Source organism: Streptomyces cynarae, assembly GCF_025642135.1.
Classification (GTDB): domain Bacteria; phylum Actinomycetota; class Actinomycetes; order Streptomycetales; family Streptomycetaceae; genus Streptomyces; species Streptomyces cynarae.
Genome location: NZ_CP106793.1, coordinates 8,420,554 through 8,475,532, shown reverse-complemented (window position 1 = coordinate 8,475,532; position 54,979 = coordinate 8,420,554). Strand labels below are relative to the sequence as shown.

The window sequence follows — 54,979 nt, the reverse complement described above, 5'->3', positions numbered from 1 at the left end:
GCCGGACGACACAGGACCCGGCGCAGACCGTCCCCTGCGAGGACGTCTCGAGACCGGTCCGCCCGGCGCTCGCGGGCCGGGCCGGCCGGGACGCTCTGCTCGAGCGGCGCCGACGCCACACGCTGGAGTTGCTCGCGGTGTCGGCACTGGGACTGATTCCCTGGACGGTGATCCTGGGAGTGACCCTGCCGTCCGACTACCGTGTTCACGCATGGCGCACGACCTGGGTCGGCTTCGACATACTGCTCCTCACGGCACTGGGGGCGACAGCGGTCCTCGGAATACGCCGCCACCGGGCCGTGGTGTTGCCCGCCCTGGCGACCGCCGTTCTCCTGGTGTGCGACGCATGGTTCGATGTCTCGCTCGCCCTGGGCACGTCCGCGGTCTGGACGTCCACCGCGCTCGCCCTCTTCGTCGAACTCCCGATGGCTGCCTTCCTCTTCCACCGCGTACGACTGCTGCTGCGGTCGCAGTGGACGCCGCGGCCATCGCCGGACACCGCACCGGACGTGGTGGAGACAGGCGCCCGGTCCTGATCACTCCGGGCACGGGCCGCCTGCGTCCGCGTGGTGATGGCCCGACCGCCCTTGTGTCACGGGCCCACAGGGCGGCCGGGTATGCGGGGGCGGAACGCCACCGCCCCGCCGAGTCAGGTGAGTCGTCGGCGAGGCGGCGTGGTCAGCCGGCGGTGCCGAAGTCCTGCGTCCAGTAGGAGCCGGGCTGGGCGAGGCCTACGCCGATCTCCTTGAATCCGCAGTCGAGAATGTTCCGCTTGTGTCCGGGGCTGGCCATCCAGCCTGCCATGACGCTCTCGGGGGTGCTGTAGCCGTAGGCGATGTTCTCGCCGTACGCGCTCCAGGAGTATCCGGCGCTGGTGATCCGGTCACCCGGGGACGAGCCGTCGGAGCCGGTGTGGGACATGTTCTGGTGCGCGGCCATGTCGGCGCTGTGTGCCTGAGCGGCCTTCGCCAGCTTCGAGTTGACGGTCAGCGGTGCACAACCCACCTTGGCGCGCTCACTGTTGACGAGCGCGACGACGCGTGCCGTGGCAGAGGTGGGGGCGGTGGACGCCGGGGCACTCGGAGTCGTGGGCCGGGTGGTGGGGGCGGTGGACGCCGGGGCACTCGGAGCCGTGGGCCGGGTGGTGGGGACGGTGGTCGCCGAAGGGCTCGGCTTGACCTGGGGCGCCGGACTCCCGGTCGCCTTCACCCGGTGCCATTTCGCGGCACTGCCCGAGCTGTTGCGCCAGTGATGGTGTGAACGGTGCGTCTTCGGGCGTCCGTTGTAGGAGTCCGCACAGGCCATGGCGACGGACGGGACGCCCACGGCGGCGATGGCGACGGCGGCTATGACTGCCTTTCGGTGGTGCAATGTCCTGCGGTGCTTGCTCACGCGACCGTCCTCACTAGGTATTGGCATCGCTTCTCGCAGCACCCCGGCATTTACTGCGCACGACAATTCCACGTGCGGAACCACGCGGCGTGCGCTGTACACAACGCCAACCCCGGCCACCTGCACGGGAGCCGGCGCAGTAGATTCCGGGACGCCCTGCGGCCCGGTCATTCTCGGAAGGCGGAGCAACAAGGGCAATGAGCGCGGAGTACTAAGCCTTCTCGTAGGAAAACGCGACCCTTGCCAGGCGTCGACGCACACGGTAAATCCCGCTCAGCGCATTCCCGATTCTCCGCGACGACGTCAAAGGAGCGAGGAAAGAAGGAAAATCCGCGATGAAGGAATGATCGGTAATGCCGCACAGCCTCGGTGAGGAATGTCCGCTTGGCGGCACATGAACACCAAATGAGAAGGCGGCGGGCCGCTACTACGCATCGCCGTACGACAGAGGTCGGCCATGACAAGAGTCACACCGGCGGCCCCCAGGGCGACCGGGACCCCGCTCCCCTCCTTGTCCTGTGCCCGGTGGCCGGTGGGCTACCGGGTGAACCGCACGGGCAGGCTTCGCGGACCGCGGATCATCATCCCCGGGCGCCAGGTGATCGCTGCCGGGTGGATGTCCAGGGCCAGGTCGGCACAGCGTTCCAGCAGCGTCCTGATGGCGATGCGCGCCTCCAGGCGGGCCAGCGGCGCCCCCAGGCAGTAGTGGATGCCATGGCCGAACGCCACATGGCCGCGGGCGTCACGGGAGATGTCGAAGCGGTCGGGTGAGGGGAAGCGCGCGGGGTCACGGTTGGCGTCAGCCATGGCGACGAGGACGAGTTCGCCGCCCCCGGGGATGGCTGTGTCGCCGATCGTCAGCGGCTCGGTCGTGAAGCGGTAAGTGGGGGTCTCCACCGGGCCGTCGTAGCGCAGCATCTCCTCGACCGCGGTGTCGATGAGGGAGAGGTCGGCGCGCAGGGCGGCCAGCTGCTCGGGGTGGGTGAGGAGGGCGAGGACGCCGTTGGAGACGAGGTTCACGGTCGTCTCGTGGCCTGCGACGAGCAGGAGCCAGGCCATGCCGAGAAGCTCCTCGCGGGACAGCCTGTCGCCGTCCTCGTCCGAGCCGTGGATCAGCGCGCTCATGAGGTCGTCGCCGGGCTGGTGCCGCTTGCCCTCCACCAACTCGGCCAAGTAGCGCGCCATCGCGGTCGCCGCGGCTGTTCGCTCTTCGGGGTCGGTGGCGCCGAGCGCGTCGTTCGACCACCTCCTGAAGGAGTCGCGGTCCAGGTCGGGAACGCCGAGGAGTTCGCAGATCACGGAGATGGGCAGCGGGAAGGACAGTGCCTCGACGAGGTCGGCGCGCCCGTCGGGGGCGGCGAGCATCCGGTCCAGGAGCGCGTCGGTCGTCTTCTGGATGCGCGGCGCGAGTTCCTCGACCCGGCGCGCGGTGAACTGGCGGGCGACCAGTTTGCGCAGCCGGGTGTGGTCCGGCGGATCGGCCCTGAGCATGTGGGGGCCGGACGAGACGGCTCCCAGCGGCAGAGAGGGGGACGCTTTGCTCCAGTCCTTGGAGAGCCGGGAGTCCGCCAGCGCCGCGCGTCCGGCCTCGTATCCGACGACGAGCCAGGCCTCCGCGGCCCCTTCCGGCATCCGGATGCGGTGCACCGGGCCCTGGTCCCGTAAGCGGGCGTACACGGAGTAGGGGTCGCGGGTGAAGGACTCGCCGAGCGCGGCGAGGTCAACGATGCTCATCGAGGTACCACCTCACTGGCAGGGACGGATGTCCGGCCGGGCAACGCCACAGGAGGACACCCGGGGGCGGCCTGCCGGGCCGGAAGCCGCCGGCGTCCGACGGCGCGCGGAACGGCGAGTGCGAGGAGTCGCCGGCCGGACGTCAGGACCCGGGTCCGCGCCGGGCATCGCGTCATCATGCTTCCGGTCATCGTCCGTCCCCCCTCGGATCAACACCCGACCGCCCGCCGACTGTAGCCGGTACGGTTGCCGGACGGACCGGCTTTCGGCGAAGGCGGCAGCGCGGAATCGAGCCGGAACGGCTCGTCCTCGGTCAGGACGCGCTGCCCGGCCGCGCCGCTGCCGCCAGGCTCGGCTGCAGGCGGCGCGCGGCGTCGAGGTGGTCGGCGGTCCAGATGATGCGGACGGCCGTGTCCGTGGCCCGCCCCTGCTCGTCGCTGAGGTCGCGGCGCAGGGAATCGACCAGCTGCGCTTCCGCCGTGGGGTTGCGCGGCAGCGGATCGCGGACGGAGCCGTCCCGGCCCAGACCGGCGGCCAGGTCCCGGTACCAGCCGGAGACCCGTCCGGCGGCGCTCAGGAGGACGAGGCGTGCCTGCGCCCGATCGGCTTCGCCGTACGGTTGTGCGGCACGCTGCCACAGCCCCAGAACGGCGTCCGCGGCGAGGCGCAGTCCGACGATGCCGGTGACCAGGGTGGTCATGTCCGCGAGCGGCACCGGCTTCTGCCCGCGTTCGGCGAGGTAGGTGCGGAAGGCGTCGTCGAGCCGTCGCGCCGCGGCGGCGGCCTCGCGCCCCTCCTGCAGCGCGAACTCCGCCGACGGGACACCGCCGCCGCAGCGGCCGACGGCGTACTCCACAGCGCCCGCCAGATAACGGGCGCTGTCCGTGTACGCCTCGGCGAGGGCCCGCTCCACGGCCGCCGCGGCGCCGCGTGGCCAGAAGAACAGGCCGACCAGCACGCTCACGGCGCAGCCGATCGCGATGTCCTCGATGCGCAGCAGCACGATGTGCCAGTCGGGGTTCTGGCCGATGTTGAACAGGACGACGAGGGTGATGGTGAAGGAAGCCTGACCGGCGGCGAACGAGATGACCGAAGGGGCGATGCCGGCCAGGAGGACGGCGAACGGCAGCAAGAACCAGAGCACCGTGCCGTGCTGTCCGATGAGCTGGAGCAGCCCGGTCCCGACGATCGATCCCGCGATCGTGCCGCCGACGGCGCGGAGCGCGTTCTGACCGGTGTTGAGGGCGTTGGAACGCAGCACCGACAAGGTGCCCAGCAGCACCCAGAAGGAGTGCTGGACGCTGATCAGGTCCGCCAGAGCGACCGCCATGCCCAGGCCGATCGCGCCCCGCAGGCTGTTGTGCAACCAGACGGACTGCGGCTGAAGGTGCGCGGCGGCCCGCTCCCGGGCCGCGACGAGCGGTCTGGCGACGGCATCGGGCTCGCGGCCGAGCAGACGCTCGGGCCAGCTGCGGCGCTCGGCGGCCGAGGCCAGGTCGACGTTGTCGGCGATCTGGAGCGTCGCGAAGCCCAGCTCCTGCGCACGGAAGGACAGGTCCAGGGCCCCGATGACGGGGTGCACCTGTGCGGGCGTACCGGCTCCCGCGTGGTGGACGGGCAGTCGTGCAGTGGCGTTGCGCTCCATCCGGGCCATGGCCGCACGCAGGTCACCGGCCGCGGTGCGCAGCCCGTCCGGAGCGTTGCGCGGGGTGTCGAGCAGGTCGGCCGCCTCGTCCAGAACCGCGGCGGCGGCACGACGTACGGTACGGGCGTCGATGTCGCAGGCCGGGCGGCCGTCGAGCGGGGGTGCGCTGTCGGCCAGGATGCTGCTGAGCCAGGTCAGTTCGTCGACCAGGCGAACGACGGCACGGGAGCCGACGGACAGTCCTGTGGGCCGGTAGGGGGTGGCGTCGAAGACACCGCGCAGGTCGGCCGCCGCGGTCGCGGCCTCGTCGGCGACGGCCCGGCACTTCGTGCCGCTGGGCGCGCCGGGGCCGCCGGCCAGCAGAGAGGCGTCAGTGCGCAGTTGCGCCGCCGCCGCGCGGCACACGCGGGCCGCGGGCGCGCAGAGCGGATCAGTGGTGGGACGAGGCCACAGAAGACAGACCGCGATCATGGCTGCGGCCGCTGCCAGACCCGCTCCGGCGAGCCGGGCTGGCAGCTGCGACAGCGGCACCGGGGAGGTCACGGGGAGGACGAAGGCCAGCAACAGGGCGGTCGACGTGCCGGCGAGAACGGAACTGACCACCCCGGCGAACAGCACCAGGAAACCGATCACCGCCATGGTGGTCACCGCGAGCCAGATCTGGTGCGCCACGAGCGTGCCCAGGCAGACGAGTACCGCCCAGGCCACCGCGAGACCCAGGTGCGCCCGTAGTCGCTGCACCATCGGGCCGGTGAAATCCACGAGCAGCAGCATCGAGAACGAGCCGAACGCGGCGAAGGCAGCCATCGTCGGCGACCCGATCACCTGGCCGCACAGGGCGAACAGCGCGGGCATGACGATCGCGGTACGCCCGGCGCGGCGGGTCGCGGCCAGGTCGGGATCGCGGGCTCGCAGCCACGCTGCGGCCGGAGGGAGCCGGCTTCGGCCAGGTGTACGCACGTGCCCGCGCACCTCCACTCGACGAGGTGTCCGCCCGCCTTCAGGGTGACGGGTCCGCCCGGGCAAAGCCATACGAGTGCGGCCCCTGGCCTGATCGGCCCGGAGGGGCGTCTGCGATCACCAGGGGCCGCACTCGAAACGAAGCGCCCGGGCGGTGCCTCCGGCGACGCGCTCACCGTGCGCCTGCCGACCGCCGAGGCTCTAACTCCGGGTGACGGGAAAGAGCATGCAGCTGCTGGTGGCGTGGGCGAGCAGGCGGTCCTCGGAGTCGAGCAGCTCCGCCTGGGCGAGGGCCGTACGGCGGCCGTGGTTGAGGACGGTGCCGACCGCGCGGACCTTGCCGGTGTCGACGGTCATCGGGCGCAGGAATTTCAGGCTCAGGTCGAGCGAGGTGTAGCCCATGCCTGTCGGGAGGACGGACTGCACGGCACAACCGGCGGCCGAGTCGAGCAGGGTGGCGTAGACGCCGCCGTGGACGCTGCCGATGGGGTTGTAGTGCTCCTCCCCCGGTTCCAGGGCGAAGACGGCACGGCCGAACTCGACCTCCTCCAGGGTGAAGCCGAGGGTCGCGGCGATGGGCGCGGCAGGCAGACGCCCGCTGAGCACGCTGCGAAGGAAGTCGAGCCCGCTCTCCTGCCCGACCGCGGCCGCGGAGACGCTGGGGTCCTTCCACTCGAACGTGCGTGACCTCGTCATGGGCGCTTCCTTCCCCGTGCTGGCTTCAGAACGGAAAGTTAGCCAGCGCCACCCTGGCTGTCAATGACGAAGCCAGCCTACGATGGCCGTATGACCTGGCTGGAGACGAGCCCCCAGAACTGCACGGTGCAGCGCACCCTGGACCTGATCGGCGAGAAGTGGTCGATGCTGGTGTTGCGCGACGCCATGAACGGCGTGCACCGCTTCGACGACTTCCGCCGCCACGTGGGGCTGTCCGATGCGGTTCTGTCGGACCGGCTGCGCAAACTGGTCGCGGCCGGGATCCTGGACACCGTCCCGTACCGCGAGCCGGGCCACCGCACCCGCCATGAATACCGGCTCACACGCAAGGGCTGGGATCTGTGGCCCGTGATGATCGCGCTCAAACAGTGGGGCGACCGCTACACGGCGGACCCGGAGGGACCGCCCCTGGAGGTCCACCACCGCGACTGCGGCGAACCCCTGGAAGCCGTCGTCGTCTGCACAGGCGATCACGGGCCTCTCACCCCGCGACAGGCTTACACACGGCCCGGCGCCTCAGCGCGCGCACTGACCTGACCGCGGGCGTGACGAGCATGACGGCAGGGTCCGGGCTCGCCGCCCGGACCCTGCCGCTGTGACCGGCGAAGGGAGTTCGCCTCGGATCAGCTCTTGAGCTCCCTGCGCTCACCGCCGCCACTGACGGCGATCTTCCGGGGCTTCGCCTGGTCGGCGACCGGGATCCGCAGCTTCAGGACGCCGGCCTCGTAGGAGGCGTCGATCCGCTCGATGTCCAGGGTCTCGCCGAGGAACAGCTGCCGACTGAACGTCCCCGCAGGCCGCTCGGTGATCACCATTTCGCTGTCCTCGCCGTACGCCGGCTTGCGCTCGGCCTTCACGGTCAGGACGTTGCGTTCCACGTCGAGGTCGATCGACTCCGGTGTCACGCCCGGCAGATCCAGTTCCACACAGAACGTGTCACCCTCGCGCCAGGCGTCCATCGGCATGGCGGCGGGGCGGGCGGCCGTGCCCAGGACCCGTTCGGCGAGCCGGTCGAACTCGCGGAAGGGATCCGTCCGCATCAGCATCTGTATCCCTCCTTCGTGCGTACTCCTGTTGTTCCGCTTCTCCTTCTTCACTTCCGATATACCGCACCGACCGAGAAGTTGACACCTGTCGGCTCAACTTTTTCGTCGGCGGAACGGCCGGGACGGTCAGTCCGCCGGGTGACCTGGACTGATGTCGAGGGCGTCGCCGAGCCGCAGCAAGGGGCCGTCGGCCCGCCGACCGCACTGCACTGGTTCGAGGACGAAGCCGACGTGATCGCCACCGTCGACGCTTCGCTCGACGGTGCCGACGAACCAGGCCGCCGCGTCCTCCAGGACGACCGCCCCGCCATGCCCCCACGTCCAGCGCACCTGCGAGAACTTGTCGACCTCGTCGCCCGTCTCCCCGCCGAACAGAGCCGCCAGCTTGTGCTGGTCGCCGGTCAGCAGATGGACGGCGAGGCATTCCGCGTCGCGGGCCACCCCATAGGTGTGATTGGCCTTGGACAGCCACACCACGAACCGCACCGGCCGGATGGAGCACTGCGACGAGAAGCCGACCAGACACCCCGACCGCTCCCCGCCCGCCGCGGCCGTGACGACGCACATCTCGGGGTTGAGCCGGCTCATGAACGCGTCGACGTCCGCCATGTCCCATCACTCCCGTCACTGCACCCGACCGACACCCGCCGCCGACCCCCGGGCACGAGGTCACCGCACGGGTGCCCCTCTTCTCCCTCGGCTCACAGGTCCGTCTCGATCGCGGTCCCCCGCCTGGGCCCGCCCCACAGGCTGTCGATGAGCGAGTCGCCCACCACACCCCCGCGGGCCCAGGTGGCGTCAGGTCCTAGCGGTGGTGCGGGTGGTGACCGTGATGCCGCTCGCCGTACCAGCCGTGGTGCCGGCCGTGGTTGCGAAGCCAGTCACCCAGACGGCGGTCGTGGTGACGGTCGCCGTACCAGCCGTGGTGACGGCCGTAGTCCCGGTCCCAGCCGCGGAAGTGATCACGGCCGTGGCCGTGGCCGTGCCTGTAACCGCGGTCGCGGTCGTGGTCGTGGTCGCGGACGGTGTCGAGGCTGTCGCTGTGGGCGTAACTTCTCCCCTGCTCACGGACGTGACTGCCTCCGTCGGCGAGGGCGGGCAGGGCGGCCGCTCCCACGAGGGCGCCCGATGCCACACACGCGGCGAGGAGCCGAAGAGCGGTACGAGAAACAGACATGGAGCTGTCCCTTCTGGCGTTCACGCACACCCACCCCGATCGGGGCGGGTGTGCATCCGAGATCCCGGCTGGGTGCCGAGGCCGCCACTCTGGCGGGCTTCATCGCCGCGAGATCAACCACACCGTTCGCGTTACAAAACGCCGACATATCCGTAACGCTCCCTTGTACGTGCCAATGACCCGCACGGGAACCACGACCGCGGACCCGCCTCCGCTCCCACCCCGCTCTGGCCAGTGGAGAAGCCGCTCACCGTGCGAGTCGCTCCGGACCGCCGTGCCGCCCGAGCTCCCCCAATCAGCCCATTCCCGTCCGTAACGGATGGAGAGCCTGCGTTCAGGGGACCCCGGAGCCCCTGGATCAGCCGGGCACCTCGGGCGGCGGTTGGGAATGCGCGCGCTGATCCGGTCGACGCGGAGGATCCGTCAGCGCGCGGCCGGGCGACGGCCCGGAACGCGCATCGGCCCGGCCCGCGTGGTGCGGGCCGGGCCGATCGTGTTCTCTCCGTGGCAGGCGGTCAGCCCTGGCGGGCCTTGAAGCGCGGGTCCTTCTTGTTGATGACGAAGGTCACGCCGCGTCGGCGGACCACCTGGGCGCCGGGCTTGGACTTCAGTGAGCGCAGGGACTTGCGCACCTTCATGACGGGTCTCTCCTTCTGCTCGGAACCGGAACCGCGGCCGCGGTCAGTGGCGGGCCGCCGCCGCGCGGCCGTACCGGCGCTCGAAACGCTCGACGCGGCCCGCGGTGTCCACGACGCGCGAGGTGCCGGTGTAGAACGGGTGACTGGCCGACGAGATCTCCACGTCGATCAGCGGGTAGATGCGGCCGTCCTCCCATTCGGTCGTCCGGGCCGAGTGCGCGGTCGAGCGAATGAGGAACGAGGCGTTCGCGGCCCGGTCGCGGAAGACGACCAGGCGGGAGTCGGGGTGGATGTCGGGCCTCATGGGGTGTACCTCCTCGTGGTCCACCGCCCAGGGGGCGGAGGCGTGGTTCAGCGTTCCTCGCGGAAGTCGACGTGCCGGCCGACCACCGGGTCGTACTTGCGCAGGACGAGCCGGTCGGGGTCGTTGAGACGGTTCTTGCGCGTCACGTAGGTGACACCGGTCCCGGCTGTCGACTTCAGCCTGACGACGGGACGCGCGTTGCTGCGTGCCATGAGGTCCTCCTTTCGCTCACACCCCGGACGTTTGGCCCGGGCATGTCAGCTGTCTCCTGCAACAAGCGGACCCGCTCACGCATTCCCGCCGCCGCCCACAGCGCGCGCTCGTGTCCGCGCCGGAGCCGCCCCCATGGTCGCCGCCCCCCGACCTGGGGAAACGCCCATGAACGGGACGGTCAGGCGCGGCCGGCTCCTCCCCCGGCATCGCTCATGAGGTCGTCCGAGCCGCCCTGATCGGCTCGCTCGCTGAGCCCCGGTCGAGTGGCTGTCCTCGCCTCCCAAAGGCGCCGAGGCCGGGCCAACGGCCCCGGCCGGTCTCCGGACGAACGCCGGCGTTGAAGGAACCGCTCGTGCCGCCAGGTACTCATACACAGCGACAGGCAGTGAAGGCACGGCAGGTGTGGGGGGACGCGCAGTGAAGCGGCGCGGCGGGCGGGGCAGGTTCCACGGGGCACTGGCGGGAGCGGTCGTGGCGGCCCTGACCGTCGGAGGCTGCGGCGCGGGCGACGCAAGGGGCCTCGGAGCGGCCCCCACTTCGTCGCAGCCCACCCTCACCGGCGGCAGCGCAAGCAGCTCGCCACGCGCCGCCGCCGACGCCTGGCACAAGTGGGGCCTGACACCGCTGCCCGCGACCCCGAAGCCTCCGGTCGACAAACCTGTGAAACTCTCCGCGACCGGAACCGTCCCGGTCTTCACCCACATACCGACCTCGCAGAAGGTCGTCTTCATCACCGTCGACGACGGCCAGGAGAAGGACCCCAGGTTCATACAGATGATGCGGGACCTGAAGGTCCCGATCACGATGTTCCTGACGAACGACGCCATAAAGTCGGACTACGCGTACTTCAAGCCGCTGCAGGCGATGGGTGACCACATACAGAACCACACCCTGCACCACCCGGTGATGAACACCCTCCCGCCGGCCCGGCAGAAGGAAGAGGTCTGCGGCAACCAGAAGATCCTCACCCAGCAGTACGGAACCGCGCCCCTGCTGTTCCGCCCGCCCTACGGCGCGTACAACCTCAACACCCGGATCGCGGTGGGTGAGTGCGGACCGCGGGCGATCGTCTGGTGGCGGGAGTCCATGCAGATCAAGAACATGCAGTACCAGGAGCCGGACAAGAAGCTGCGTCCCGGGGACATCATCCTCACCCACTTCCGGGGTCCGAAGGAGCTCAAGGGCGCCGGCATGACGGAGATGTTCCGCAATCTCCTCGAGCGCATCCAGGAGCAGGGATTCGCCGTGGCGCGCCTGGAGGACTACATCCAGCCACCGGCCGGTCGCTGAACGACACCGCGTCAGAAGACGGCAGGAGCCTCGTCCTTCGCCGCGCTCACCCGCGCTCGCTGTCCATGACGGCAGCGGACGAGCCGATCACCCAGCCCCGCCTGCGCGATCGCGGCGAGGAAGTCCGCGAGCGGCGAGCGCATCACCGTGTAGTCGCCGTAGTGGACGGGCAGGAGCAGGCGGGGCTGGAGCCGCCGGGCCAGTTCGGCTCCCTGCGCGCCGTCCATGGTCACCAGGAAGCCACCCGGCAGGAGGGTGCCGCCGAGGTGCAGCACGGCGAGATCGGCGGCCGGGAAGCGCTGGGCGATGGCGTCGAGCCCGTCGAACACGAGCGTGTCTCCCGATACGTACAGCCGCAGCCGGACAGGGCCGCGCGAGGGGCCGAATTCGAGCATGCTGCCCATCACCGGCGGAAGCAGGCGGCGCAGCACCGGGTGGCCTGCGTGCCGGCCGGGCAACGCGGTGATGCGCACCTGGTCGTCACCGCGCCGGAGCGTACAGCTCTGCCAGGTCCGCAGTCCTCCCGCCCGGCGGAACCCGTGCACGGTCCTGAGGCGGCGCGCGGCGTGCGGGGTGGTGACGAGGGGGAGGGAACGGTCGAGGTGCCGGCGGGCCCTGCGATCCCAGTGGTCTCCGTGGAGGTGGGAGAGGACCACGGCATCGAGGCGCGGCAGTGCGGCGGCATCGAGGGCCGGCTCGGTGAGGCGGCGGCTCACCAGCCCGTACCCGAGGTAGGCGTACTCGCCGCGGTGCAGGAAATTGGGGTCCGTCAGGAGGGTCAGCTCCCCGTAGCGGAGCAGGACAGTTGCGTTGCCGATGAAATGGATTTCGACCGCGTCATCAGTGGCCTTGGTCATGACCGCCCCGTCCGACGGAATCGCGGAGCGGTTCCGTCTCCGTATCGCTGCCTGTGGTCCTCCCCCGCCTCCCGACGCCGTTCCGTGCCGAGTACCCCTCCCCGGCGTCCGACAACGTGCGGCGTACCGCCGGGCCTGCGGGACGGCTGCCCTGCGTGGTCGGACCTTGGTCGGTGGAATCCCCCGACCGGCCATGGAGTGTGTACAGCCGCGGGCGGACGTACGGCGGCCACTGAGCAGCGGGGCGGCCGGGGCCATGGCCGGGGGCTCTGGCGGCGTCACTCCGGCCGACGGTCCGATCTGGGGCAGGCCGGGGCGGTGCTCGGGCCTACCGGGCGCGACGTCCGACGATGTCGACGACCGGCTCGTCAGGCAGGGCGATCCTGGCGGTGATGCGCTTGCCGACCGGTTCCCGTCGTGCCTCGAAGCCCTGCACGACGGCCATCACGATCTCCAAGCCGTGCTGGCCCACCCGGCCGGGGTCGGCCGCCCGGGCCACCGGCAGCACCGGATCGCTGTCCCAGACCTCCACCTCCACCGCCCCGTCGGCGATACGCACCTCCAGCAGCACGGGACCGGGCGCGTACTTGCGGGCATTGGTGACCAGTTCGCTGACCACCAGTTGCGTCAGATCCACCGTGCGGTCCGGCACGGGCACCCCATGGACGGCCTCCGCCCGGGCGAGGAAGTCAGCCGCCAGATGGCGGGCCTCGGCGATGCAGGCACCATCGCCCTCCAAGGCGGCCGTGATGTGCACATACGCACGCTGTGGCGCTATCCGGTCCTCCCCGAGGACATCTGGTTCCATCCGAATCACCTTCGCTACCCCGTTCACACGGCCGCGTATACCCACTCCCGAGCCGTACAGACCTGCCGCACCCAAGTGGCGGCACCTCGAGAGCATCCCCCGTAGCATCTTGGGGCAGCATCTGCGGGGAAGCACTGGTTTGAAGATCACCGAGCGTTGTCGAGGGACGTGTGACAGACACCGACGAACTGGCAGAACCGAACCGCCTGTCGATCACCAGCGCCCTCGTCGACGGAGTCACCGTGGTCACGGTGCAAGGCGAGATCGACCACAACACCGTCAGCTCTCTCCGCCAGGCCCTGACGCCTCCCTCCGGCACCCCCGCGCCGCGGACCGTAGCGGACCTCAGCGGCGTGACCTTCCTGGACTCCGGCGGCATCACCGCCCTCATCGCCGCCCAGCAGGCCCACGGAGAGGGCGGCTGGCTGCGCCTGGCCGGCGTTCGGCAGCCCGTCCTGCGCGTCCTGCAGCTGGTCGGCCTTGACTCCCTCATCGACTTCCACCCCACCCTCCGCGCCGCCTTGGACGCGTGACAGGCACGCTCCCCACCTGGCCGGTGCCGCGCCGAAGCGGCCACCGCCTCGGACCGGTGAGCCGACGGCACCAGGTGACACGCCGAGCTGCGTGGCCGCCTCCCCGGCCGCGGCCAGTCCCGTTCCTCTGACTCCCCGATGATCACGCGCATGCGGTCACCGGCGCGTGCCGGCGCGTGGAGATCGCCCCCGATGCAGGCCTGGAGAGCGCTCCGGCCGCCCGGTGCGACGCGAACCGTGGGCGCGCCGGGGAGACGGCGATCTATCAGGCCGACGCTCTAGTGTGGCGGGAGGACGGCGTGAAGCGGGCACCCCCGGAGCTGACGCTCGCCACCGCGGTGTCCGACCCGGATCCGCGGCCGGCCGGGGGCGCGCCGAAGTCATCGACAGCGTGGAGGGCGGTATGGACTGGCGTACGTTCGCGCAGCAGATGGCCTCCATGGCCCGCGACCTGCTCGCTCAGGACTCGGTCGACGCCACCCTGGAGCGGATCACCGCCTCGGCCATCGAGCTGGTGGCGGGATGCGACGCGGCCGGCATCCTGCTCCTGCAGGGCAAACGGGTGCTGTCGCTGGCCCCCACCGACGACCTGGTTCTGCACAGCGACCAGCTTCAGGAACGCCTCCAGGAAGGCCCCTGCTTCGACGCCGCGCGCACCCGCGAAGGGGAGAGGGTCTTCCGCATCGCCGACCTCACCGAGGAGCATGCACACTGGCCCGCGTACGCCCCACAGGTGCGCGAGCTGGGGGTGGGCAGCATCATGGGCTTCCTGCTGTTCACCGAGGACGAGGACCTCGGCGCACTGGATTTCTACTCCCGCCGGCCCGGCGCGTTCACCGAGGCCAGCGAGACCGCCGGATGGCTGCTCGCCTCCCACGCCGCGGTCGCCTTCTCCAGCGCCCGCAGCCACGCACAGTTGGAGCAGGCCATCGCCACGCGCCACACGATCGGCGAAGCCATGGGCATCCTCATGGGCAGCCACCACCTCACCGAGGAGCAGGCGTTCGACGTGCTTCGCCGCTTCTCGCAGGAGAAGAACATCAAAGTGCGTGAGGTCGCCCGGCAGATCTGCGAGAAGGGCGCCCTCGCCTGACCCGGCCCGATCGGCTCCCCTGCGCGGGGACGAGATCGGCGGCCTCACGCCCGAGTTCATCCGATTCCCATCCGTCTCCCATCCGGGCATCACAGGGAGACCCGATTCTCATGCACATGAGCGGCAAGTCGGGGTACCAGGGGGCAGACGGCGAGGGAAGCGAGGACGAGCGCATGACGATGCAGGGCGCGGCGGACGGCGGCAGGCGACACACTGGACGCGCCCGGTATCGCAGACCGGCGCTCATTCTGGGGTGTGTCGTCGCATGCCTTGTGGGGTGTACCAGCGGCGCCGCGGCCGCCGGCAAGATCCTCGGCCTGAATGCCGCGAACGCCGCGAACGCCGCGAACGCCAAGAGGACCGCGACCTCACCACGGCGTTCCAGCGGCGCGGGGCACCAGCCGCCGTCCCCCGCCGATCGGAAGGCGACCACTTCGCCGACCCCCTCCGCCGCCCCCGCCGGGTCTTCACCGCACGCCACCGCGGCCCCCTCTCACCAGGCGCCTCCCCCGGGTGTCTCACGGACGGTCACGGGTCCCCAACTGCCCCGGCAGGTAGGGGCGTTGTTCGACAGCAGCGGTCTGAGCGGGTCGCATCACTGCACAGCGAGCGTGGTGAACAGCCCCGGCGAGGATCTGATCGTGACCGCCGCGCACTGCCTCGGCTCCACGTCGGACGTCTTCGTCCCCGCGTACCACGACGGTGTCGCCCCCTACGGTGTGTGGCATCTGCAGCGCATCGTCGTCGACGCCGCGTGGACCGACGACTCCAGCCCGGACGACGATGTGGCGTTCGCCGTGGTCGCACCACTCGACGGGCGCACCATCCAGTCGGTGGTCGGCGGCTACACCCTGGGCGTCGGCGAGGGTACGGGCGGTCGTGTCACCCTCACCGGTTACCCGGCGACGTCACAGGACCCGGTGACCTGTACCAATCACATCTCCTCGTTCAGCAGCACCCAGAACGAGATCTACTGCACCGGCATGACCGGCGGCACCAGCGGCAGCCCCTGGGTCACGGGCGACAGCCCGGGCACGGTCATGGGAGTCATCGGCGGCTACGAGCAGGGCGGCGACACCGCCGACGTCTCCTACAGCGTCGCCTTCGGCCAGAGCGTCCAGAACCTCTACCAGGAAGCGACGTCCAGCGACAACTGAACCTCCGAGGAGCGAACCGTACGGGCGTTCAAATGATGCCCGGCGGGAGGAATGAACGAGACCAGCGCGGGTAGTCGCTGAGGCGCAGGTGGCGGGGCGGCGTGTTCCTGGGGAGGTCACACGCCGTCCCGCCCCTTCTGTCCGGGGTCACCCGTGCTGTGCGGTGCCCGGTTGAGTAGCGTCGGTCCCACGACCGGAAGGCATACGCCTCAACGCACGGGACTTGTAGGGCTTTCGTACGGCTGCCGACGTCCGCCGAAGCCTCAGTCCAGCTCGGCCAGCCGTCGCACGGCGGGAGCCACGAAGGTCTCCATCCACGGCGATGTGGTGCCCGTGCGGGGCGCGAGGATCACCGTGTCGATGCCGAGCTTGGTGTAGCCGGAGATGTCGCTGGTGAAGCCGTCCACGTCCCCCACGGTGGCCGGCTCTCCCGAGTACGTCACCGTCTTGCGGATGATGTCGTAGTCGCGGTCGGCGTCGTCGCAGTGGCGGCGCAGCACATCGAGCTTGTGCGCCACCTCCTCCGGGGTCGTGGCGAACAGGTTGCAGGCGTCCGCGTAGCGGGCGACCAGCCGCAGCGTCTTCTTCTCGCCCCCGCCGCCGACCAGGATCTCCGGGCGCGGAGAGCTCACCGGCGGCGGCACGCACAGGGTCTCGGCCAGCTGGTAGTACCGGCCCTCGAACGGACCGTTGTTCTCGGGATCCCACATCTGCAGGCAGATGAGCAGGGTTTCCTCGAGCCGCTCGAAGCGTTCCGCCAGCGGCGGGTACGGCACGCCCAGGCCATGGTGCTCGCGGTCGTACCAGGCAGCCCCGATCCCCAGTGTGGCCCGGCCACCGGACAGCACGTCAAGGGTCGTGGCGATCTTTGCGAGGAGTCCGGGATGACGGTACGTCACACCCGTGACCAGTGCGCCGAGCTGCACGGTGGAGGTGCGGGCGGCCAGGTATCCGAGCGTGGTGTAGGCCTCCAGCATGGGAGCCTCGGCTCCGCCGTTGAACTCCATCTGGAAGTAGTGGTCCATGACCGACAGCCAGTTCACGCCTGCGGCCTCCGCCGCGGCGCCTGCGGCGGCCAGCTCGTCGCGCAGCGCGCCGCCGCCCTCCGGGTGGTCGAACCGGTTGATGTGCACGCCCACGTGCATGTCCGTCTCCGTTCACAGTCACCCGCGCCGTCCTCGACCCTGGCGACACTAGATCTTCGAGTGTTCTCGAAGTCAAGGCCATCGGGCGTGTCGGAAGGCCGTGCGCGGGCGCCTTCGGTGACTCTGCGGCGCGCCCGTCGACGGCCGCGCGCGCCCCGGCGGCATACGCGTGCGACTCGGGGCTGTGCGTCAGGGCTGTGCGGCGTCGGCCGCCGCGCCGGCCGGGGTCTGCGGGCCGGCGGTGCCGAACCGGATGCCCTTGGCTTCCTTGCCGACCGCGCTCAGCAGGATGACCACTGCCAGGGTCGGCAGGATGGTCCATGCCATCGCCGCCGGATAGCCGTGGCGTCCGGCGAGGGCCTCCTGGATCGGCAGGTTGAGGGCGGCGATCAGGTTGCCGAGTTGGTAGGTGACGCCCGGGTAGAAGCCCCGGATGGAGTCCGGGCTCATCTCGGTCAGGTGCGCCGGGATGACGCCCCAGGCTCCCTGCACGCACACCTGCATCAGGAAGGAGGACAGCATCAGCCAGCCGACGCTGGTGGACAGCACGAAGAACGGCACGACCAGCAGGCCGCCGGTCGCCGCGATCATGATCGTACGGCGGCGGCCCAGTCGCTCGGAGTAGGCGCCGAGCAGCACACCGCCGAGGATCGCGCCGATGTTGTAGACCACGGCGATGGCGATCGAGGTGTTCGCGGACAGGCCCAGACCCTTCTTGACGAAGGTCGGGTAGATGTCCTGGGTGCCGTGCGACATCCAGTTGAAGGCGGTCATCAGCGCCACCAGGTACAGGAAGCGCCGCAGCACCGCGGGGTTCTTGAACACCTGGTACGCGGGGGTGCGGTTGAGCCGGACGCTCTTCTCCCACACCTCGCTCTCCTCGACCCTGGTACGCACCCACAGCGCGACCAGGGCGGGCAGCAGGCTGAAGGCGAACAGTCCCCGCCAGCCGAAGGCGGGCTCGATGACGAAGAACGCGACGGCGGCGAGCAGGTAGCCCAGGGAGTACCCGCTCTGCAGCAGGCCCGACCAGAAGCCGCGCCGGGCCGCCGGGATCTTCTCCATGGCCAGCGCCGCGCCCAGACCCCACTCACCGCCCATTCCGATGCCGTACAGCAGGCGCAGCACCAGCAGCACGGTGTAGTTCGGCGCGAAGGCGCAGGCGAAGCCGACGACCGAGTAGAAGACGACATCGGTCATGAGCGGGATGCGGCGACCGCGGCGGTCGGCCCACATACCGAACAGCGCGGCACCGACCGGACGCATCACCAGGGTGACGGTGGTGAGGAAGGCCATGTCGGTGAGGGAGACGTCGAAGTCCTTGGCTATCTCGCTGTAGACGAGAACCACCAGGAAGTAGTCGAAGGCGTCCATCGCCCAGCCCAGATAGGCGGCGACGAAGGCATGGCGCTGGTCCTTGGTGAGCCCCGCTGCCTGGTCTCTGACGGTCTTCAGCATGACGACCCTCCCGCAGTCCGCAGGTGAGGCTAGGCACGAGTGGCAGAGCAGGACAACGGTAGGGCAGCAAAGCACCGGCCACGATTGCACAAAAGGCGGCACGGCCGCCGTCTGTCCCTCATGCGGGACCGGCCGTCTCGTCGAGGAGTTCAGGTTCCCGCGCGGGCGGTGCCCCGGAGTCGGCCGGTCTCCAGGGCACCGGCAAGGTGACGCGCACTCACCAGGGAAGAGGTCCGGCAGCGTCGAAGTACCCTCCGGTGGGGCCGTCGGGCCCGACCTGTGCCATCCGGACGATGATCTCGGAGCCCTCCTCGACGGTCTGCGTGCCCGTGTTGCCGTTCAGGTCCGTCGCGGTGTAGCCGGGCTCCACAGCGTTGATCCGCATGTCCGGGAACGCCTTCGCGTACTGCACGGTGATCATGTTGACCGCGGCCTTCGACGTCGGATAGGCGACACCGGGGTAGGCGTACGCCGGCGTGCCCGGGGTGGCAACGCGGGTGAGCGAGCCCAGGCCGCTGCTGACGTTGACCACGACCGGCGCGGTGGACCGCTGCAGCAGGGGCAGGAACGCGTGAGTGACGCGCACGAGCCCGAAGACGTTGGTCTCGAACAGGCGCCGCATCAGGTCGGCGGTGGTTCCCGCCGCGTCGGTGACCGTGTTGGCTTGGCCGCGCAACTCGATGCCGGCGTTGTTGACCAGCACGTCCAGCCCGCCGTCGGCCTCGATGGCCTTGGCGGCGGCCGCGACGGACGAGTCGTCGGTGACGTCGATGAGGACCGTCCGCGCGCCCAGCCGCTCGGCGGCACGGCGTCCGCGGTCGGCGTCCCGGCTGCCGATGTAGACGGTGTGACCGGCGGCGAGCAGCCGACGGGCGGTCTCGTGTCCGAGGCCCTTGTTGGCCCCGGTGATCAGTGTTGTCGTCATGCCCCCAGGGTCCGGGCGGACGGCGCGGTCAGCCAGGCGTCCCGTGTTCCTGGGACTACCGGTACCAGGCACACCGGGCGGTGCGGGGGCACACTGGTCGGCATGGCGACGGCGGAATTCGGCAGGGCGGTGCGCCGCTGGCGCGACCGGGTCTCCCCGAGGTGGCGGGGCTGCCCGCGGGCGGGCAGCGGCGTGCGGCGGGGCTGCGCCGTGAGGAGCTCGCCATGCTGGCCGGCATCTCCGTCGACTACGTCACGCGCCTCGAACAGGGCCGCGCCTCCAACCCGTCGACGCAGGTCGTCGACGCCCTCGCCCGGGCCCTGCGGCTGTCGGGCGACGAGCGAGCCCACCTCTTCCGTCTCGCGGGACTGGTCCCGCCCGGGCCGGACACGGTCCCCACGTATCTGACCCCGAGCGTCCAGCGGATGGTCGACCGCTTCACCGGGACGCCCGTCGCCGTGTACGACGCGACCTGGACGCTGCTCATGGCCAATCCGCCGTACGCGGCCCTGATGGGCGACCCGTCCGGTTGGAGGGGCAACGAGCGCAACAGCGTGTGGCGGCACTTCGCCGGCCCGGGCAGCCGCGCCCGGCACACCCCCGAGTCGCTGCGTGCCTTCGAGGCGGCACTGGTGGCCGATCTACGTGCGGCTGCCGCCCGCTATCCGGCCGACCAGCGGCTGCGACGGCTGATCGGGGATCTGCGGACGAGCAGCGACCGGTTCGCCGAGCTGTGGGACTCCGGAACCGTCGGCCGCCACGAGGCCGCGCGCAAGATCATCGATCACCCGCACGTCGGTGCCCTGACGCTGGACTGCGACGTGCTCACCGTGGCGGGCAGCGATCTGCGCATCATGGTCTACACGGCCGAACCGGGCACGGAGGACGCCGAGCGCCTGGCGCTGCTCACCGTGCTGGGCACGCAGACACTCGCCGGATAGCGGTCCTGGGCGGCGTCGTCCTCTCCTCGTGTGTCAGCCGAGCTGTGGGTAGAGGGCTGCGACGCCGCCGGCGAGGCCCGCCTGCACCTGGCGGCTGAGGTCGTCGACGACGATCTCGTGAGCGCCGGCCGCGATGCCGTCCACGGCCGCGCGCGCGACGTCCGCCGGGTCGTTCTTGGGTGCGCTCACATCGCGGGCCATGTCGGTGTCCATGTAGCCGACGTGCAGTCCCGCGACGGCGATGCCCTTCGGCGCAAGCTGCTGGCGCAGTGCGTTGGTCATGCTCCATTCCGCCGCCTTGGCCGCGGAGTAGGCGCCGACGGTGGGCAGGTTGATCCACGACAGGACGGAAAGGATGTTGAGGACCGACCCGCCGCCCCGGGCCTCGATGACCGGGGCGAAGGCCCGGATCATGCGCAGGGTGCCCAGGTAGTGGGTCTCCGTCTCCAGGCGGACGGCGTCCCAGCTGCCGGTGAGCAGATCGGCGCCGGTCGAGGTGCCCGCGTTGTTGACCAGCACGGTGACGTCACGGGCCTGCTCGGCCGCCGCGGCGACGGAGGCTGGGTCGGTGATGTCGAGCCGGATCGCCTTCACGCCGGGCAGATCGACCTGGTCCGGCTGTCGGGCCCCGCCGTAGACGGTCGCACCGCGCGCGACCAGCTCCTGCGCGAGGGCCCTGCCGAGCCCGCGGTTGGCTCCGGTGACCAGAGCGGTTGCGCTGCCGATGTCCATGTTTCCTCCAAGGCGCGGACGCCCTCGGCTGACTAATGTATTCAGAAGTTAGCTAGGGACGCTATCCCCTGGCTAAGCTGCATGCAAGTCAGGTGAGAGGGTGAGACATGAGCGATCTGCTGACGGAACGCGACGCCTGGTCGATGGCGAACTGCTCCATCGCCCGCGCCCTGGAGATCGTCGGCACGAAGACGGCGCTGCTGATCATGCGCGAGGCGTTCTTCGGTACACGCCGGTTCGACGACTTCGCACGGCGGGTGGGCATCGGCGAGCCCGCCACCTCGGCGCGCCTGAAGGAACTGACCGCCGCCGGGTTGCTGGAGCGCGTCCCCTACCGCGAACCCGGCCAGCGGACCCGGTACGCGTACCAACTCACCGAGAAGGGCCGCGACTTCATGCCCGTGCTCGTGGCGCTGCGCCAGTGGGGCGACACCTGGGCGGCGGGTGAACAGGGGCCGCCGGTGGTCGTACGCCACAAGGAGTGCGGCGCCGCCGTGCACGCCGTCCTGCAGTGCGAGGACGGGCACGAGGTCACGCTCGAGGACTCGGTCCTCGACGCCGGCCCCGGCCTGATCCGCACGCGCGAACGACGCGCCGATCAGCACGCCGGGTGAGGGCCGGCGGCACGCTCAGGAGGTGTGCAGGGCGGCGTGCAGGGTGTCCGTCACCTGGATGCGGGCCGCTCTGGACGCGAGCGTGCCGCGGAGCAGGTCGAACAGGACGAAGCCGTGGACCGTGCCGTGATAGCGGACCGACACGACCGGGACGTCCGCTCCCCTCAGTCGCGCCGCGTACGCCTCGCCTTCGTCGCGCAGCACATCGGCCTCGGCGGTGAGGACGAGCGCGGGCGGCAGGCCCCGCAGACGGTGGGTGGGTGTGCGCAGCGGGGAGACGATGTCCTGCGTCCGGGTCTCCGGGTCCGGCGCGTAGCGCTCCCAGTAACCGCTCATGGCGGCGCGCCCCAGGAAGTACCCGTCCGCGAACTGGCGGTAGGACGGGGTGTCCATCGCCGCGTCGGTGACCGGGCAGACCAGCACCTGATGACGCAGGCCCGGTCCGCCGCGCCGTCGGGCCACCAGGGTGAGGGCCGCCGCGTGATGGGCGCCCGCGCTGACCCCGACGACCGCCATCCTGGTCCCGTCCAGCCGACATTGAGCGCCATGGCGTGCGATCCACCCGGCGACCGTGTGGGCCCGCTCGACGGCACCCGGGTACCGTGCGTCGGCCGACACGTCGTATTCGGGCACGACCACGGCGGCGTCCGCTCCCAGAACCAGGTCCGTCACCAGGTTGCGGTGCGCGTAGGCGTCGGTCAGCATCCAGCCGAGGCCGTGCAGGTACAGCACCACCGGCAGAGGCTCGTCGCTGCCGGCGGGGCGGAGGATCCGCACCCGTATCCGGCTGCCTTCGCCACCGGGCAGCGCGAGCCACTCCTCCTCGACGTCGGGCTCGTCTCGGCCTCCGCCGCTCCACAGGGCCGCCATACGCGCCCTGGAGGCGGCGGCGTCGGGGTCCGAGGCCGTGGGACAGGCGTACGTCTCGACGAAAGCACGCGCCCGTCGTTCGAGAACCGGCGTCGCCCGAAAGGCCGGAACGTCTTCTTCCACGGGAACTCCTGCGTGGGGGGTGCGAATCGGGTGCCGTGCTCGGAGCGGCTCCGCACCCACGGCCGGGCAGGCAGGCGCTCGGTGCCGGAAGCGGCTGTACCGGCACGCGGGACACACCCTAGGCCAACGTTGTCGGCATCCGGGAGGGACGACCGCACTGACCCGTGCCGCTGCGTGCACACTTCGGGTGCCGTCCGGTCCTTCCTCCCCGCGCACGAACGAAGTGCAGTCATATGACTTACCGACTCCCCCGGTCACCCTCTGAGACTTGCCGGACGGGGCGTGGAATCGGCGGCCGTCTCCTCCCGCGCACCGCACACCGATTCCGGGACGGCTGAAGGGAGTCGTCGTGAGCGCTCTACCCGGGACGCCCGCCTCGCCGGGGACCGGCACATCCACCGATGTGGGAGCCGCCGTCTCGCGATGGCTCGCGCCGGTCCTCGAGCACACCCGGCAGGACGCCCCGGCGAGCGGCTCGGTGACCCTGCACCACTTCGGCTATGTGCGCCTGGTCGCCTGTGAGGCCGTGGAGCTCCGCCTCAGCCGTGGGCCCCGCTCCATCGCCCAGGACGCCTCGGAGGCCGTCGCCCTGCTGGTCGCGCGGAACGGGACCGTGCGCCTGGCCCAGGACGGCCGGGGCGCCCACGTGGAGAGCGGGCAACTGGCGCTCATCGACCTGCGCCGGCCCTTCTCGGTCGAGCACCGGGACCACGCCCGGATGCTGTTCTTCCGCGTGCCCGTTCACGCACTGCACATCCCCTCGGCCCTCCTGCGCTCCGTCACCGCCCGTGCCCTCACACCGAAGGGCGGAGTGGCGGCGCTGCTGCCACTCGTCCTGCGGCACCTGGAAGAGTCCGCCGCACGGACGCCCCCCGCCGTGGCAGAGGGGTTCGGAGGCATCGTGACCGAGTTGGTGGCCGCCCTGGTCGACGAGCTGACCGAGGAGGCGGAGGCGGAGACGCCTCGGACAGGGCGCCACGAGTTGGTCGTCACCATCCGCCGGTACATCGACCGGCATCTGGACGACCCCGAGCTGTCGGCCGAGCGCATCGCCGGCGCGCACCTGATCTCGGTGCGCTATCTGCATCGCCTCTTCGAGGGCGAGGGTGTCACCGTGGGCAGGCTGATCCTGCGCCGGCGGGTCGAGGAGTGTGCTCGGGAACTCGCTCGGCGCGGACGGGTGAGTCCGTCCATCTCCGTGGTGGCGGCCCGCTGGGGCTTCCGCAACGCGGCGCACTTCAGCCGTGCCTTCAAGGCCGTTCACGGGCATTCGCCGCAGCAGTGGCGTCGTCTGGCGGGCACGTCCGCGGCCGATACGACCGCGACCGCCGATGGGGACGCGGCTCGTGAGTGCGGACCGGACCGCGCGATCGCCGCCCCGGCCCGGTCGTCGCGGGCCTCCTGACGGGCCGTCCCAGGCCGGGGACGTGCGGCCCGCGACCGTCCGCCCCGGCTCCGGTCAACCGTCGGCGTTCCCGCGCCCTCGGGAGACCCGGGTCCGGTCGTCCCGCCAGTCGCTGGGCGACACCCCGTACGCCGCGCGGAAGCTGCGGCTGAAGTGTGTGGCGCTCGCGAACCCCCAGCGCCTGGCGACCGCCGACACCGTGGTGTCGTTCCGCCCCGGCCGGGCCAGTTCCCGCCGTGCCTCCGTCAGACGGCGGTGCTGGATCCACCGGCCGATCGTGCTGTCATGGCCTTCGAAGAGCTTGTGGAGGTAGCGGATCGAGAGGTGCTGGGCCGCGGCGACGCCGGCGGGCGTCAGCTCCCGGTCCCACAGGTTCGTGTCGACGTGGGCGCGCACCTGCCGGATCAGGGACCGGCGGTCCTCCCGCTCATCGTGTGGTCCGGCATCGGCGTTCTCGACGGCCAGCAGGGTGACCAACTCCGCGACGGTGCCCGCCAGATGGTGCGCCGTGCGGGATGAGTACTCCGGCAGCGCGCCGACGAGCTCCCGCAGGAGAGGCCCGAGCAGGGGCGCCACCGCGCCGTCGGTGAAGGGGGCCCGGTCGCTCAGTACCCGTGCCTGGTGGTCGGTGAGCGCCAGGGCGCGACGAGGGATTCGTACCAGGTGCAGTGCGAAGTCCTCCGCCTCGTGGAGGGTGAACGGCTCGGTTCCGTCGCAGACGAACAGGTCGTCGGGCCCGCATGCCTCCGCGGTTCCCCGACGGACGAGGGTCGCCCGGCCGGAGGCGTGGAGGCCCAGCAGCAGACAGGGTTCGGGAGCTCCGTCGTCGGGGAGGTGGACGTAGGTCTGTGCCGCTCCCCGGACGGTACGCACCTGAAGGAAGCCGAGGGCGCGAGCTGTACGCCCGTCGGCGCGGCGGGTGCTGCGGGTGCCGCCGGTGCCGGCGGATGCGGGTGTCAGGCTCATAGGGCCCCTTCGTCCGAGCGTTCCGTTCCTACGGGTGCCGGGTCGGTTCCGGCGTCGGGGCCTCGCACCGGGCGCGAGTCCACGACCTCAGCCTCGGCGTGTCCGGTGCAAAAAACCGGTGGGGCGGGCCGTCTCTTCCCACGGGGACAACAACCGTGCGCTGTGAGGCAACACCGCCGTGCCATGCTGTCCGGGGGCGAGGAGGGGGAGCCGTGGAGAGGGGTCCGGGCGACACGGCGCTGGTCGGCAGGCGGCGTGAGCGCGCGCTGCTGGAGCGGTCCCTGGAGCGGGCCCGGTCCGCGGCGGGCGGCTCGGCGACGGTGCTGCGCGGCGACGCCGGCATCGGGAAGACGGCGTTGCTCGACTGGACGGCCGCACGCGCCGAGGGCAGTGGCTTCACGGTCCTGCGGGCGGCGGGGAGCGAGGCTGAGGTCGGCATCGCCTTCGGGGCACTGCACCAGGTGCTCCGGCCGTTGCTGGAGAACTCCCGGGCGCTGCCCCGGCCGCAACGGGCGGCCCTGGAAGGGGCGTTGGGACTGCGGGACGGACTTCCCTCCGGCGGGTTCATGGTCGGCGCGTCCGCGCTGGCTCTGCTCGCGGAGGAGGCGCGCCGCCGTCCGGTGCTGATGCTGGTGGACGACCTGCACTGGGTGGACTCCTCCAGTGCCGCGGTGTTCCTGTTCCTGCACCAGCGGATCACCGGCCTGCGGACCGTCATGGTGTGCGCCGGCCGCCCCGACGGCTCGGCGCTGGACGGATGGCCCGCGCACCCGGTGGATCTCGGTGCGCTGTCGGGTGACGACTCCCGTGCGCTGCTGCGGCGCTGGCATCCGGGGCTGGCGACCGCCACCGCCGAGCGGGTGATGGAGGAGGCTGCGGGCAACCCTCTGGCACTGGCCGAGTTGCCCGGCCAGCTGGCGCGGGAGCACCGCGAGGGCGTCGTGCCGCTGCCGGAACGGTTGCCCCTCGGACAGCGGCTGGAAGCGCTCTTCGTACGACGGCTGCGCTCGCTCCCCGCGGAGGCGGCGAGGGCGTTGCTGGTCGCCGCCCTGGACGGCCCGGCGGGCGGGAGCGGCGTGATCCGGGAGCCGGCGCCGGGTCAGCACGGCACGGAAGGGGTCCTCGAGCCGATCGAGGCAGGCGGGCTGGCGCGCCTCGACCACACCGGGCGGCTGGTGTTCCGGCATCCGCTGGTGCGCAGCGCCGTGATCGCCTCCGCCTCCCGCTCGGAGCTGCGGGCCGCCCATCGGACGCTGGCGGAGCGCCTGCCCGAGGACGACCCGCGCCGGCTGCTGCACGAGGCGTCTGCCGCCGAGGGACCGGCAGAACTCCTCGCCGCGCGGCTCCAGAAGGCCGGCACGCGCATCGCGCTGCGCGGTGGCGACGCGGAAGGGGCGCTGCTCCTCGACCGCGCGGCGGCTCTCAGCGTCGACCCCGAGAACCGAGTGAGGCGGCTGACCTGGGCGGCCGTGATGTCGGCCCGGGGCGGGCGCCTGGCGTACGCGGCGCGGCTGGTGAAGGAGATCGAGCGGGGACCGGTGCCGAGGGATGTCGCACCGCTGTTCGCCTATGCGGTCGTGTACGTCGACCAGAGCCACCACGTCGACTTCGCGTCGTCGTTCTCACTGCTGCCGGGGGCTATGGCCGCGCTCACCGCGCCCGGCGCGTCGGCCCCGGGCGACCTCGTGGAACAGATGTTCTTCAAGCTGCTGCTGGCCTCCGCGTACACGGGCGAGCCCCGGGGCTGGGAGACGCTGGAGCGCTACCGGGAGCTCGTCTCCCCCGCCGCAGGCCTGTGCCACCGCGCCTGGGCGGACCCGCCGCGCACGGCGCAGGGAGCGGAGGCGGAGCTGCGGGCCATGGTGACGCGCCGGGCGGCCGGGCGCGACACGGGCAACGCCTGGCTGCTGCTGTGGGCGGCGTCGGCGGTGGACGGTGCCGACGCGAACCTGTTGCGGCTCTTCGGCGGGGAGCACGCCTACGCCACTTCGGGGTCCGTCGCGAAGGCGCGGTGCTACCAGGCGTTCCTGCGGGGTCGTTGGGATGCCGCCGAGGACTGTGCGCGCGAGGCCGACACCGCGGAGGAGCTCGGCTACCACTGCAACGCCCTGCTCTTCAGGCTCTATCACGCGCACTTCCTCGCGGGCCGCGGTGACGAGCAGGGGCTGAGCGCGGTGCGGGAGCGCATCGAGCCGGCCGCGTCCCGGGCCCGGATGCGCTTCGTCACGGACCGTCTGGACCACCTTCAGGCCCTCGTCGCCCTGGCGCACGGCCGGCACGAGGAGGCGTACGACCGTCTGCGGCGCATGATGCCGCCCGGCTCCCTGCCGCGCGGACCGGCCTGGTTCCACCTGCCCTTCTTCGACTTCGTGGTCGCGAGCCTGCGCTGCGGTCGGCGGGAGGAGGCGCTCGCCCGGGTGGCGGCCGGGCGGGCAGCACGGATGGACGGCGTCTCCGCCCACCACGCCTTCCTGCTGGCCGCGGCGAGCGCGCTGACGGCCGACGACGATGCGGCGGACGCGGCCTACGCGGCGGCCTACGCCGTGCCGGGCGCCGGCCGATGGGTCTTCGAGCTCGCTCGGCTGCGGCTGGCGCACGGTTCCTGGCTGGGGCGGCGGGGGCGCGGGGCCGAGGCGGAGGAGCTGTTGCGCACCGCCTTCCGCACCTTCCGCGAGCTGCGGGCCGCCCCCTGGGTGGAGCAGTGCCGGGCCGAACTGCGTGCCGTCCGCCGCTCCGCCCGGACCGCGGAGAGCGACGCCGACGCGCTCACGCCCCAGGAGCTGCGCATCGCCCGGCTGGTCGCCACCGGCCTGACGAACAAGGAGGTCGGCGCCGCCCTGCACCTGTCGCCCCGCACGGTCGGGGCGCACCTCTACCGGATCTTCCCCAAACTCGGCATCACCTCGCGCGCGGCCCTGGCCAGGGCGCTTCCCGGGTCTCCTCCAGCGCACGGGCCACTCCTGCACGAGTCGTGACGCCCAGCTTGGGGAAGATCTTGTACAGATGGGTGCCGACCGTACGCGGTGACAGACCGAGCCGCTCGGCGATCTGACGGTTGGTCAGGCCCTCGGCGGCCAGTTCGGCGATCCTCAGCTCCCGCGCGGACAGCAGGGGGTGGTGTGCGGTTCCGTCGCCGGGCGTTCGGCTGCTCCCGTTCACCGCGTCGAGCTCCCGGGACGCCTGTGCGGCCCAGGGTGTGGCACCGAGGCGGGTGAAGGCGCCGAGCGCGGCCTCGCAGTGAGCCGCGGCGGGCCCGGGTCGGCCCTGTCGCCGGAGCCACGCGCCGTGCGCCAGACGGGCCCGGGCGAGCGGAAAGGGCCATGTGTCGGCGCCCGGGAGGGCGTACACGGCCTCGAACCGCTGCTCCGCCTCCTCGTCGTCGGCGGCGAGGGCTTCGGCGACCGCGACCAGGAAGCCGTGGTGGGGGGACGTGCGGGCGATTCCGGCCGCATCCACCGCCCGCAGGTGGCGCCGGGCCTCCGCCCTCCGTCCGTTGTCGACCGCGGCCTGCACCCGGTCGACGAGCGACAGATGGAACCAGGGGGCGCGGGACGGGACGGTCCCGGGCGGGGTGAGGCTCTGCGCATGCTGCCATGCCTCGTCGGTCCGGCCATGGCCGAGCGCACACACCACCTTGAGCGCCTGCAGGCGCTCGGTGACGAGGCGCAGGCGCCGCTCGCGGGCCGAGGTCCCGACGGCGGTCTCCAGCGCGGCGAGACCGGCGCGGTCCCCACGGGCGGCCAGGACCTGCGCCGAGTTCAGCTGGAACAGCGTCTCGTTGAACGCGTACCCGAAGGCACCGGAGGTCTCGGCGCCCCGGCGGGAGGTCTCGAGGGACGCGTCCCAGCGGCCGTGCAAGAAGTCGTCGTGGGCGCGGACGATGTCGATGAAGGCCTGGGAGGCGTACGCGTGCCGGCCCCCGAAGAGGCTCCACAGCTCGTCGTCGTCGCCGACGGCGTCGACGGCGGCGGCCGCCCACAGCAGGAGCCGGGCAGCGGAGGCCTCCCGGTGCTCGGGCAGAGCCGCGACCGCGGCGCGCAGCCGGCGCGGCACGTCGTGGACGGCGCGGGAGGGGCCGGACCATGCCTGCCGGCACAGCACCGCCGGCTCGCAGGCGTCCGCGACCTGGAGTTCACAGGCGGCCCACGCCCGCTCGTCCCCGGTGTGCACGGCGACGACCAGGAGCAGGAAGAGCAGCGGTTCGAGCAGGGCCGCGCGTTGCTGCCTGGCAACAACCGCGGCCGGCCGGTCCAGGACCTCGGGCAGCAATTCGATCGCCGGTGCCGGGTCGGCGTCCAACTGGAGCCGGGTGCAGGCGACGGCGAACGCGTACAGGTCGGCGGGTTCGGGCCTCCCCGGGCGGGCCTCGGTCTCGGCCTCGGCGACGAGTTCCGCCGCCAGGTGCAGCCGTCCGCCGCGTGCCGCCATCGCCGCGGCGGTGACGAGTCGCACCGTCCGGCTCTCCGCGTCCGGGCTGAGACCCGCCGCGCGTGCCATCATTCCCGCCGCCTCGGCGGGTCCGCCCTGGGCGGCCATGGCGTCGGCCTCCGCGTGCACCAGCGCGGCCAGCTCGCCGTCGGTGCCGATGGCGGCGGCCGCCAAGTGCATGATCCGCCGCGGGCTCCGCACGGGGAGGGCGTCCGCGATCAGCCGGTGGGCCGCCCGGCGTTCGGCCGGCGAGGCGAGGTGCACCAGGCAGGCACGCACCAGCGGATGGTGGAAGGCCACGCGGTCCGACGCCGGCTCGGCGTGGGCCAGGCCGGAGGCATGCATCTGGTCCCGGACCTCCGTCCAGGACGTTCCCGCCGCCCGGTCCGCCAGGCCGCGCAGCAGGCGGACGCTCTGCGCGAACGAGCCGCCCAGTGCCACCACCAGCAGCAGACGCCGGGTGCCGTCCGGCAGGGCGCGCACCCTGTCCTCGTACAGGCGCCCGAGGCGCTCGCCCAGGGGCAGTTCGTCGAACAGCTCGGTGACGCCGGTTGCCCGTGGGTCTGCCAGATGGGCGGGGCCGGCCGCGGCCGCCGTCCGCATGTGCACCGGAAGTTCGTTCAGCGCGAGCGGGTTGCCCCCCGCGGCGCGCAGCACGCGGCGGCGCGCCTGGTCGGGCAGGTGCGGGTGGAGGGTGCTCAGCAGCAGTTCGGCCTGCCGCTCGTCCAGCGGCTCCAGGCCGAGCACCCGGCCCGGCAACCCCTCGGTGTCGTTCCCTTCCTCCCAGGCCGGGACCGGATCCCTCCGGGCCACGGCCGTCAGGTGCCGCCTCGCCCCGATGACGACGACGGGCAGGGGAGCGAGATTCCGCTGGATGTACCCGAACACGGCGGTGCTGGACGGGTCGGCCCACTGCAGGTCGTCCAGAAGTACGACGACGGGTCGGCGGGCGGCGGCGTGGGCGAGCAGGGAGAGGGCGGCGCCCGCCACCGTGAACCCCTCGGGGGGTGCGCCCTCGCGTACGCCCAACGCCCGTTCCAGTGCGTCGCGCTGCTCCTCCGCGAGAGCCTGCACGTCGTCGAGCAGCGGCCAGAGCACCTGGTGCAGGGCGGCGAACGGCAACCCGCACTCCGCTTCGGCGCCGGTCATCCGCAGGACGCGCAGACCGGCGCGACGGGCCTCGGCCTCGGCCACCTTCAGCAGCGCGGTCTTCCCCATGCCGGGATCGCCGCGCAGGAGCACCGACGTCCCGGTGGAGGCGATATCAGTTAGGGCCGCGCGGATGACCGCGACATGGGTGTCCCGTCCGGCCAGGACCGGTTCGGCCGCACGGTCACCGGGCATGCCCGCACCGCTCATGACCTCGGTTACCCCGCCCTCTTCACCACCGCGACGCCCGTGCCGCTCCCCCATCCGGCCCCGGACCCGCTCCGGTACCTGGCCCGTAGGTCCCGGTCCGGGCATCGGACGGTCATTCAACCATGAAAGACATCACGGCATACTTCGTGATCTGTGAGCGTGCGGGGTGCCCTCAGCGGGCGCCCGCGAACGTGCGGCGCGCCCAGTCGGTGAAGCCGGTCCAGGAGATGCCGGGATGGGCGTCATGCAGGGCGGGGATGTCGACCTGGTAGCCGGGCCCGTTCAGGAACGTCCACATCGCGTGCATGTCCGGATCGCCCACCGCAGCCAGCGGTACCGGCACATGGCGGACTTGGCGTCCCAGAGCCGTACCGAGCGCGGCCGCCATGTCGGCGGGCGTCGGGGCGTCACTGGCCAGCTCGATGCGGTGCCCTGCGTACGGACCGGGGTTCAGCAGCACTTCGGCCGCGAAGGCACCGAGGTCGGCGCGGTCGAGCTGCTGCAACGGCCGGTCGGACGGCAGCGGCAGGTCGAGCGCCCCGCCGAGGATCCGCTCGGCTCCGCCCAGCGCGTTGTCGTAGAAGTATGTCGGCCCGAGGATCGTGTACGGCACGTCTCCCGAAACCAGCTCGGCCTCGATGCGCGCCTTGCTGTCGAAGTGCGGCACCCCGCTCTCCTGGTCCGCCCCGGCCACCGAGCTGAACACGAGATGCGGCACGCGCTGCTCGTGCGCGGCGGCCAGGATCGCCCGCCCCTGGGCCACCTCGGCCTCCGGACCGGCCTCGAAGGGAGTGGTGAACGCGAACACCGCGGCCACCCCGCGCATGGCCGCGGCGAGTGACACACGGTCGCTCAGGGACCCCGCCACGACTTCGGCGCCCCGGTCGGCCAGTTCCCGCGCGGCGCCGCGCGCGGGATCCCGAACCAGTGCCCGGACCCCCGCCCCTCGGGCGAGCAGGGCCTCGGTCACCGCCCTGCCCTGGCCACCGGTCGCGGCAAGCACCAGGATCGGCTCGTCGACCATCGGAAACTCCCTTCTCGGGGAAACGCTCGGCAGTTGATCACTGGCCGGGAACCTCACGGTATCCATCCGCCCCGCACGACACGCTCAGCCCGCGCCGTGCCTCGGCTCAGCGCCTGGTGGGGCAGGCGACTAGCAGGTCCGTGTCCTGCTGGGGACGTGGGCCGCATCGGCCACGTACATCCTGATACCGCGGACGACGGCGAGGTGGGCGTCCGGGCCCGACAGACGCGGACAGGTCAGACCTCGTGCACGGACAGGCAAAACGCCTGTGCCGTCCGTCCCTACCTTTTCTTCGGCGCCGGCGGTTCTCCGTCGGCCCGGAACCATCGAAGGGTCCCCTGCGGCGGCGTTCCCGGTACGAGACACCGGCCGTCCCGGCCCCTCTCACGACCCGTCTCCCCGGACCTCTCATGCCCCTGGTGATCCGCTCGCCCGCCCCGTCGGTATCGCGCCCGTTGCGGCATCGGGCACATCGGCCGGTCACCACCATCGACAAGGAGTCATCCATGACCGATTCCGGCAGCCCGACCGTCGTCCTGGTCCACGGTGCTTTCGCCGACGCGTCGAGCTACGCCCGTGTCATCCCCGAACTGATCGCCCGCGGCCTGGACGTGGTGGCCCCCGCGGTGCCCAACCGCAGCCTGCTCGGTGACGCCGACTACATCGCCACGCTCGTCCGCCGGATACCGGGCCCGGTCGTCCTGGTGGGCCACTCCTACGGTGGTGCGGTCATCACCGTCGCCGGCGCGGAGGACAACGTCCGGGCACTCGTGTACCTGGCCGGCTACGCGCTGGAGGAGGGCGAGAGCCTGGGCGAACTCCAGGGGCGGTTCCCCGATTCCGACCTGGCCAAGGCGCTCGTATACGCCCCGTTCCCGGTCGAGGGCTCGTCCACGCCCGGCACCGACGTGTCGGTCGAGATCGACAGGTTCCCGGCCATCTTCGCAGCGGATGTCGACCCCCGCCTCGCCTCCGTCCTCGCCGTCTCCCAACGCCCGCTGGCAGCACAGGCGTTCAGCGAGAAGGCGCCGGTGGCGGCCTGGAAGACCAAGCCCTCCTGGGGTCTGGTCGCCTCCTCCGACCACACCATCAACCCCGATGTGGAGCGCTACGGCTACCGGCGGGCCGGTATGACCACGATCGAGGTCGACTCCTCGCACCTGGTGATGCTCGCCCATCCCCGGCGTGTCACCGAGTTGATCGTCGAGGCGGTCCGGGCCACCGCTCGGTAGGGCTTGCCGGCGTCCCGGCCGCCCTTCGGCCACGGGCCACACCCGTCGGCTGCCGGGCGGCCATCGGCCGTCCGGAACCGAACCGAAGCCGACACCGGCTCGCCCTGGCCGGCACCGCTCACACGCGCGCGCCCGCCCGCCCGCCCGCCGGGGACGAACTCCTGCCACGACCCGAGGAAGTGAAGATTGAACGCACCGATCTCCCGCCGTACCGTCACCGTCTCCTCCTGGCCGGCGCGGCGGCTCTGGGCACCGCCGTGCCCGCCTTCTCGGCCCCGTCGGCGGCGGCCGACGGGCCGGCTCGTCCGCACCCGCACGAGGGCAGACCCACCATCGTTCTGATCCACGGCGCGTTCGCCGACGCCTCCAGCTGGAACGCCGTCGTCGAACGGCTGCAGCGGCGGGGCCACCACGTCCTGGCACCGGCGGTGCCGCTGCGCGGGCTGACGAGCGACGCCGCCTACATCGGCAGTGTTCTGGACACCGTTCCGGGCCCGATCGTGCTGGTGGGCCACTCCTATGGCGGATCGGTCATCAGCCTCGCCGCGGCCGGCCGCCCCCGCGTCAAGGCGCTCGTCTACATAGCCGCTTTCGTGCCGGAGATCGGCGAGAGCGCGCTGGAGCTCACCGACAAGTATCCCGGCAGCACTCTGGCGCAGGCCACCTCGGCCCAGTACTACCCGCTGCCCGGAGGCGGACAGGGTGAGGAACTGGTCATCGAGAAGAAGCTCTTCCGGGAGCAGTTCGCGGCCGGTGTGCCGATCACGACCGCTCAGGTGATGGCCCTGGGACAGCGTCCCATCGCCCTTGCCGCGCTCCGGGAGAAGGCCACCACCGCCGCCTGGAAGAAGATCCCCAGCTGGTACCTCGTGGCCACCGAGGACCGCAACATCCCGCCGGTGGCCGAGCAGTGGATGGCCGAACGCGCCGGCGCCCACACCATCAGGGTCCGCGCACCGCACGCGGTCGCCGTGAGCGATCCGAGCCCCGTCACCGAGCTGATCCTGAGAGCGGTCCGCTCGACACGCTGAGCGCATCGCTTCCCGTACCGCCTCCCCGGCCAGGATGCCGCTTCACCGGAGGATGTTCACCGCCCGTGCCACCACCAGCGCCACGGTGAGCAACGAGATCGATGCCTGTGACGCCATCAGCAGTTTGGCCCAGCGGGACAGCGGCATGGTGTCGGTGGGGCTGAAGGCGGTCGCGTTGGTGAAGGAGACATAGAGGTAGTCGGCGAACGCCGGTTCCCAGTCCGCCGGCGCCAACTCCCCGCTCTGCATCTGGGGGAAGAGGAAGTCCGGGTAGTCGTGGTGTCCGGCGGCCCGGGCCGCCGGGCCACCCCTGTCCCACTCCCAGTACCACAGAGCGAAAACGATGACGTTGGTCAGCCAGATGCCCGCCCCCGTCATCAGCAGCGCCCCGGCATCACTGCCCTCGGTACCGCGTACCAGCCCCCGGATCAGCAGCGCCGCCGACCAGCCGTTGGCGACGCTGACGAGGGCGGCCAGCGCCAGTCCGCCCGCGCGCAGCAGCGAGGCCCCCCGTCTCGTGCTGGTCCGGAAGGCCCACAGCAGCACGACCAGCAACAGCAGCTCCAGCGTGGGCAGGAGCCACACCGGCCGAAAGGCCAGCCGCTCGGGGAGCAGGAGTTGGAGGGCGACCGCGGCGAGCACCGCCGCGCTGACGGCCCAGCGCGCCTCGTCACGAGTGGGCCGGCGCCAGGCCGGCTCCTGGCGCGCCGCGGTGAGCAGTTCCTCCAACCGGGCGAGTCGCTCGTGCAGGGCCCTTGACTCTTCGTTCACGACCCCAGTGTGACGGCACGGCGACGAGACCGTTCAGGGGCACCCGCCATGTGCGAGGACAAGCCCCGTAGCGGACCTGCACGCCTTGGGGCGCGCGGTGTGCCGCCGACCGCCCGCGTGAGCGGACGAGCCGCTCACGTCCGTCGGCCGGCCTGCGGCAGGATGGGACCATGAGCGTAGTCAAGATCAACGTACTGACCGTCCCCGCGGAGCAGCGGGAGACGCTGGAGAAGCGCTTCGCCTCCCGGGCCCACGCCGTGGAGAGTTCCGACGGGTTCGAGTGGTTCGAGCTCCTCAGGCCGGTCGAAGGCACCGACAACTACCTCGTCTACACCCGGTGGCGGGACGAGGAGTCGTTCCAGGCCTGGATGGAGGGCCCCATGAAGGCGGCCCACCAGGGCGGTGACGCGGCAGGGGGCGAACGCCCCAGGCCGGCGGCGAGCGGGTCCACGCTGTGGTCCTTCGAGGTCGTGCAGCAGGCGGCGCCCAAGAGCGCGTAGGCCGGCACCGGGGGCAAAGTGGTCACCGGCCCTGGACGGCAGGCGTACGCCGCCGGCCAGGGCCGCTTCCCTCTGAGGTCATCGACCCGGAACGGAGCGCGTGCCACGATCGTCGGCGTACGGAGCCCGGCCGACCGGAAGGACGCCATGACCGCCTACGCCATAGCCCACCTGCAGGAAGCCGCCCCGCACCCGGAGATCGCCGAGTACATCGAGCGCATCACCGCCACCTTCGCCCCTTACGGCGGCCGGTTCCTCGTACACGCCACACAGCACGAGGTGAAAGAGGGCAGCTGGCCCGGACATGTGGTCGTCATCAGTTTTCCCGGCCTCGCCGAGGCCCGGGCCTGGTGGGACTCCCCCGCGTACCAGGAGATCGCACCGCTGCGCTCCCGGCACATCGACGGCGACATCATCCTGGTCGACGGCGTCAGTGACACCTACGACCCCGCCGGCACCGCACGGACGATGCGGGAAGCCATGCGCACCCCCTGAACCGGGGAACGGGGGCACGTGCGATCAGGCTTCACCTCCCCTCCGCATCCGCCGCATCTCCCCGACACGAGTGCCCGCCCGGTGTGCCGACGCAGGGCGCGGGCAAACGGATTCGGGGAGGTCGAGATGAACACGAGTGCCATGGCTCATACCCGGCGGATGCGGGCCGGGGGCGAGGTCGGCTCACTGACGCAGGCCGCTGCCCGGGCGGGGCTGACCGCCCGCGGAGTGATCTACGTGCTGGTCGGCGTGCTCGCGCTGCGGATCGCGTTCGGCGACGGCAGCCGGCAGGCCGACCGCAGCGGTGCGCTCGCCGAGATCGCGCAGGAGCCGTTCGGTGCCGTACTGCTGTGGGCGCTGGGCATCGGGCTCGTGGGCATGGCCGTGTGGCGGTTGTCCGAGGCGGTGTTCGGCGCCGTCGGGCCGGACGGCCGCAAGGTGAGGAAACGGCTGCTGGCGCTGGTCCGGTGCGTGTTCTACGCGTTCGTCGCCTACTCCGTGCTGTCGTTCGCGACCGGTTCCGGCACGGGTGGCTCATCCAGCGACGAGCAGTCCCGGGATGTCACGGCGAGGGCTCTGGGGGTGCCCGCCGGTCAGTGGATCGTGGGCGCCGTCGCGGTCGGCATCGTCGTGGCGGGGGTCTGGATCGGGGTCCGGGCCGTCCGGCGCAAGTACCACAAGGACCTCAGGCTCGGCGAGATGTCCCCGGGCCTGAGGCGACTGGTGGACATCGCCGGCGTGGGCGGAGGCGCGGCGCGCGGACTGGTGTTCGCCGCGGCGGGGGCCTTCGCGCTCCGCGCCGCGGTCGATTACCGGCCCGACCGGGCCAAGGGGCTGGACGACACACTGCGGTCGTTCGCCGAGACCCCGTTCGGTCCGTGGCTGCTGGTACTCGTGGCCGCCGGGGTCGTGCTGTTCGGCCTCTTCTCCTTCGCGCTGGCGCGCTGGCGCAGGGTCTGAGCGCCGGCTCTCCCTGCCGTGGAGTCGCCGGGGAGACAGGGCAGTTGGATCCGTGGTCTGACAGTCGCCGCCGCTCTGTCGTGAAATGCCCGCGGAATTGTCCGTGATCGGTAACAGACGGATCCTGCACCGGTCTTCCTCCGTCCTGATGAGTGCACGTGACCACAGGGACGAAGAGGAGCGGGGCGGACATGGCGCGGCGTGGCGGACGGGGATGGTACGGGCGGGTGCTCGCGGCGGCGGTCGGTGTGACGGCGGTGGCCACCGCCACTTCGATGTGGACCGCGCAGGCCGGCCCCGCCGACGAACCCGGCGCGCGAACGGACGTCCTGGTGCGCCCCTCCGCGCCGAACGCCCCGGGCCGGGGCGCCGCGGGGGCGCCGGTGTCCGCGGACATCGTCCACGCCTCCGACCGGGGCACCCACGGGGTCAACATCACCATCGACGACGGGCCGGACCCCGTGTGGACTCCGCAGGTGCTCAAGGTGCTGCGGGACAACGGCGTGAAGGCCACGTTCTGCATGGTGGGCACGCAGGCCGAGGCGCACCCTGACCTGGTCAAGGCGGTGGTGGCGGCCGGGCACCGGTTGTGTGACCACACGGTCTCCCACGACACCACCATGAACACCAAGTCCGAGGCCTACCAGTCGCAGCAGATCCTGGACGCCGAACGCTCGATCACCAAGGCGTCGGGGGGCGTTCGGCCGCAGTACTACCGAGCCCCGGGCGGCGCCTTCACGCCCTACAGCCGCCACCTCGCCGCATCCCACGGAATGCGGCCGCTGGGCTGGAACGTCGACTCCAAGGACTTCGAGCGTCCCGGCACCGCCGCCATCATGGCCACCGTCAAAAGCGAGATCCACAACGGTCCGACCCTCCTCTTCCACGACGCGGGCGGGGACCGCTCCCAGACCGTGGCCGCCCTGCGCCAGCTCCTGCCGTGGCTCAAGCAGCAGGGGTACTCCTTCGGCTACCCCGTCCGCTGAACGCCGCCCACGCGCCGGGGAGTCCGAGTCGCCTGCTCCTCAACCGCCCACCGACGACGCACCGTTGGAGCCCAGCGGGTGGAACAGGAGCGGGCGCATCGTCGATCGGAGGCTCGGGGCGCCACGCGGTGTACCGGTGCGGGGCCGGCTTGCGGCCCGGGTGTGCCGACGTGCGTGGAAGACGCCGCAGGAGACCGGACTGCCGTCCGCAGGCGGCGCGTTGAGGATGTCCACCCGCTCGACGATCAAGCCGTGCTCCTCCAGGAGGTCCTCCCACAACTCCGGGGCGAGCACCCACATCTGCACGGTGAGCCGGCCGCCGCCGGCCGGCGGAAGGGGTTTCCGGACGGGGGGTGACGGTGCTCGAGGGTCCGTGACCGTCGGAGTCGGTGTGCAGGACGGAGAACACCAGACGGCCGCCCGGAGCGAGCGCGGCCGCGACGGCGGGCAGCATTCGCCGCGGTTCGACGTAGGCGAAACCGTGGATGGAGTAGATCATGTCGTACGGCTCCGCCTGCCGGAGGTGGTCGACGGCGTCGGCCAGGATCAGGTTCAGCCCCGGCAACCGGCCGTAGCGGGCGGTCGCCCGCTGGTGCTGGGTGGGCGAGGCCTCGACCGCGTCGACGACCGCCCCGTGGGCCCGGACCAGTGCGCGGCGTGCTTGCCCAGGCCCGACCCGAGGTCCGCGACGCGTCGGCCGCGCAGGTCGCCGAGGATCTCCGTTCCGGACCGCTCGGCCAGAAACCCCAGGCGAGGCGGTCCACTTCGGGCACATGCGTGCCCCTGGCCAGATGATGGGCCCCGTAGGTGGTCCAGGCTGCCGAGTTCGTCGGTTCTGCGTCCACGGTGCCGTCCTTTCCCGGCGCGCGGGCCGGCGTCGAAGGGCAGGGCGTAACAGCGGAGCGAGCTGGTCCGCGACCGGGGGCGGCGCGCGGCGCGGTCAGTGGTGTGCGTAGGCGTCCGTCGCCGCTACCAGTGCGTCCACCACGCCGGATGCCCCCGTCGTGTGTCCCGCGTCGTCCACCACGATCAGCTCGCTGTCCGGCCAGGCGCGGTGGAGCCGCCATACCGTGCCGAGCAGATTGCCGAAGTCCAGGCTGCCCTGGACCAGGGTGCCGGGAACGCCTTTCAGGAGGGGGGCGTCGCGGAGGACGACGCCCTCGTCGTTGCCGTCGCCCAGGAAGTGGTCGTTGCCCCAGTAGTGGGTGACCGTCCGGGCGAAGCCCATGCGGAACACGGGGTCCTCGTAGCGCTCGACCGAGCGCGGCGGCGCCGGGATCGTCGCCGTCTCCCAGTCGGTCCATGCCCGCGCCGCGCGGGACCGTACCTCGGGGTCCGGCGACTCGATCAGCCGGTTGCAGGCCGCCGCGAGGTTTCCCTCCCGGTCCTCCTCGGGCAGCGCGGCCAGGAAGCGCTGGAAAGCGTCCGGGAAGAACCGCCCGAGTCCCCTGGTGAGCAGGGCCACTTCCCGGTTCGAGCCCGTCGCGACCGCGGTCAGGACCAGTTCCGACACCGCCTGCGGGTGCGTCTGCGCGTAGCGGAGCCCGAGCACCGAGCCCCATGACACACCCCAGACGAGCCATCGTTCGATTCCCAGGTGCCGCCGCAGCCGCTCCAGGTCGGCGATGAGGTGGGCCGTCGTGTTGACGCTCATGTCGGTGTCGTACGCGCTCGCGTGCGGGGTGGAACGGCCGCAGCCACGCTGGTCGAGCAGCACGATGCGGTACGCCGCAGGATCGCAGTACCGCCGGTATCCCGCCCCGCACCCCGAACCCGGGCCGCCGTGCAGCATGACTGCGGGCTTGCCGCGCGGGTTCCCGCAGACCTCCCAGTAGACGCGGTTGCCGTCACCGACGTCGAGCATGCCGTGGTCGTACGGTTCGATCTCCGGATACAACCCCATCGCAGCACCGTAAGGCCTGCGACGGCACTGTGGCTCCCCCTTTTCCCGCACCTTCGGGGCACCGCGACCGGGCGGTCCGCGCCCAGCGGTTTCCGCCGGCCGGCCGTCGTGCGCGGTGCGGCTCGGCATCCCCCGCACGGATCACAACGTCTAGGATTGCACTGAAGATCCGGGTATGCCCCCTGCCCGAGCAGTCGTCGGATGGCTCTGTCGAGCCGCACCGAGCCCGTGGTCTTGATCGGGCTCTGCCAGGAGTTCTCGTGAACAGGCCGTGTGAAGGGATCCGCCCGGGCTGCGGCCCGGTCCCGCGAGGCGCCCTCGTGCGCCGGCCCGGTCGCGCGGTATGTCCGCCGCCCCTGTTCCGTGCCGACGGGGGCGTGCGATGAGGTGGTCGGCGCGCCGGGAGGCCGAGAGCCGCCGGGCGCCGCGGCTCAGCAGCACCGGCCTGCAGATGCCGCGCCCGCCTCTTTGGCTGCGCTGGCTGCCGGCGATCTACGTCGCGGGCGTCCTGGTGCTCGAGCCGGTCACTCCGGTGCAGTGGCCGGTGAGCTTCCTGCTGATCGCCCTGCCCGTGGTCGCCGCCTACGCCCACGGCCCCGCCGCGGTCGCCGCCGTCACGGTCTTCGCCGTCGGGTTCGAGGCTCTGCTGGCCGGCACCCCGTGCTGCGCGGGCCGCGACGTGGGGTATCTGTGGGAGCGCCACTACGTGGCCTCTTACATCTCCACCGTGCTGGTCGGCCTCCTCGGCACGATCATGGCAGCGAGCCGGATGCGTCGGGAGCGCACCCTCGCCACCGTACGATCCGTGGCCGAGACGGCACAGCGGGTGCTGTTGCGCCCCGTGCCGCGGCGCCTCGGGCAGGTGTCGATCGAGACGCTGTACCTGTCCGCCGCCGCGGAGGCGCGGATCGGTGGTGATCTGTACGAGGCGGTGCCCACCGCGCACGGGGTCCGCCTCCTCATCGGTGACGTCCGGGGCAAGGGCCTGGTGGCGGTGGAGACGGCCGCCACGATGCTCGGCGCCTTCCGTGAGGCCGCCCATGACGAACCCGACCTGGCCGGGGTGGCGCGCCGGGTCGAGCGGAGCATGACCCGCAGGGCCACGGAGCTCGCGGGCAGCGAAGTGGCGGAGCGCTTCGTCACCGCGGTGTTCGCCGAGGTCCCCGATCACGAGCCCGTGGTCCGCATCGTCAACTGCGGCCACCCCCCTCCCCTGCTCATCGGCCCACACGGGGTCACCGAGCTGGACTCGGCCGACCCCTCACCGCCCATCAACCTCGGCGTTCTGGTCGGGGACGACTACCACGTCGAGGTGAGCCCGTTCCGTCCCGGCGAGCAGCTGCTGCTGTACACCGACGGCGTCACGGAGACGCGCGACCGTACGGGGGCGTTCTACCCGCTGGCCGAGCGGGTCCGCTCCTGGGGCGCTCTGCCTCCCGGGGAACTTCTCGACCGTCTGCACCAGGATCTGCTGGCCTACAGCGACGCGAACCTCGACGACGACACCGCCGCGCTCGCCGCCTACCGCCTTCCCGGTGACCTCCACCGGGAGACCGGACCGCACCGGCGGTGACCGTCGCGCCGTCGCGGTGGCCGGTCAGGGGCTGCTGGTGACGCCGATGATCGAGGAGATGATCCGGTCCTGGGGGGTGGTCGGCACATGGAAGAAGCCGTTGTTGCAGCCGAGCCGCAGCACCGCGGCACGATCCGCGAGGGCCTTGACGTCTCCCATGTTGTGGCTGATGAGGATGACACCGACGCCGTGTTCGCGCAGTTCGTCGACCAGGTCGAGGACGTGGCCGGCCTGCTGGACGCCGAGTGACGCGGTCGGCTCGTCCAGGAGGACGGCCTTCGGATCGCCGAGCAGTGCCCGGGAGATCGCGACAGTCTGCCGCTGCCCTGCCGACAGGGAGGCGACCGGGGTGCGCATGTCCGGGACGCGGATACCCATGGCGTCCAGCTGCCGCCGTGCCTCCCTGCGCATGCCGCCCTTGTCCATCAGCCGCAGGAGACGGCCGAGGGCGCCGGGGCGCCTCTGTTCGCGTCCCAGGTAGAGGTTCTCGGCGACATCGAGGCCGTCGCACAGGGCGAGGTTCTGGTACACCGTCGCGATACCCAGGTGGCGGGCGGCCCGGGGCGTCCTGATCTGCACGGCCTGGCCCTCCCACTCGATGACCCCCTGGTCGGCGGTGACGACGCCCGCGATGATCCGGACGAGAGTGGACTTGCCCGCGCCGTTGTCCCCCAGGAGGGCGACGACCTCCCCCCTGTGGACCTCCAGCTCGACGTCCTTGAGTGCCTGCACGGCGCCGAACCGCTTGGAGATGCCGCGCAGCGCCAGCAGAGGCGGCTCAGTCACATGAACCTCACCTTCTGCGTACGGCAGGGGTGACGCCGTACTGCCGGACTGATCACCAGGGTATCCGAGCCATGGCCCCTTCAGGACGGATAAGGCATAGAGGGGCAAGAGCGTCGAATACCCGTTATCTGCGCATTTACTAATAATCTCGGCTCATGATGGAGGTCACAGAGGCTCGTGTGACGCCGGCTCCGGCCGGAGGAGGGCTGACCCATGACACACGACCGTGCGGGCCACGAACGCACCCGGCGGCGCCGCCGACGAGGGGTGACGCTCCTTGTGGCGGGGGCGCTGGTGAGCGGTGCCGTCGCCTGCGGCGGGGCGGACGGCAGCGGTGGCCAGGGGGCGCACCAGATCACCATCGGCCTGGTGACCAAGACCGAGGCCAATCCGTTCTTCGTGGCGCTGCGCCATGCCGCCACGGCCGCGGCGCACAGGAACGACGCCCGGTTGATCGCTCTCGCCGGCAAGTTCGACGGGGACAACGAGGGTCAGGTGAACGCGGTGGAGAGCCTCATCGCGCGCGGTGTGAACGGCATTCTCATCACGCCGTCGAACACGACGGGGATCCTGGGCGCGATCAGGGAGGCACGTCGGCAGGGCATCCTGGTGATCGCGCTGGACACCGCGACACAGCCGGAGAACGCGGTCGACGCCACGTACGCGACGGACAACTTCAAGGCCGGCCGCCTGCAGGGGGCGTATCTCAAGGCGCTGCTCGCCGGCCGGGCTCCCAAGGTGTTCGTGCTGGACGGCACGCCGGGCTCGGAGGTCAGCCAGGACCGCCACGACGGGTTCCTCGACGGCTTCGGGCTCAAGGACGGCTCACCGGCGATCATCGGCCAGGCGAACGCCAATGGCGACCGGAACACGGCCCAGGCCGCGACGGAGAACCTGCTTCTGCGCGCGAGCGACGTCAACACCATCTACACCATCAACGAGCCGGTGGCGGGCGGGGCGTACGAGGCCATCACGGACCGGGGGCTGACCCGTCAGGTGACCATCGGCTCCATCGACGGCTCATGTGACGGGGTCCGTGACGTCAAGGCGGGCACTCTCGCGGCGACCGTCATGCAGTTCCCGGTCGGGATGGCGACCGACGGAGTGGACGCGGTGGTCGCCTTCGCCAAGAGCGGGGTGAGGCCGTCCGGTTTCACGGACACGGGCACGGTGCTCATCACGGACAGGCCGGTGCGCGGTCTGCCGTCGCAGAGCACGGCCTGGGGGCTCCAGCACTGCTGGGGATGACGTACTCCAGTCACCGAGTCACCGACTCACCGAGCGGGTCGAAGGGATCGGAACAGCACATGAGGTCACCCGTCACCACCCCCGCCGCCGGCGGTGATGCGCGCCCCCGGCCGCGTGACATGCTCCGGTACGCCTTTCGCACGCCGGCCATCGGCCCGCTGGCGGCTCTGGTCGTCGCTGTGGTGGCGTTCGCGGTCACCACGGAGACGTTCCTGACACCGCAGAACCTGTCGCTGGTGCTGCAGCAGTCCATCGTGGTCGGCACACTGGCGCTGGGCCAGTCACTGATCATCCTCACCGCGGGCATCGACCTCGCGAACGGCGCCATCGCGGTGCTCGGCACGATCGTCATGGCCAAACTGGTCTTGGACGGCGGCAACCCCGTGACGGCACTGGTGCTCGGCCTGGTCGCGGCCACCCTCGTCGGACTGGTGAACGGGCTGCTCGTGTCCCGGCTGCGCCTGCCGCCCTTCATCGTGACGCTGGGGGCGCTGACCGTCGTCTACGCCGTCGCCAGACTGTACTCGCAGTCCCGCAGCTATCCGGTCACCTCCGGCCTGCTCCTCTTCTGGGGCAACGGTCTCGGCGTCGGCGGCATGTTCCTCACCTGGGGGACCTTTCTGCTCGTGGGCCTGTACGGGTTCTTCTGGTACGTCCTCACCCAGACCGCGTGGGGCCGGCACATCTACGCCGTCGGCAACGCACCGGAGTCCGCCCGCCTGACCGGCATCGACGTACGGCGCACGGTCCTCTCGGTGTACGTCACGGCCGGGTTGCTCTACGGCGTCGCCGCCTGGCAGTCCCTCGGCCGTATCCCGAACGCCGACCCCAACTCGTACCAGACGGCGAACCTGGAGAGCATCACCGCAGTCGTCCTCGGCGGCACCAGCCTCTTCGGCGGCCGCGGAAGCGTCATCGGCACGCTCATCGGGGCGCTCATCGTCAATGTGCTGCGTTCCGGACTCACCCAGGCGGGTATCGACAGCCTCTACCAGGATGTGGCGACCGGAACCCTCGTCGTCGTGGCGGTCGGTGTGGACCAGATCCTCCGCAGGAGCGGCCCGCGGTGATGCCGGGGCGCGTCACGGCCGGTTGACGGACATCAAGGTGTTCCGGTCGGTGTGTCCATCGACTTCGACGAACCGGTGAACGTGCGCTGCTGGGGCAGCTTCACAGCTGACGGCTCGTCATACGAAGTGGGCGGTGCAGTGGGGGTACGTTCGCCGTCGGCCTGCACCGGCGCCTTGGCGGGCCCGCTCCCGATCCGCAGTACCGACCACACCCGTCGCCGCAGGCTGCGGCCGTGTCCGTGGAGCAGTCCCAGGACGATCGCCGCGGCCACCGCGATCAGGTGCTCCCGGCCGGCCAGGTTCGGTATGGCGATGGACTCCCACACCATCGACCCGCCGGTGAGGGTGAACACGATGGGGGCGCGCCGGACGACGGAGAGGTAGGTGAACAGGCCCACGACCGCGGCGGACGGTCCCGTGTCGAGTACCCGCCCGATCTCGGGCGGCAGCCCCAGCCCCCACCAGCCCGGCCCCAGCGCGATCATCACCCGTACGGTGAGGGTGCCGGCAAGGGTGGTCGCGTACGCGACGGCCAGTGTGCGGGCGCGGCCCAACGCCAGTTCGGCCAGGGCGAAGGCGAGGAACAGCTGGGTGATGCCGGCCCAGACCGGCAGGTCCAGGGCGGGGACGTACAGCGACACGGGGGTGCGTAACAGGGCCAGCCACAGCGGCAGATCGGCGTAGACGCCGCCCAGGAGCCGTACCGCCACCGCGCCGGTCGGATGCTGCGCGACCGCGTGGAAGAAGATGACACCGAAGGCCGCGACGAAGGCCAGCAGGAGCCCGGACAGCCCGCGCCGCAGCAGTTGCCGTACCGGATCGACGACGATACCGTGCCACTCGCCCCGCACCGTGCGCACGATGAACAACGCGAACCGGCGCACTGCGACGGCCGCTCCGTCCGTGGCGCCGTCGCCTGTGGCGGACGGCGCCCTACCGCCGTGTGGTCCGCTGCCCCGTGTGCCGTGGTCCTCGGCACGGTTGTGAGGCCTTTCCACCCCTTGACGCAAGGACTTCCCCCCCAACGCCCCCAGAGCGCACAATTGTACGGGTCTGAAATCTAGCCCCCCGTCCCGGTAATACCGGGTTGCGGACCCCGTGTCGCGGTGGGCGGTTCGGGGCGGTGGCCTTTCCGGCCGGGCTTCTTGCCACCCCTCGGCGTTGTGGGGATTCTGCACACGATCGGCACCCGACCCACCACGCCACACCGGAGCCGCCCATGAGCGCCGTCGTCTGGATCACCGAAGGGACCTGGCCCGCCTGCGTGGACGCCGCGCTCGGCCGCGCCGCCCCCGGCGAGGAGATCGTGCTGCTGTACGTGCGCGACGACACGGTCGCCGAGACGGCGCACGGCGCGTTCGCCGGGCTCCTCGGCCGTGGTCGTCCCGAGCGGGATCCCGGGCACCGCATCGAGGGGCTGTCGGAGTCGGCCGCGCGGCGCCTGCTCGATGCCGCGGCGCGGCGTCTGGGGCGCCCGGCCCGCCAGGTCCTCACCCATGGCCGTACCGAGCGGAAGGTCGTCGAGGAGGCCACCGGTGCGGGTCTGCTGATCTGCGCACGGGACGGCGACCGTTCCCGGCTCGGCCCGCACAGCCTCGGCCCCGCCACTCGCTTCGTGGTCGACCACGCGCCCTGTCCTGTTCTGCTGGTGTGGCCGGAAGAGGCCCCGTCGACGGAGTTGCCGCCGCCTCCACCGCCTCATCGCTGACTCAGCGTGTCACCGTGTCACCGAGGCCCGGACAGACCGGAACCCCGGCCCGATTCCGGCGGGCCGGGGTTCTCGTTGTTGGCGTCAGACGGGTGGCTCGGTTACGCCCTCCCGTCAGTCGTCGTGGTCGTGGTCGTTGTCGTGGTCGTGGTCGTGGTCGTGGTCACGGTCACGGTCGCGGTCGCGGCCGTAGCCGTCGTGTTCGAAGGCGCTGCAGCGGTCGCCGCGGAAGCCCTCGCCGCCACCGAAGTCGTCATCGTCGCCGAAGCCCTCGCCGAAGCCACGACCGCCGCGGCGGTCGCAGATCACGCGGAAGCTGCCCACCACGCCGTGCTTGACCTTCACGCCACCGTGGACGGGGTGCGGATGCACGCCGTCGCTCTGGCTCCACGGGCCGACGACGGCGATGGGAGCACCGTTGTCGCAGGTGACCCCTCTGAACACCTCGACGGTGTGCCTGCTGTCGTTGACGATGTTGATGCTGTTGGAGCCGAGGCCACTGAGGATGGGCACGCAGCCGTCCGGGATGGCCGGGAAGTCCCGCTCGTTGATGTGGATCCGGCCGATGTGGCGCAGGCGCAGGTGGCGGTGGTGGTGACGGTAGTGGTGCTCGCCCTCGTTGCCCTTGGCGTTGTTGTTGTTGTCGTTGTTGTTGTTGCCGTTGTTGTTGTTGCCGTTGCCCTCGAGGGCGGCGGCCGGCGCGGCGGCCTGCTGGACGACCGAGGCCGAGTGGGCGGGCTCGGACGCGGCCGAAGCGTAGGTGATGCCAGTGGCCACCAGGGCCGCACCGGCTGCGATCGCGGCGGTTACTGCAGTGGAACGCGTTGCCATGTCACTTCTCCTGTCTCAGACACGTCGGCTGTGAACCGATGCGAGACTGAAGTTACATATCGCCGCGTAGCTGACCGCATCCGACATACCGACCATATGACGAACTACCCTGTCGGAGTAACGGCCGCTCTCGCGGCCTTCCGGGCAACAAGGCTGGAGCCCCGCTCATGCGCTGATGAGGCGTCAACGCAGCGCCGAGACGTACGACCGACTACGGACCGAGGAACAAGCACCTCCCCTCGCCCGTACCATCTGTGCACCGGGGGGACACCGTGCAGCAACATCGCCGTAGGCGAGAAAGGTGAGTCACGCCATGTCCGAGACCACGACCGCGACTTCCGGACTGACATCGCAGTACGCCGCCCAAGTGGCCGGCGATCTCGAGCGCAATGTGAAGGAGCAGGAACGCATCAGTGCCGAAATCACCGCTCTGCAAGAGCAGTTGGCGACGCTGCAGCACGACCACGCGGTGCTGGTGACCATGCAGAACGCACTCGGTGTTCCGACGGCACCCGTGGAGCCCGTCGCCGCGCCCGACAGCGCCACGGTGCCCGCTCCGCGGAAGAAGTCCCCTGCCGGATCCGGCACGGGCAGGCAACCGCAGGCGAAGAAGAAGGCCGCCGCAGGGCAGACGCGTGCGACGGACCGGAAGACCGCCGGCAAGAAGGCCGCGGGCAAGAAGACGGAAGCCGGGAAGGCCGAGACCACCAAGACGGCGACCACCAAGACGGAGGCGGCCCAGCCCACGCTGGTCGAACTCGTGCGCGCCCACCTCAGCGAGCAGAGTGAGCCGCGTTCCGCCGCGGAGGTCGCCGACGCGCTCGGCAAGGCCCACCCCGAGCGTGGCATCAAGACCACCGTCGTGCGGTCCACGCTAGAAGGGCTCGTGGCCAAGAAGCACGCCCAGCGCGCCAAGCAGGGAACCGCTGTCTTCTACACGGCACCGGACGCCGCCGAACCGACCACGGCGATCGAGGCCGAGGACGGGCCGGAGGAGGCCGGTAAGGCCGCCAAGTAAGGCTCGTGCCGCCTTCCGGCGATCGCTAGGGTCGCCGGTATGGGTGCGATGCGTGTGATGCTGATCGGCGGGACGTCGAATGTCGGGAAGTCCACTGTCGCCCGGGAGTTGGCGGACAGACTCGGGTTCGCGTACCGATCGACGGACGGGCTGGCGCGGCACCCGGGGAGGCCGTGGCGGACTCCGGAGCGGGAGGTGCCGGCGCATGTCACCGAACACTACGCGGCCCTGACGGTCGAGGAGTTGACCAGGTCGGTGCTCGGTCACTACCAGCGACTCCGGCCCCGCGTCGAGGAGTTGATCGCGGCCCATGCCGATGAGGACGGCACCGGGTCCGGCCTGGTCCTCGAGGGGTCGGCGCTCCTGCCCGATCACGTCGCGCGGTTGCCGGGTTCGGGCACGGGCGCGGTATGGCTCACCGCGGACGTGTCCGTCGTACGGGCGCGGGTGTACGCGGCCGGGCAGTACGACGCGGCCACGCCGTCGGAGCGGCTTGTGATGGACAAGTTCGTGGCCCGTTCCGAACGCTTTCAGAGCATCGTCCTCGACGCCGTCGACAGGCTCGGGCTGACCCGCCTCGACGTGGGTGACGGCCGGCCGGTCGGCGAGGTGGCCGACGCCGTGCTCGACGCCGTCGACGTGCGGGAAAGGGGGTGAGCCTCGCCCAGGACGATCTGCCGTTCGGGCGCGTCCTGGTGGCGAGCCTTCCCGCACGGCGGCTTGCTGGTGCCAGGGGCACCGGAAGGAGTGAGCCGCGTATGACCGAGACCCGGGCAGGGCAGCAGGCGTTGCAGACCCCGCGGGCCGCCGGGCTGGCCGGAGTCGTGTTCGCGCTGCTGCTCGCGGCGGCCATGGTGCTGATCCGGCTGTCGATCCCCCAGGGCGCGGAGTCGGTCACCCTGCAGGGGCTCACGGACCCCACGCGGCGCAGCGCGGTGAAGGCGGCGCTGGCGCTGGTGCCGTTGGCCGGTATCTGCTTCCTGTGGTTCATGGGGGCGCTGCGGGCCCGTATGGGTGAGGCCGAGGACCAGTTCCTCGCCACCGTGTTCCTCGGCAGCGGGCTGGTCTTCGTGGCGACGCTGTTCGGGGTGGCCGCGGCCGCCGCGGGTGTGCTGGCCACCACGGACGCGCCCGGCGGCACTCCGGGCCTGCCCGCCTGGAACTTCGGCCGCCACTTCGCGTACACGCTGCTGACCGAGTACGCGACGCGGATGGCGGCGGTCTTCACCTGCTCCACGTCGGTCATCTGCCATCGCTTGAGACTCCTGCCGCGGTGGCTCAGTCTGCTGGGTTTCCTCACCTTCCTGACACTGCTGTTCGTCTCGGCCGGTGTGCCCTGGTCGGAGCTGGTGTTCCCGGGGTGGTCGCTCCTCGTCGGCGCCTTCGTCTTCGCTGCGGGCCCGAGCCCCCGGCCAGGCACCGCCGCGGCGTCGTAGCGGGGCGCCGACGGCTCACTCCTTCGGCGCGCCTCAGCGGGCGCGGCAGTGTCCGGTCCGGCGATGCTGGCGTGGGGGAGCTGACCGCCGTCCGACGGTTCCGCCGCGCAGCAGCGGCGCCCCGCGGACCTGGCCGCCGAAGGGGCGGAGGGCTCATGAGGCTTGTCGTCGATCTCAACAGGTGCCAGGGATATGCGCAGTGCGCGTTCCTCGCACCCGATGTCTTCGCCCTGCACGGCGAGGAGTCGCTGGTCTACAACCCCCAGGCCGAGGAGGGGCAGCGGGAGAGGCTGGCACGCGCCGTGGCGGCCTGCCCGGTGCAGGCCATCCTGGCCGACGGGCTGGACGACGTGGACGAGGAGCCCGCCGAGGCCGGGCAGGAGACGTCCCATGCCCGCTGAGGACTTCCTTCAATGGCTCAGGCGCGAGGGCCGGATCGTCATCGTGGGCGCCTCCCTGGCCGGGCTGCGGGCCGCCGAGACGCTGCGCGCCGAGGGTTTCGCCGGTTCGCTCACCATGATCGGTGACGAGCCGTACGAGCCGTACGACCGGCCGCCGCTGTCGAAGGCGGTGCTCCTCGGCAAGGCGTCACCGCACCGCACCGACCTGCCCCGGCGCCTCGAGATCGACGCCAAGTGGCGCCTGGGTGTCGCGGCGACCGGCCTCGACATGACGGCCAAACGGGTACGGCTGGCAGACGGGGACGAGGTGGAGTACGACCGGCTGCTGATCGCCACCGGTGTGCGTGCCCGGCCCTGGCCGAAGGAGTCGGAGGCCCAGCTGGACGGTGTCTTCGTGCTGCGCACGCGTGACGACGCAGCCGCCCTGCTGCGGAGGCTTCAGGCCTCCCCGCGCCGGGTGTTCGTCATCGGCGCCGGATTCACCGGTTCGGAGATCGCCTCCGCCTGCCGGGCGCAGGGCGTCGCGGTGACCCTCGCCGAGCGCGGGGGCGCACCGCTGGTGGGTGCCCTCGGCGGGGTGATCGGCGCGGTGGCCGCGGAGCTGCAGCGGGAGAACGGTGTGGACCTGCGGACCGGCGTCATGGTGACCGCGCTGGAGGGCGACTCGATGGGCCGGGTGCGGGCCGCCCATCTGTCCGACGGCAGCGTCGTCGAGACGGACGTCGTGGTCGTCTGCCTCGGCGCGACCCGCAACACCGAGTGGCTGGAGAGCTCCGGGCTCGGTGCGGGACCCCGGGGCATCGCCTGCGACGCGGGCTGCCGGGCCTTCGACTTCAGGGGCATCGTGACCGACGACGTCTACGTCGCCGGCGACGTGGCCCGCTCTCCGCATCCGCTGTTCGGCTATCAGTTCCTGTCGCTGGAGCACTGGGGCAACGCCGTCGCACAGGCCGAGGTGGCCGCCCACAACATGATCAGCAGCGGTGCGGACCGGCGTCCGCACCTGTGGGTGCCGGCCTTCTGGTCGTCGCAGTTCGGTGTGAACATCAAGTCGGTCGGTGTCCCGTCCATGGGCGAGCAGATCATGATCGCTCAGGGGTCGCTGGCCGAGCGCCGGTTCGTCGGGGTGTACGGCTACCAGGGCCGGGTCATCGCCGCGGTGAGCTTCGACAACACGCGGTGGCTCCAGTTCTACGAGCGGCTCATCGAGACGGCCACGCCGTTCCCGCTGGAGTTCCCGACGGTCGACCGCCGTCCCGAGGGCCGCCAGCCGGTGCCCGCCGACTTCCCCGACCCGTCCCTGCCGACGCACGGCCCGACCGTGACGCTCAGCGGTTACTCGCCGAGCGACCGCCGTCTGGTGTTCACCCCGGCCCGCCACTGACCGCCCCGGTCCCCGCGCCTCCCCCGCCCTGACGGACTTCACGCCCTAGGACCACTCATGACGCACGCCTCGCTCCTGCACCGGATCACCGATTACGCCAACCGCGCGAACCCCTATCCGCTGTACGAGGAGCTCCGGAGGACTCCGGTGCTGCACGAGGAGGACGGCGGTCCCTACCTCGTCGGTTCGTACTGGGACATCCTGGGCCTGCTGCATGACCCGCGGATCAGCTCGGACGCCGGCAACCTCGCCGCGGCGGGAGCCGACGAAGGGGTCGGGGCGGAGGAGACGGGACTGCCGCCGAGCTTCATCCGCCTCGACCCTCCGGAGCACGACCGGCTGCGGCGGATCGCCAACCGGTCCTTCGGGCCGCCGCACTGCCCCCGCCGGATCGACGCGATGCGCGGTGAACTCGCCGATATCGTCAGCGGGTTGATCGACGGCTTCGGGGACGCGCGGCAGATCGATGTGGTGGACCAGTTCGCGTACCCCTTCCCGGTGACCGTCATCTGCAGGCTGCTCGGGGTGCCTCGCGAGGACGAACCGCGCTTTCGCGCCTGGGTCGAACCGATCGTGGCCAGTCTGGATCCGCAGACGCAGACGGGTGAGAACGAGGCCGAACGCCTGCAGTCCACGCGGGAGGCACGGGTGCAACTGGGCCTGTATCTGGCGGAGCTGGTCGAGCAGCGGAGGAGGGAACCCGGGAACGACATGCTGTCCGAGCTGGTGACGAGCCACGGCCCGGACGGCCCGATGACGACGATGGAGGTGCTCAGCACGTCGGTGCTGCTGCTGATCGCGGGCCACGAGACGACGGTCAACCTGATCACCAACGGCATGCTGACCCTGCTGCGGTACCCCGAGTTCCTGCGCAAACTGCGCGACGACCCCGGCCTGGCCGTCAACGTGGTGGAGGAGCTGCTGCGTTACGAGCCTCCCGTGCAGCTCGTGCCGCAGCGGACCTCTATCGCGGACATCGAGGTGCGCGGGGTCACCATTCCGAAGGGTTCGAGGATCTGGCTCGTCCTGGCCGCGGGCAACCGCGACCCGGAGCGGTTCGAGGACCCCGACCGGTTCGATCCGTACCGGGGCGACATCCAGCACCTCGGCTTCGGCAGCGGCATCCACTCGTGTTTCGGTGCTCCGCTGGCGCGGCTGGAAGCGCAGATCGCGCTGTCCGAACTGGCCCGCAGGCTCGATGATCCCCGTCTCCTCGAGGACCCGCCGCCCTACCGGCAGAACGCGGTGCTGCGCGGGCCGCGCCATCTGGCCGTCGGCTTCGAGGGTGTGCGTCCCTAGGGGCGTCCGACAGTCGCCGTCGGCCGTGCCGGCGGAGTGGTCCGGCGCGCTCGGGTTACCCGCCGACCCATGACTCGGCTGCTGAAACGGGAAGACAAGGATCATCGAGCGCGCCATGGCCACGGACGGGGGGCGGCGGACCGCCGTACCGGGCCCGCCCCGGATTCCACCGACGCGCCGCCCGGACCGGACCCGGAGGTGGAGCGCAGGGCCCCCCAGGCGCCGACCGAGTTGCCCCGGCGCTCGTGGCGGGCGGTGCTCAGGGGCACGCTGCGCGAGTTCGGGAACGACGAACTGACCGACCGGGCCGCGGCCCTGACCTACTACGGGGTGCTGTCCCTCTTCCCGGCCCTGCTGGTGCTGGTGTCCCTGCTGGACATCGCCGGGCGGTCGGCGACCGACAAGGTGCTGGCCAGCCTCAAACAGTTCGCCCCGGGCGCGGCCCGGGACATCGTCACCCGGGCCGTGGCGCAGTTGCAGGGACACAGCGGCGCCGGGTCCGTGATGGCGTTCGTGGGCCTGGCGCTGGCGCTGTGGTCGGCGTCGGGTTACATCGGCGCGTTCATCCGCACCGCGAACGCCGTCTACGACATCCCCGAGGGCCGGCCCCTGTGGAAGGTCCTGCCCCTGCGGCTGGCGGTCACCGCCGTGCTCATGGTGCTGGCCCTGGCGAGCGCGCTGATCGTGGTGTTCACCGGCGGACTGGCGCACCAGGCGGGCACGGCACTGGGGATCGGGCACACGGCGCTCATGGTGTGGTCGATCGCCAAGTGGCCCGTCCTCGTCGCCCTGGTGACGATCATGCTGGCGATCCTTTACTGGGCCACGCCGAACGCCAAGGTCCACGGCTTCCGGTGGATCACACCGGGCAGCGTGCTGGCGCTGGTGCTCTGGATGGGCGCGTCCGGTGGGTTCGCGGTCTACGTCGCCGCCTTCTCCTCGTACAACAAGACCTACGGCACCATGGCGGGCGTCATCGTCTTCCTGGTGTGGCTGTGGATGGGCAATCTGGCGATCCTGCTGGGCCTGGAGTTCGACGCCGAGACCGCACGGCAGCGGGCCATCGCCGGCGGTCTTCCCCCCGACCAGGAGCCGTACACCGAGCCACGGGACACCCGCGCGTGGGACGAGGAGGACCGGCGCCGCGTGGACTGAAGAACGGCTCGGCCCGCCGGAAGAGCCCCGTTGCCCGCCCGTCGTTTCGTAAGTTCGCAAGCGGATGTCGGAAGGGAGCGAACCCCCGGACCGCTTCGATCATCTTCCTTCGGGGACCGTGGCGTTCCCGGTCGGTCGCAGGGGACAGGAGCCGAAAGGAAGGGCCGTGCCGGTCATCAGTCAGCGGGCGCACCTGGTGCTGCTCGCCGCCTGGACAATCCTCTGGTTCGCCGTGGTGGAGCGGCACGGCGGATTCTCCTGGCACTATCTGCAGCAGGGCGGGAAGCTGCTGTTTCAGGGCGCGGGCCGCGACGGCGGTCTGAACCTGTACGCGCACCACCCCGAGCTCCAGATGGGCCCGCTCAGCTTCCTGGTGGCGGGTGTGTTCAACCCGTTCCCCGACGACGTGGGACAGTTCCTGGCCGCCGCCCTGATGTCCGCGCTCGGCCTGGTGATCCTGGTCCTCGCCGGACGCAGCGCCGCCTCGTACTTCCTGGGCACGGGGACCAACCACCAGCGGCTGCGGCAGCGCGTGCTGATAGCGGGCCTGGCCTTCATCCCCATGTGGATCGAGGTGTCGGTCCGCTTCGGGCACCTCGACGACGTCCTGGCGCTTTTCTTCACCGCTCTGGCCGTACGCTCTGTCACCCTCGGCAACGCGGCGGGGACCGGCGTCTTCATGGCCCTGGCCATGGACTCCAAACCGACGGCACTGGCCTTCCTGCCGCTGCTGCTCGCGCTGCCCAGACATCAGTGGCTGCGGGCCGGTCTGTGGTGCGCGGGCCTGGTCGCGGTCGTCTGGCTGCCGTTCTTCATCGGCTCCCCGCACACGATGGCGGCGGCGCACTTCACCATCCCCAACCAGCCGGCGTCCGCGCTGCGCTGGCTCGGCGTCGGCGATCCCCAGACACCGCCCTGGGACCGTCCCGCGCAGGCCGTGGTGGGTCTGACGCTCGGCTGTGTCGCCGTCTGGCGCGGCCGCTGGGCCGCGGTGGTCCTGCTCGGCGCCAACGCGCGGATCGTGCTGGACCCCAGCGTCTACACGTACTACACCGCGTCCGTCCTGCTGGGCACGCTGCTGTGGGACGTGATCGGCCAGCGGCGCCTCGTCCCCTGGTGGAGCTGGATCGCGCTGCTCACCCTGTACGGCAGTGTGTTCGTCGTGCCCGACGACTCGGCCCGAGGTCTGATCCGTCTGGGCTTCGTGGCCGTCTCCACCGCCTACGTCCTCTTCTGGCCGGTACGCGACCGCGGCGACCGGCGCTCGCGCGGCCGGGGCCGGCCGCGACGGCCGACCACGCCCCCGGCGCAGCGGAGCCGGGACGCGACCCGCGGCGAGCCGGAGGCGACGCTCGGCTGACCGGCGCGCAAAGCGCCCCGGCCGCCGGGGAGGCGACCGAGGCGCTTTGGGGGTGGACGGTGTCAGATGGACGGGCCACCGGCGTCACCGGGCTGGATGCGACCGCGCCAGGCGCCGGACTCGCCGCCACGCTGCTCGATGAACTCCTTGAAGCGGCGCATGTCTCCCTTGACGCGCCGGTCGATCACTCCCAGCATGTCCGCGGTCTTCTCCGCGGCTCCACCGGGTTCGACATCCATCACGAGCTCCACGCGTGTGTGGGTGTCGTCCACGCGCTG

54 protein-coding genes and 2 pseudogenes (2 of these 56 running past the window's edge) are annotated in these 54,979 nt (G+C 71.5%); 28 read left to right on the top strand and 28 right to left on the bottom strand.

All coding sequences use genetic code 11. From position 1 onward, the window contains the following. A protein-coding gene (locus tag N8I84_RS38255) for a hypothetical protein (protein WP_263234131.1) crosses the window boundary here: on the top strand, positions 1 to 536 show its 3' portion. Its footprint begins 4 nt before the window's first position; only the last 536 of its 540 coding nucleotides appear in the window; the start codon falls outside the window, past its left edge; the stop codon is at positions 534 to 536. A 142-nt stretch (positions 537 to 678) separates the two neighbouring features. Here the strand turns inward: N8I84_RS38255 and N8I84_RS38250 are convergent, their stop codons facing one another. The 4 genes from N8I84_RS38250 to N8I84_RS38235 form a co-directional block, all read right to left on the bottom strand. Next, positions 679 to 1,392, bottom strand: a complete 714-nt coding sequence (locus N8I84_RS38250) for a CAP domain-containing protein (RefSeq protein WP_263234130.1) — start codon at positions 1,390 to 1,392, stop codon at positions 679 to 681. 537 nt (positions 1,393 to 1,929) lie between these two features. Further along, on the bottom strand, positions 1,930 to 3,126 hold the full coding sequence (locus N8I84_RS38245; protein ID WP_263234128.1) for a cytochrome P450 family protein: 1,197 nt from the start codon (positions 3,124 to 3,126) through the stop codon (positions 1,930 to 1,932). A gap of 313 nt (positions 3,127 to 3,439) precedes the next feature. Further along, positions 3,440 to 5,731: an FUSC family protein gene (locus N8I84_RS38240; RefSeq protein WP_263234126.1), complete on the bottom strand. Its 2,292-nt coding sequence runs from the start codon at positions 5,729 to 5,731 to the stop codon at positions 3,440 to 3,442. 201 nt (positions 5,732 to 5,932) lie between these two features. Next, entirely contained in the window at positions 5,933 to 6,427 is a 495-nt protein-coding gene (locus N8I84_RS38235; RefSeq protein ID WP_263234124.1) for a PaaI family thioesterase, read from the bottom strand. A gap of 90 nt (positions 6,428 to 6,517) precedes the next feature. On the opposite strand from N8I84_RS38235, the gene N8I84_RS38230 reads away from it, so the two are divergent. After that, complete coding sequence (locus N8I84_RS38230) at positions 6,518 to 6,985, top strand: winged helix-turn-helix transcriptional regulator (protein WP_263234122.1); 468 nt, start codon at positions 6,518 to 6,520, stop codon at positions 6,983 to 6,985. Positions 6,986 to 7,071: 86 nt separating this feature from the next. Here N8I84_RS38230 and N8I84_RS38225 read toward each other — a convergent pair whose 3' ends face one another. From N8I84_RS38225 to rpmG, 6 genes are all read right to left on the bottom strand, one after another. Continuing rightward, on the bottom strand, positions 7,072 to 7,494 hold the full coding sequence (locus N8I84_RS38225; protein WP_263234120.1) for an Hsp20/alpha crystallin family protein: 423 nt from the start codon (positions 7,492 to 7,494) through the stop codon (positions 7,072 to 7,074). A gap of 126 nt (positions 7,495 to 7,620) precedes the next feature. Beyond that, positions 7,621 to 8,103: a flavin reductase family protein gene (locus N8I84_RS38220; RefSeq protein WP_263234119.1), complete on the bottom strand. Its 483-nt coding sequence runs from the start codon at positions 8,101 to 8,103 to the stop codon at positions 7,621 to 7,623. A gap of 196 nt (positions 8,104 to 8,299) precedes the next feature. Beyond that, positions 8,300 to 8,671, bottom strand: coding sequence for a hypothetical protein (locus N8I84_RS38215; RefSeq protein WP_263234118.1), 372 nt, complete (start codon positions 8,669 to 8,671; stop codon positions 8,300 to 8,302). Between the two features lie 515 nt (positions 8,672 to 9,186). Then, a complete protein-coding gene (ykgO, locus tag N8I84_RS38210; protein WP_028801377.1) occupies positions 9,187 to 9,309 on the bottom strand; it encodes a type B 50S ribosomal protein L36 in 123 nt (40 codons plus the stop codon). A gap of 43 nt (positions 9,310 to 9,352) precedes the next feature. Continuing rightward, the gene (locus N8I84_RS38205) at positions 9,353 to 9,613 is read right to left on the bottom strand and encodes a type B 50S ribosomal protein L31 (protein ID WP_263234116.1); all 261 of its coding nucleotides are present in this window, start codon (positions 9,611 to 9,613) and stop codon (positions 9,353 to 9,355) included. A gap of 47 nt (positions 9,614 to 9,660) precedes the next feature. Continuing rightward, positions 9,661 to 9,825: a 50S ribosomal protein L33 gene (rpmG, locus tag N8I84_RS38200; protein ID WP_263234114.1), complete on the bottom strand. Its 165-nt coding sequence runs from the start codon at positions 9,823 to 9,825 to the stop codon at positions 9,661 to 9,663. 472 nt (positions 9,826 to 10,297) lie between these two features. On the opposite strand from rpmG, the gene N8I84_RS38195 reads away from it, so the two are divergent. Further along, the gene (locus tag N8I84_RS38195) at positions 10,298 to 11,116 is read left to right on the top strand and encodes a polysaccharide deacetylase family protein (protein WP_263234113.1); all 819 of its coding nucleotides are present in this window, start codon (positions 10,298 to 10,300) and stop codon (positions 11,114 to 11,116) included. 11 nt (positions 11,117 to 11,127) lie between these two features. Here the strand turns inward: N8I84_RS38195 and N8I84_RS38190 are convergent, their stop codons facing one another. Continuing rightward, positions 11,128 to 11,973 carry an MBL fold metallo-hydrolase gene (locus tag N8I84_RS38190; protein WP_263234111.1) on the bottom strand — a complete coding sequence of 282 codons (846 nt, stop codon included), beginning with the start codon at positions 11,971 to 11,973 and terminating at the stop codon, positions 11,128 to 11,130. Positions 11,974 to 12,301: 328 nt separating this feature from the next. Then, a complete protein-coding gene (locus N8I84_RS38185) occupies positions 12,302 to 12,781 on the bottom strand; it encodes an ATP-binding protein (RefSeq protein WP_263234109.1) in 480 nt (159 codons plus the stop codon). Between the two features lie 170 nt (positions 12,782 to 12,951). Between N8I84_RS38185 and N8I84_RS38180 the strand changes: the two genes are divergently transcribed. The 3 genes from N8I84_RS38180 (at position 12,952) to N8I84_RS38170 (ending at position 15,564) form a co-directional block, all read left to right on the top strand. Beyond that, complete coding sequence (locus N8I84_RS38180) at positions 12,952 to 13,314, top strand: STAS domain-containing protein (RefSeq protein WP_263234107.1); 363 nt, start codon at positions 12,952 to 12,954, stop codon at positions 13,312 to 13,314. Between the two features lie 403 nt (positions 13,315 to 13,717). Then, on the top strand, positions 13,718 to 14,407 hold the full coding sequence (locus N8I84_RS38175) for a GAF and ANTAR domain-containing protein (protein WP_263234105.1): 690 nt from the start codon (positions 13,718 to 13,720) through the stop codon (positions 14,405 to 14,407). Positions 14,408 to 14,517: 110 nt separating this feature from the next. Beyond that, the gene (locus N8I84_RS38170) at positions 14,518 to 15,564 is read left to right on the top strand and encodes a trypsin-like serine peptidase (protein WP_313884323.1); all 1,047 of its coding nucleotides are present in this window, start codon (positions 14,518 to 14,520) and stop codon (positions 15,562 to 15,564) included. A 263-nt stretch (positions 15,565 to 15,827) separates the two neighbouring features. Here the strand turns inward: N8I84_RS38170 and N8I84_RS38165 are convergent, their stop codons facing one another. The 3 genes from N8I84_RS38165 to N8I84_RS38155 all read right to left on the bottom strand — a co-directional run bounded on the left by N8I84_RS38165 (position 15,828) and on the right by N8I84_RS38155 (position 19,092). Next, positions 15,828 to 16,709 carry an LLM class F420-dependent oxidoreductase gene (locus N8I84_RS38165; RefSeq protein ID WP_263234104.1) on the bottom strand — a complete coding sequence of 294 codons (882 nt, stop codon included), beginning with the start codon at positions 16,707 to 16,709 and terminating at the stop codon, positions 15,828 to 15,830. Positions 16,710 to 16,898: 189 nt separating this feature from the next. Next, a complete protein-coding gene (locus N8I84_RS38160; RefSeq protein WP_263234103.1) occupies positions 16,899 to 18,167 on the bottom strand; it encodes an MFS transporter in 1,269 nt (422 codons plus the stop codon). Between the two features lie 217 nt (positions 18,168 to 18,384). After that, a complete protein-coding gene (locus N8I84_RS38155; RefSeq protein ID WP_263234101.1) occupies positions 18,385 to 19,092 on the bottom strand; it encodes an SDR family NAD(P)-dependent oxidoreductase in 708 nt (235 codons plus the stop codon). Between the two features lie 102 nt (positions 19,093 to 19,194). Here N8I84_RS38155 and N8I84_RS38150 point away from each other — a divergent pair. Then, positions 19,195 to 20,033: pseudogene (locus N8I84_RS38150) on the top strand (helix-turn-helix transcriptional regulator). A 33-nt stretch (positions 20,034 to 20,066) separates the two neighbouring features. On the opposite strand, the gene N8I84_RS38145 reads toward N8I84_RS38150, so the two are convergent. Beyond that, positions 20,067 to 20,765: an SDR family oxidoreductase gene (locus tag N8I84_RS38145; protein ID WP_263234099.1), complete on the bottom strand. Its 699-nt coding sequence runs from the start codon at positions 20,763 to 20,765 to the stop codon at positions 20,067 to 20,069. A gap of 107 nt (positions 20,766 to 20,872) precedes the next feature. On the opposite strand from N8I84_RS38145, the gene N8I84_RS38140 reads away from it, so the two are divergent. Next, positions 20,873 to 21,379 (top strand): winged helix-turn-helix transcriptional regulator, encoded by a 507-nt coding sequence (locus N8I84_RS38140; RefSeq protein ID WP_263234097.1) that lies wholly within the window; start codon positions 20,873 to 20,875, stop codon positions 21,377 to 21,379. A gap of 15 nt (positions 21,380 to 21,394) precedes the next feature. Here N8I84_RS38140 and N8I84_RS38135 read toward each other — a convergent pair whose 3' ends face one another. Continuing rightward, on the bottom strand, positions 21,395 to 22,372 hold the full coding sequence (locus tag N8I84_RS38135) for an alpha/beta hydrolase (RefSeq protein WP_263234095.1): 978 nt from the start codon (positions 22,370 to 22,372) through the stop codon (positions 21,395 to 21,397). A gap of 349 nt (positions 22,373 to 22,721) precedes the next feature. Here N8I84_RS38135 and N8I84_RS38130 point away from each other — a divergent pair, with 349 nt between their 5' ends. Next, positions 22,722 to 23,777, top strand: coding sequence for a helix-turn-helix domain-containing protein (locus N8I84_RS38130; RefSeq protein WP_263234093.1), 1,056 nt, complete (start codon positions 22,722 to 22,724; stop codon positions 23,775 to 23,777). A gap of 54 nt (positions 23,778 to 23,831) precedes the next feature. Here the strand turns inward: N8I84_RS38130 and N8I84_RS38125 are convergent, their stop codons facing one another. Beyond that, on the bottom strand, positions 23,832 to 24,743 hold the full coding sequence (locus N8I84_RS38125; protein ID WP_263234091.1) for a helix-turn-helix transcriptional regulator: 912 nt from the start codon (positions 24,741 to 24,743) through the stop codon (positions 23,832 to 23,834). Positions 24,744 to 24,955: 212 nt separating this feature from the next. On the opposite strand from N8I84_RS38125, the gene N8I84_RS38120 reads away from it, so the two are divergent. Further along, on the top strand, positions 24,956 to 27,718 hold the full coding sequence (locus N8I84_RS38120) for an AAA family ATPase (protein WP_263234089.1): 2,763 nt from the start codon (positions 24,956 to 24,958) through the stop codon (positions 27,716 to 27,718). Here the strand turns inward: N8I84_RS38120 and N8I84_RS38115 are convergent. Beyond that, positions 27,642 to 30,515 carry a helix-turn-helix transcriptional regulator gene (locus N8I84_RS38115; RefSeq protein WP_263234087.1) on the bottom strand — a complete coding sequence of 958 codons (2,874 nt, stop codon included), beginning with the start codon at positions 30,513 to 30,515 and terminating at the stop codon, positions 27,642 to 27,644. The two genes, N8I84_RS38120 and N8I84_RS38115, sit on opposite strands and share 77 nt — an antisense overlap. A 187-nt stretch (positions 30,516 to 30,702) precedes the next feature. Beyond that, complete coding sequence (locus N8I84_RS38110; protein ID WP_263234085.1) at positions 30,703 to 31,554, bottom strand: NmrA/HSCARG family protein; 852 nt, start codon at positions 31,552 to 31,554, stop codon at positions 30,703 to 30,705. 506 nt (positions 31,555 to 32,060) lie between these two features. On the opposite strand from N8I84_RS38110, the gene N8I84_RS38105 reads away from it, so the two are divergent. Both N8I84_RS38105 and N8I84_RS38100 read left to right on the top strand, forming a co-directional pair. Next, a complete protein-coding gene (locus N8I84_RS38105) occupies positions 32,061 to 32,786 on the top strand; it encodes an alpha/beta fold hydrolase (RefSeq protein WP_263234083.1) in 726 nt (241 codons plus the stop codon). A gap of 179 nt (positions 32,787 to 32,965) precedes the next feature. Beyond that, the gene (locus N8I84_RS38100; RefSeq protein ID WP_263234082.1) at positions 32,966 to 33,817 is read left to right on the top strand and encodes an alpha/beta fold hydrolase; all 852 of its coding nucleotides are present in this window, start codon (positions 32,966 to 32,968) and stop codon (positions 33,815 to 33,817) included. A 42-nt stretch (positions 33,818 to 33,859) separates the two neighbouring features. Here N8I84_RS38100 and N8I84_RS38095 read toward each other — a convergent pair whose 3' ends face one another. Further along, complete coding sequence (locus N8I84_RS38095; RefSeq protein WP_263234080.1) at positions 33,860 to 34,588, bottom strand: hypothetical protein; 729 nt, start codon at positions 34,586 to 34,588, stop codon at positions 33,860 to 33,862. Between the two features lie 170 nt (positions 34,589 to 34,758). Here N8I84_RS38095 and N8I84_RS38090 point away from each other — a divergent pair, with 170 nt between their 5' ends. The 4 genes from N8I84_RS38090 to N8I84_RS38075 all read left to right on the top strand — a co-directional run bounded on the left by N8I84_RS38090 (position 34,759) and on the right by N8I84_RS38075 (position 37,529). Continuing rightward, on the top strand, positions 34,759 to 35,088 hold the full coding sequence (locus tag N8I84_RS38090) for an antibiotic biosynthesis monooxygenase family protein (RefSeq protein WP_200419757.1): 330 nt from the start codon (positions 34,759 to 34,761) through the stop codon (positions 35,086 to 35,088). 147 nt (positions 35,089 to 35,235) lie between these two features. After that, positions 35,236 to 35,583 (top strand): DUF1330 domain-containing protein, encoded by a 348-nt coding sequence (locus N8I84_RS38085; protein ID WP_263234078.1) that lies wholly within the window; start codon positions 35,236 to 35,238, stop codon positions 35,581 to 35,583. 126 nt (positions 35,584 to 35,709) lie between these two features. After that, complete coding sequence (locus N8I84_RS38080; RefSeq protein WP_263234077.1) at positions 35,710 to 36,543, top strand: DUF1206 domain-containing protein; 834 nt, start codon at positions 35,710 to 35,712, stop codon at positions 36,541 to 36,543. 191 nt (positions 36,544 to 36,734) lie between these two features. Continuing rightward, the gene (locus N8I84_RS38075; RefSeq protein WP_263234076.1) at positions 36,735 to 37,529 is read left to right on the top strand and encodes a polysaccharide deacetylase family protein; all 795 of its coding nucleotides are present in this window, start codon (positions 36,735 to 36,737) and stop codon (positions 37,527 to 37,529) included. Positions 37,530 to 37,568: 39 nt separating this feature from the next. Here the strand turns inward: N8I84_RS38075 and N8I84_RS38070 are convergent, their stop codons facing one another. From N8I84_RS38070 to pip, 3 genes and pseudogenes are all read right to left on the bottom strand, one after another. Next, positions 37,569 to 37,829, bottom strand: coding sequence for a hypothetical protein (locus N8I84_RS38070; protein ID WP_263235076.1), 261 nt, complete (start codon positions 37,827 to 37,829; stop codon positions 37,569 to 37,571). Between the two features lie 163 nt (positions 37,830 to 37,992). Then, positions 37,993 to 38,304 (bottom strand): annotated as a pseudogene (locus N8I84_RS38065) (class I SAM-dependent methyltransferase); the annotation flags it as partial. A 165-nt stretch (positions 38,305 to 38,469) separates the two neighbouring features. After that, positions 38,470 to 39,432 (bottom strand): prolyl aminopeptidase, encoded by a 963-nt coding sequence (gene pip / locus N8I84_RS38060; protein WP_263234075.1) that lies wholly within the window; start codon positions 39,430 to 39,432, stop codon positions 38,470 to 38,472. Between the two features lie 382 nt (positions 39,433 to 39,814). Between pip and N8I84_RS38055 the strand changes: the two genes are divergently transcribed. Next, positions 39,815 to 41,005, top strand: coding sequence for a PP2C family protein-serine/threonine phosphatase (locus N8I84_RS38055; RefSeq protein WP_263234074.1), 1,191 nt, complete (start codon positions 39,815 to 39,817; stop codon positions 41,003 to 41,005). Between the two features lie 24 nt (positions 41,006 to 41,029). On the opposite strand, the gene N8I84_RS38050 is transcribed toward N8I84_RS38055, so the two are convergent. Continuing rightward, a complete protein-coding gene (locus N8I84_RS38050; RefSeq protein ID WP_263234073.1) occupies positions 41,030 to 41,791 on the bottom strand; it encodes an ATP-binding cassette domain-containing protein in 762 nt (253 codons plus the stop codon). A 213-nt stretch (positions 41,792 to 42,004) separates the two neighbouring features. Between N8I84_RS38050 and N8I84_RS38045 the strand changes: the two genes are divergently transcribed. Together N8I84_RS38045 and N8I84_RS38040 are read left to right on the top strand one after the other, a co-directional pair. Next, positions 42,005 to 43,039 (top strand): substrate-binding domain-containing protein, encoded by a 1,035-nt coding sequence (locus N8I84_RS38045; protein ID WP_263234072.1) that lies wholly within the window; start codon positions 42,005 to 42,007, stop codon positions 43,037 to 43,039. Between the two features lie 59 nt (positions 43,040 to 43,098). Further along, positions 43,099 to 44,109, top strand: coding sequence for an ABC transporter permease (locus N8I84_RS38040; protein WP_263234071.1), 1,011 nt, complete (start codon positions 43,099 to 43,101; stop codon positions 44,107 to 44,109). Between the two features lie 32 nt (positions 44,110 to 44,141). Here N8I84_RS38040 and N8I84_RS38035 read toward each other — a convergent pair whose 3' ends face one another. Then, complete coding sequence (locus N8I84_RS38035; protein ID WP_263234070.1) at positions 44,142 to 44,993, bottom strand: hypothetical protein; 852 nt, start codon at positions 44,991 to 44,993, stop codon at positions 44,142 to 44,144. Positions 44,994 to 45,328: 335 nt separating this feature from the next. Between N8I84_RS38035 and N8I84_RS38030 the strand changes: the two genes are divergently transcribed. After that, positions 45,329 to 45,817 carry a universal stress protein gene (locus tag N8I84_RS38030; RefSeq protein ID WP_263234069.1) on the top strand — a complete coding sequence of 163 codons (489 nt, stop codon included), beginning with the start codon at positions 45,329 to 45,331 and terminating at the stop codon, positions 45,815 to 45,817. Between the two features lie 114 nt (positions 45,818 to 45,931). On the opposite strand, the gene N8I84_RS38025 is transcribed toward N8I84_RS38030, so the two are convergent. After that, on the bottom strand, positions 45,932 to 46,648 hold the full coding sequence (locus tag N8I84_RS38025; protein ID WP_263234068.1) for a hypothetical protein: 717 nt from the start codon (positions 46,646 to 46,648) through the stop codon (positions 45,932 to 45,934). Between the two features lie 313 nt (positions 46,649 to 46,961). Here N8I84_RS38025 and N8I84_RS38020 point away from each other — a divergent pair, with 313 nt between their 5' ends. The 8 genes from N8I84_RS38020 (at position 46,962) to N8I84_RS37985 (ending at position 54,701) form a co-directional block, all read left to right on the top strand. Continuing rightward, positions 46,962 to 47,666 (top strand): hypothetical protein, encoded by a 705-nt coding sequence (locus tag N8I84_RS38020; RefSeq protein ID WP_263234067.1) that lies wholly within the window; start codon positions 46,962 to 46,964, stop codon positions 47,664 to 47,666. A gap of 39 nt (positions 47,667 to 47,705) precedes the next feature. Next, positions 47,706 to 48,323 carry a nucleoside/nucleotide kinase family protein gene (locus N8I84_RS38015; protein WP_263234066.1) on the top strand — a complete coding sequence of 206 codons (618 nt, stop codon included), beginning with the start codon at positions 47,706 to 47,708 and terminating at the stop codon, positions 48,321 to 48,323. Between the two features lie 101 nt (positions 48,324 to 48,424). Then, on the top strand, positions 48,425 to 49,102 hold the full coding sequence (locus N8I84_RS38010) for a hypothetical protein (protein ID WP_263234065.1): 678 nt from the start codon (positions 48,425 to 48,427) through the stop codon (positions 49,100 to 49,102). A 155-nt stretch (positions 49,103 to 49,257) separates the two neighbouring features. Further along, on the top strand, positions 49,258 to 49,503 hold the full coding sequence (locus N8I84_RS38005) for a ferredoxin (protein WP_263234063.1): 246 nt from the start codon (positions 49,258 to 49,260) through the stop codon (positions 49,501 to 49,503). After that, a complete protein-coding gene (locus N8I84_RS38000; protein WP_263234062.1) occupies positions 49,493 to 50,887 on the top strand; it encodes an NAD(P)/FAD-dependent oxidoreductase in 1,395 nt (464 codons plus the stop codon). Before N8I84_RS38005 ends, N8I84_RS38000 begins: the two co-directional genes overlap by 11 nt. 57 nt (positions 50,888 to 50,944) lie before the next feature. Beyond that, the gene (locus tag N8I84_RS37995) at positions 50,945 to 52,186 is read left to right on the top strand and encodes a cytochrome P450 (RefSeq protein ID WP_263234061.1); all 1,242 of its coding nucleotides are present in this window, start codon (positions 50,945 to 50,947) and stop codon (positions 52,184 to 52,186) included. Between the two features lie 69 nt (positions 52,187 to 52,255). Next, positions 52,256 to 53,341 (top strand): YihY/virulence factor BrkB family protein, encoded by a 1,086-nt coding sequence (locus N8I84_RS37990; protein ID WP_263234060.1) that lies wholly within the window; start codon positions 52,256 to 52,258, stop codon positions 53,339 to 53,341. Positions 53,342 to 53,507: 166 nt separating this feature from the next. After that, entirely contained in the window at positions 53,508 to 54,701 is a 1,194-nt protein-coding gene (locus tag N8I84_RS37985) for a hypothetical protein (RefSeq protein WP_263234058.1), read from the top strand. 62 nt (positions 54,702 to 54,763) lie between these two features. Here the strand turns inward: N8I84_RS37985 and N8I84_RS37980 are convergent, their stop codons facing one another. Then, a protein-coding gene (locus N8I84_RS37980; RefSeq protein ID WP_263234057.1) for an SRPBCC family protein crosses the window boundary here: on the bottom strand, positions 54,764 to 54,979 show its final stretch. Its footprint extends 264 nt past the window's final position; the window shows 216 of its 480 coding nt (coding positions 265–480); the start codon falls outside the window, past its right edge; it ends in the stop codon at positions 54,764 to 54,766.

Excerpts from the sequence above, each read along its gene's own strand:
- N8I84_RS38175 (WP_263234105.1), top strand. The coding sequence starts at position 13,718 with ATGGACTGGCGTACGTTCGCGCAGCAGATGGCCTCCATGGCCCGCGAC.
- N8I84_RS38165 (WP_263234104.1), bottom strand. The coding sequence starts at position 16,709 with ATGCACGTGGGCGTGCACATCAACCGGTTCGACCACCCGGAGGGCGGC.
- N8I84_RS38000 (WP_263234062.1), top strand. The coding sequence starts at position 49,493 with ATGCCCGCTGAGGACTTCCTTCAATGGCTCAGGCGCGAGGGCCGGATC.
- rpmG (WP_263234114.1), bottom strand. The coding sequence starts at position 9,825 with ATGGCACGCAGCAACGCGCGTCCCGTCGTCAGGCTGAAGTCGACAGCC.
- N8I84_RS38080 (WP_263234077.1), top strand. The coding sequence starts at position 35,710 with ATGAACACGAGTGCCATGGCTCATACCCGGCGGATGCGGGCCGGGGGC.
- N8I84_RS38225 (WP_263234120.1), bottom strand. The coding sequence starts at position 7,494 with ATGCTGATGCGGACGGATCCCTTCCGCGAGTTCGACCGGCTCGCCGAA.
- N8I84_RS38140 (WP_263234097.1), top strand. The coding sequence starts at position 20,873 with ATGAGCGATCTGCTGACGGAACGCGACGCCTGGTCGATGGCGAACTGC.
- N8I84_RS38045 (WP_263234072.1), top strand. The coding sequence starts at position 42,005 with ATGACACACGACCGTGCGGGCCACGAACGCACCCGGCGGCGCCGCCGA.
- N8I84_RS38205 (WP_263234116.1), bottom strand. The coding sequence starts at position 9,613 with ATGAGGCCCGACATCCACCCCGACTCCCGCCTGGTCGTCTTCCGCGAC.
- N8I84_RS38170 (WP_313884323.1), top strand. The coding sequence starts at position 14,518 with ATGCACATGAGCGGCAAGTCGGGGTACCAGGGGGCAGACGGCGAGGGA.
- N8I84_RS37995 (WP_263234061.1), top strand. The coding sequence starts at position 50,945 with ATGACGCACGCCTCGCTCCTGCACCGGATCACCGATTACGCCAACCGC.
- N8I84_RS38020 (WP_263234067.1), top strand. The coding sequence starts at position 46,962 with ATGTCCGAGACCACGACCGCGACTTCCGGACTGACATCGCAGTACGCC.
- N8I84_RS38245 (WP_263234128.1), bottom strand. The coding sequence starts at position 3,126 with ATGAGCATCGTTGACCTCGCCGCGCTCGGCGAGTCCTTCACCCGCGAC.
- N8I84_RS38025 (WP_263234068.1), bottom strand. The coding sequence starts at position 46,648 with ATGGCAACGCGTTCCACTGCAGTAACCGCCGCGATCGCAGCCGGTGCG.
- N8I84_RS38220 (WP_263234119.1), bottom strand. The coding sequence starts at position 8,103 with ATGGCGGACGTCGACGCGTTCATGAGCCGGCTCAACCCCGAGATGTGC.
- N8I84_RS38115 (WP_263234087.1), bottom strand. The coding sequence starts at position 30,515 with ATGCCCGGTGACCGTGCGGCCGAACCGGTCCTGGCCGGACGGGACACC.
- N8I84_RS38105 (WP_263234083.1), top strand. The coding sequence starts at position 32,061 with ATGACCGATTCCGGCAGCCCGACCGTCGTCCTGGTCCACGGTGCTTTC.
- N8I84_RS38085 (WP_263234078.1), top strand. The coding sequence starts at position 35,236 with ATGACCGCCTACGCCATAGCCCACCTGCAGGAAGCCGCCCCGCACCCG.
- N8I84_RS38110 (WP_263234085.1), bottom strand. The coding sequence starts at position 31,554 with ATGGTCGACGAGCCGATCCTGGTGCTTGCCGCGACCGGTGGCCAGGGC.
- N8I84_RS38015 (WP_263234066.1), top strand. The coding sequence starts at position 47,706 with ATGGGTGCGATGCGTGTGATGCTGATCGGCGGGACGTCGAATGTCGGG.
- pip (WP_263234075.1), bottom strand. The coding sequence starts at position 39,432 with ATGGGGTTGTATCCGGAGATCGAACCGTACGACCACGGCATGCTCGAC.
- N8I84_RS38190 (WP_263234111.1), bottom strand. The coding sequence starts at position 11,973 with ATGACCAAGGCCACTGATGACGCGGTCGAAATCCATTTCATCGGCAAC.
- N8I84_RS38010 (WP_263234065.1), top strand. The coding sequence starts at position 48,425 with ATGACCGAGACCCGGGCAGGGCAGCAGGCGTTGCAGACCCCGCGGGCC.
- N8I84_RS38185 (WP_263234109.1), bottom strand. The coding sequence starts at position 12,781 with ATGGAACCAGATGTCCTCGGGGAGGACCGGATAGCGCCACAGCGTGCG.
- N8I84_RS38235 (WP_263234124.1), bottom strand. The coding sequence starts at position 6,427 with ATGACGAGGTCACGCACGTTCGAGTGGAAGGACCCCAGCGTCTCCGCG.
- N8I84_RS38125 (WP_263234091.1), bottom strand. The coding sequence starts at position 24,743 with ATGAGCCTGACACCCGCATCCGCCGGCACCGGCGGCACCCGCAGCACC.
- ykgO (WP_028801377.1), bottom strand. The coding sequence starts at position 9,309 with ATGAAGGTGCGCAAGTCCCTGCGCTCACTGAAGTCCAAGCCCGGCGCC.
- N8I84_RS38160 (WP_263234103.1), bottom strand. The coding sequence starts at position 18,167 with ATGCTGAAGACCGTCAGAGACCAGGCAGCGGGGCTCACCAAGGACCAG.
- N8I84_RS38055 (WP_263234074.1), top strand. The coding sequence starts at position 39,815 with ATGAGGTGGTCGGCGCGCCGGGAGGCCGAGAGCCGCCGGGCGCCGCGG.
- N8I84_RS38215 (WP_263234118.1), bottom strand. The coding sequence starts at position 8,671 with ATGTCTGTTTCTCGTACCGCTCTTCGGCTCCTCGCCGCGTGTGTGGCA.
- N8I84_RS37990 (WP_263234060.1), top strand. The coding sequence starts at position 52,256 with ATGACTCGGCTGCTGAAACGGGAAGACAAGGATCATCGAGCGCGCCAT.
- N8I84_RS38230 (WP_263234122.1), top strand. The coding sequence starts at position 6,518 with ATGACCTGGCTGGAGACGAGCCCCCAGAACTGCACGGTGCAGCGCACC.
- N8I84_RS38070 (WP_263235076.1), bottom strand. The coding sequence starts at position 37,829 with ATGTGGGTGCTCGCCCCGGAGTTGTGGGAGGACCTCCTGGAGGAGCAC.
- N8I84_RS38075 (WP_263234076.1), top strand. The coding sequence starts at position 36,735 with ATGGCGCGGCGTGGCGGACGGGGATGGTACGGGCGGGTGCTCGCGGCG.
- N8I84_RS38145 (WP_263234099.1), bottom strand. The coding sequence starts at position 20,765 with ATGGACATCGGCAGCGCAACCGCTCTGGTCACCGGAGCCAACCGCGGG.
- N8I84_RS38155 (WP_263234101.1), bottom strand. The coding sequence starts at position 19,092 with ATGACGACAACACTGATCACCGGGGCCAACAAGGGCCTCGGACACGAG.
- N8I84_RS38005 (WP_263234063.1), top strand. The coding sequence starts at position 49,258 with ATGAGGCTTGTCGTCGATCTCAACAGGTGCCAGGGATATGCGCAGTGC.
- N8I84_RS38090 (WP_200419757.1), top strand. The coding sequence starts at position 34,759 with ATGAGCGTAGTCAAGATCAACGTACTGACCGTCCCCGCGGAGCAGCGG.
- N8I84_RS38030 (WP_263234069.1), top strand. The coding sequence starts at position 45,329 with ATGAGCGCCGTCGTCTGGATCACCGAAGGGACCTGGCCCGCCTGCGTG.
- N8I84_RS38040 (WP_263234071.1), top strand. The coding sequence starts at position 43,099 with ATGAGGTCACCCGTCACCACCCCCGCCGCCGGCGGTGATGCGCGCCCC.